At 63.2% G+C, this 57,671-nt stretch carries 42 protein-coding genes and 1 pseudogene (2 of these 43 only partly in view); 7 read left to right on the top strand and 36 right to left on the bottom strand.

The annotated features are described in order from the left end of the window. From amaB to I2I01_RS08765, 24 genes are all read right to left on the bottom strand, one after another. Window positions 1–804, bottom strand: partial view of an L-piperidine-6-carboxylate dehydrogenase gene (gene amaB, locus I2I01_RS08880; protein ID WP_196286086.1) — the 5' portion only. The gene continues 801 nt to the left of window position 1, outside the view; only the first 804 of its 1,605 coding nucleotides appear in the window; it begins with the start codon at window positions 802–804; the stop codon falls past the left edge of the window. A gap of 124 nt (window positions 805–928) precedes the next feature. After that, complete coding sequence (locus I2I01_RS08875) at window positions 929–1,372, bottom strand: hypothetical protein (RefSeq protein WP_196286085.1); 444 nt, start codon at window positions 1,370–1,372, stop codon at window positions 929–931. Between the two features lie 158 nt (window positions 1,373–1,530). Further along, complete coding sequence (locus tag I2I01_RS08870; protein WP_196286084.1) at window positions 1,531–2,721, bottom strand: AAA family ATPase; 1,191 nt, start codon at window positions 2,719–2,721, stop codon at window positions 1,531–1,533. A gap of 302 nt (window positions 2,722–3,023) precedes the next feature. After that, entirely contained in the window at window positions 3,024–4,520 is a 1,497-nt protein-coding gene (locus I2I01_RS08865) for a S1C family serine protease (RefSeq protein WP_211537883.1), read from the bottom strand. Between the two features lie 242 nt (window positions 4,521–4,762). After that, entirely contained in the window at window positions 4,763–5,299 is a 537-nt protein-coding gene (locus tag I2I01_RS08860) for an Hsp20/alpha crystallin family protein (protein WP_196286083.1), read from the bottom strand. A 241-nt stretch (window positions 5,300–5,540) separates the two neighbouring features. Further along, the gene (locus I2I01_RS08855; RefSeq protein ID WP_196286082.1) at window positions 5,541–6,371 is read right to left on the bottom strand and encodes a hypothetical protein; all 831 of its coding nucleotides are present in this window, start codon (window positions 6,369–6,371) and stop codon (window positions 5,541–5,543) included. 57 nt (window positions 6,372–6,428) lie between these two features. Beyond that, a complete protein-coding gene (locus I2I01_RS08850; RefSeq protein ID WP_196286081.1) occupies window positions 6,429–7,628 on the bottom strand; it encodes a M20 metallopeptidase family protein in 1,200 nt (399 codons plus the stop codon). Window positions 7,629–7,776: 148 nt separating this feature from the next. Then, window positions 7,777–8,346: a sporulation protein gene (locus tag I2I01_RS08845; protein WP_196286080.1), complete on the bottom strand. Its 570-nt coding sequence runs from the start codon at window positions 8,344–8,346 to the stop codon at window positions 7,777–7,779. After that, the gene (gene deoC, locus I2I01_RS08840; protein WP_196286079.1) at window positions 8,327–8,995 is read right to left on the bottom strand and encodes a deoxyribose-phosphate aldolase; all 669 of its coding nucleotides are present in this window, start codon (window positions 8,993–8,995) and stop codon (window positions 8,327–8,329) included. The genes I2I01_RS08845 and deoC overlap by 20 nt, the downstream gene beginning before the upstream one ends. A gap of 107 nt (window positions 8,996–9,102) precedes the next feature. Continuing rightward, window positions 9,103–10,032, bottom strand: a complete 930-nt coding sequence (locus I2I01_RS08835; protein WP_196286078.1) for a hypothetical protein — start codon at window positions 10,030–10,032, stop codon at window positions 9,103–9,105. Window positions 10,033–10,405: 373 nt separating this feature from the next. After that, a complete protein-coding gene (locus I2I01_RS08830; protein ID WP_196286077.1) occupies window positions 10,406–12,133 on the bottom strand; it encodes a T9SS type A sorting domain-containing protein in 1,728 nt (575 codons plus the stop codon). A 144-nt stretch (window positions 12,134–12,277) separates the two neighbouring features. Continuing rightward, window positions 12,278–13,978, bottom strand: coding sequence for a T9SS type A sorting domain-containing protein (locus I2I01_RS08825; protein WP_196286076.1), 1,701 nt, complete (start codon window positions 13,976–13,978; stop codon window positions 12,278–12,280). A gap of 120 nt (window positions 13,979–14,098) precedes the next feature. Further along, window positions 14,099–15,781: a T9SS type A sorting domain-containing protein gene (locus I2I01_RS08820; RefSeq protein WP_196286075.1), complete on the bottom strand. Its 1,683-nt coding sequence runs from the start codon at window positions 15,779–15,781 to the stop codon at window positions 14,099–14,101. 130 nt (window positions 15,782–15,911) lie between these two features. After that, window positions 15,912–17,594 carry a T9SS type A sorting domain-containing protein gene (locus I2I01_RS23545; protein ID WP_196286074.1) on the bottom strand — a complete coding sequence of 561 codons (1,683 nt, stop codon included), beginning with the start codon at window positions 17,592–17,594 and terminating at the stop codon, window positions 15,912–15,914. Between the two features lie 237 nt (window positions 17,595–17,831). Further along, window positions 17,832–19,577, bottom strand: coding sequence for a T9SS type A sorting domain-containing protein (locus tag I2I01_RS08810; protein ID WP_196286073.1), 1,746 nt, complete (start codon window positions 19,575–19,577; stop codon window positions 17,832–17,834). A gap of 188 nt (window positions 19,578–19,765) precedes the next feature. Then, window positions 19,766–23,167: a preprotein translocase subunit SecA gene (secA, locus tag I2I01_RS08805; RefSeq protein WP_196286072.1), complete on the bottom strand. Its 3,402-nt coding sequence runs from the start codon at window positions 23,165–23,167 to the stop codon at window positions 19,766–19,768. Window positions 23,168–23,471: 304 nt separating this feature from the next. Further along, complete coding sequence (locus tag I2I01_RS08800) at window positions 23,472–24,365, bottom strand: SDR family oxidoreductase (protein WP_196286071.1); 894 nt, start codon at window positions 24,363–24,365, stop codon at window positions 23,472–23,474. Beyond that, complete coding sequence (locus tag I2I01_RS08795; protein WP_196286070.1) at window positions 24,355–25,737, bottom strand: family 1 glycosylhydrolase; 1,383 nt, start codon at window positions 25,735–25,737, stop codon at window positions 24,355–24,357. Before I2I01_RS08795 ends, I2I01_RS08800 begins: the two co-directional genes overlap by 11 nt. A 129-nt stretch (window positions 25,738–25,866) precedes the next feature. Next, window positions 25,867–27,045 (bottom strand): UDP-galactopyranose mutase, encoded by a 1,179-nt coding sequence (glf, locus tag I2I01_RS08790; protein WP_196286069.1) that lies wholly within the window; start codon window positions 27,043–27,045, stop codon window positions 25,867–25,869. Between the two features lie 75 nt (window positions 27,046–27,120). Further along, window positions 27,121–28,422 carry a glycosyltransferase family 1 protein gene (locus I2I01_RS08785; RefSeq protein WP_196286068.1) on the bottom strand — a complete coding sequence of 434 codons (1,302 nt, stop codon included), beginning with the start codon at window positions 28,420–28,422 and terminating at the stop codon, window positions 27,121–27,123. Between the two features lie 193 nt (window positions 28,423–28,615). Continuing rightward, window positions 28,616–29,116, bottom strand: coding sequence for a GNAT family N-acetyltransferase (locus tag I2I01_RS08780; RefSeq protein WP_196286067.1), 501 nt, complete (start codon window positions 29,114–29,116; stop codon window positions 28,616–28,618). Window positions 29,117–29,262: 146 nt separating this feature from the next. Further along, window positions 29,263–30,066, bottom strand: a complete 804-nt coding sequence (gene dapF, locus I2I01_RS08775) for a diaminopimelate epimerase (RefSeq protein ID WP_196286066.1) — start codon at window positions 30,064–30,066, stop codon at window positions 29,263–29,265. Between the two features lie 184 nt (window positions 30,067–30,250). Beyond that, on the bottom strand, window positions 30,251–32,089 hold the full coding sequence (locus tag I2I01_RS08770) for a peptidoglycan D,D-transpeptidase FtsI family protein (protein WP_196286065.1): 1,839 nt from the start codon (window positions 32,087–32,089) through the stop codon (window positions 30,251–30,253). A gap of 128 nt (window positions 32,090–32,217) precedes the next feature. After that, on the bottom strand, window positions 32,218–32,706 hold the full coding sequence (locus tag I2I01_RS08765) for a DinB family protein (RefSeq protein WP_196286064.1): 489 nt from the start codon (window positions 32,704–32,706) through the stop codon (window positions 32,218–32,220). 119 nt (window positions 32,707–32,825) lie between these two features. On the opposite strand from I2I01_RS08765, the gene I2I01_RS08760 reads away from it, so the two are divergent. Next, window positions 32,826–33,710: a class I SAM-dependent methyltransferase gene (locus I2I01_RS08760; protein WP_196286063.1), complete on the top strand. Its 885-nt coding sequence runs from the start codon at window positions 32,826–32,828 to the stop codon at window positions 33,708–33,710. Between the two features lie 13 nt (window positions 33,711–33,723). On the opposite strand, the gene I2I01_RS08755 is transcribed toward I2I01_RS08760, so the two are convergent. Next, window positions 33,724–34,086, bottom strand: coding sequence for a hypothetical protein (locus I2I01_RS08755; protein ID WP_196286062.1), 363 nt, complete (start codon window positions 34,084–34,086; stop codon window positions 33,724–33,726). Between the two features lies 1 nt (window position 34,087). Further along, a complete protein-coding gene (locus I2I01_RS08750; protein WP_196286061.1) occupies window positions 34,088–34,390 on the bottom strand; it encodes a hypothetical protein in 303 nt (100 codons plus the stop codon). A 103-nt stretch (window positions 34,391–34,493) separates the two neighbouring features. Between I2I01_RS08750 and I2I01_RS08745 the strand changes: the two genes are divergently transcribed. Then, window positions 34,494–35,450, top strand: a complete 957-nt coding sequence (locus I2I01_RS08745; RefSeq protein WP_196286060.1) for a Ppx/GppA phosphatase family protein — start codon at window positions 34,494–34,496, stop codon at window positions 35,448–35,450. Between the two features lie 119 nt (window positions 35,451–35,569). Here I2I01_RS08745 and I2I01_RS08740 read toward each other — a convergent pair whose 3' ends face one another. Further along, window positions 35,570–39,805, bottom strand: a complete 4,236-nt coding sequence (locus tag I2I01_RS08740; protein WP_196286059.1) for a beta strand repeat-containing protein — start codon at window positions 39,803–39,805, stop codon at window positions 35,570–35,572. A 298-nt stretch (window positions 39,806–40,103) separates the two neighbouring features. Here I2I01_RS08740 and I2I01_RS08735 point away from each other — a divergent pair, with 298 nt between their 5' ends. The 3 genes from I2I01_RS08735 to I2I01_RS08725 all read left to right on the top strand — a co-directional run bounded on the left by I2I01_RS08735 (window position 40,104) and on the right by I2I01_RS08725 (window position 44,070). Next, window positions 40,104–42,068, top strand: a complete 1,965-nt coding sequence (locus I2I01_RS08735) for an ATP-binding protein (RefSeq protein ID WP_196286058.1) — start codon at window positions 40,104–40,106, stop codon at window positions 42,066–42,068. A gap of 66 nt (window positions 42,069–42,134) precedes the next feature. Further along, a complete protein-coding gene (locus I2I01_RS08730) occupies window positions 42,135–42,899 on the top strand; it encodes a LytR/AlgR family response regulator transcription factor (RefSeq protein WP_196286057.1) in 765 nt (254 codons plus the stop codon). A 109-nt stretch (window positions 42,900–43,008) separates the two neighbouring features. Beyond that, on the top strand, window positions 43,009–44,070 hold the full coding sequence (locus I2I01_RS08725) for an Ldh family oxidoreductase (RefSeq protein WP_196286056.1): 1,062 nt from the start codon (window positions 43,009–43,011) through the stop codon (window positions 44,068–44,070). Between the two features lie 88 nt (window positions 44,071–44,158). Here I2I01_RS08725 and I2I01_RS08720 read toward each other — a convergent pair whose 3' ends face one another. The 3 genes from I2I01_RS08720 to I2I01_RS08710 form a co-directional block, all read right to left on the bottom strand. Further along, on the bottom strand, window positions 44,159–46,003 hold the full coding sequence (locus I2I01_RS08720; RefSeq protein ID WP_196286055.1) for a family 10 glycosylhydrolase: 1,845 nt from the start codon (window positions 46,001–46,003) through the stop codon (window positions 44,159–44,161). Between the two features lie 162 nt (window positions 46,004–46,165). After that, complete coding sequence (locus I2I01_RS08715; RefSeq protein ID WP_196286054.1) at window positions 46,166–47,011, bottom strand: murein L,D-transpeptidase catalytic domain family protein; 846 nt, start codon at window positions 47,009–47,011, stop codon at window positions 46,166–46,168. Between the two features lie 153 nt (window positions 47,012–47,164). Then, window positions 47,165–47,935 carry a murein L,D-transpeptidase catalytic domain family protein gene (locus I2I01_RS08710; RefSeq protein ID WP_196286053.1) on the bottom strand — a complete coding sequence of 257 codons (771 nt, stop codon included), beginning with the start codon at window positions 47,933–47,935 and terminating at the stop codon, window positions 47,165–47,167. A 478-nt stretch (window positions 47,936–48,413) separates the two neighbouring features. Here I2I01_RS08710 and I2I01_RS23655 point away from each other — a divergent pair. Further along, window positions 48,414–49,586, top strand: a pseudogene (locus I2I01_RS23655) (alpha-amylase family glycosyl hydrolase); the annotation flags it as partial. A gap of 75 nt (window positions 49,587–49,661) precedes the next feature. Next, complete coding sequence (locus I2I01_RS23650) at window positions 49,662–50,798, top strand: alpha-amylase domain-containing protein (protein WP_449555670.1); 1,137 nt, start codon at window positions 49,662–49,664, stop codon at window positions 50,796–50,798. An 86-nt stretch (window positions 50,799–50,884) separates the two neighbouring features. On the opposite strand, the gene I2I01_RS08700 is transcribed toward I2I01_RS23650, so the two are convergent. The 6 genes from I2I01_RS08700 to I2I01_RS08675 all read right to left on the bottom strand — a co-directional run. Beyond that, window positions 50,885–53,512: a T9SS type A sorting domain-containing protein gene (locus I2I01_RS08700; RefSeq protein WP_196286051.1), complete on the bottom strand. Its 2,628-nt coding sequence runs from the start codon at window positions 53,510–53,512 to the stop codon at window positions 50,885–50,887. Between the two features lie 77 nt (window positions 53,513–53,589). Then, window positions 53,590–55,896, bottom strand: coding sequence for a TonB-dependent receptor (locus tag I2I01_RS08695; RefSeq protein WP_196286050.1), 2,307 nt, complete (start codon window positions 55,894–55,896; stop codon window positions 53,590–53,592). A gap of 53 nt (window positions 55,897–55,949) precedes the next feature. Then, window positions 55,950–56,180, bottom strand: a complete 231-nt coding sequence (locus I2I01_RS08690) for a hypothetical protein (RefSeq protein ID WP_196286049.1) — start codon at window positions 56,178–56,180, stop codon at window positions 55,950–55,952. 149 nt (window positions 56,181–56,329) lie between these two features. Then, window positions 56,330–56,716, bottom strand: a complete 387-nt coding sequence (locus I2I01_RS08685) for a hypothetical protein (RefSeq protein ID WP_196286048.1) — start codon at window positions 56,714–56,716, stop codon at window positions 56,330–56,332. A gap of 106 nt (window positions 56,717–56,822) precedes the next feature. After that, window positions 56,823–57,509 (bottom strand): HupE/UreJ family protein, encoded by a 687-nt coding sequence (locus I2I01_RS08680; protein WP_196286047.1) that lies wholly within the window; start codon window positions 57,507–57,509, stop codon window positions 56,823–56,825. 130 nt (window positions 57,510–57,639) lie between these two features. Further along, window positions 57,640–57,671, bottom strand: partial view of a tetratricopeptide repeat protein gene (locus I2I01_RS08675; protein WP_196286046.1) — the 3' end only. It continues 1,297 nt past the right edge of the window; the window shows 32 of its 1,329 coding nt (coding positions 1,298–1,329); the start codon falls outside the window, past its right edge — the gene reads right to left on this strand; the stop codon is at window positions 57,640–57,642.

The following is a 57,671-nucleotide window of genomic DNA, read 5'->3' as shown; positions in this document are numbered from 1 at the left end:
CATGCGGGTGCTACCCGTGGCCGATACCAGCGGCACGCGCCGGTCGGCGGCCATGGCGGCACCGATGCTGGCGTCACCCACAATCAGGCTGAATACGCCTTCGGGAATCTCATTCTCGGCCAGCACGTCCCGGATGATGTGCTGCACGGCCACGGCCGTGAGGGGCGTTTTCTCGGAGGGTTTCCAGATGCTCACGTCGCCGCACACGGCGGCCAGCATGGCGTTCCAGCTCCACACGGCCACCGGGAAGTTGAAGGCCGAAATGATGCCCACCAGGCCCAGCGGGTGGTATTGCTCGTACATGCGGTGCGCCGGGCGCTCCGAGTGCATGGTGAAGCCGTGCAGCTGGCGCGAGAGGCCCACCGCGAAGTCGCAGATATCAATCATTTCCTGCACTTCGCCCAGGCCCTCCTGCAGAATTTTGCCCATCTCGGCGCTCACCAGCTTGCCCAGCGGCTCCTTGTACTCGCGCAGCTTGTTGCCAATCTGCCGCACGATTTCGCCACGCTTGGGGGCGGGCACGTTGCGCCAGGTTTTGAAAGCTTCTTCGGCAGCCTTCACCACGGTTTCGTAGTCGTCGGCAGTAGCGAAGGCCACGCTGGCAATGCGGCGGCCGTCGGCGGGCGCGTTGATAACGCGGCGCTCGGCGTTGGCGTGGCCGCCCCAGGTGCGGCCGGTGCTGTAGGCGGCGTTTTCGGCTTCTACGCCCAACTGGCGCAATACGTCCTGAATGCCGTGGGGGTCTTCGTGCGGGTGCGCCACGGTCACGTCGGGCGCGGTGGCTTCTTCGAGGGCCTGCTTCATGTCGATAAGGGGGGTGGGATGATGCAGGCGCAAAGCTACATCTTGCCGTCGAACGGGGCAGGCAATTCGCGTTCGGGGCTCCCGCTTACTTCCCGCTGGCCGGTTGGGGAGTGGGCCGCTTTTTCTACTCGTTGGAGGGCAGCATGCCGGCCCGCTCCTGCTGGTCGTGCAGCCAGGCCATGGCTTCGGCCTCGTCGTTGTAAAAAAGCGGATACGAATCGATGGTGGCGGCGTGGCGCAGATGCTGCTCCATCTCGGCGCTCTCGGCCGCCTGCCGCTGGTGCGGCCCCGACAAATACGCCGTGAACAGCGGCCCGCCCAATTCGGCCGCTACCTTGGGCGAAAACTGGTCCCGGAACCACTCGTTCAAATCGGGCCCATCGAGGGGCCGGCGGCGCAAGTCCAGCAGCCAAAAGCGGCAGTTGCCGTGTTCCTTGGCCGCGGACAGCATCACCTGGTAGGTTTCCTGCACCTGGGGCGGCGGCAGGGCCTGCAACCATCGGCCAATAAGAACCCCTAAATCGGGGCGGTATTCAAGCGAAAAGGCATTAGTTGGAAAGGCAGGCACGGGCAGAATAGAAATGGCGAACAATGACTTATACGCCGCTGCAAAGACGAGGTTAGTTCTCAGGCTTTCTCGCCACCCACGTATCAGGTACCCAACCAGACACAAAAAAGCCCCTTTCTGTGCTTGGAAAGAGGCTTCTGCTCATGCAAGTGGTGCCTTTACCCCACTTTGCGCAGGGCCACCCGTTCCTGCTCCAAGTCAACCAGATTGTTGAAGACCTCCAGGCTGTCGCGGCGCAGGTTGCGCACCTCCTCGTCGGAAAGCTGCCGGACTTTGGTTTGGAAATCCTTGTAATACGCCACAAACACAGCCAGCTCGGGCACCCGGTTTTCGTAGGGCACCATGTTTTCCAGTACTTCGCTAAAGAAGTGCGGGCTGTGCGTGGTCACGAAAAACTGGTTGTCCTGCTGCGTGGCGATGCGCTCGGCCAACTGCGACACATACAACGGGTAGGAATGCGCCTCCGGCTCTTCCAGCAGAATCACGGTTTTGCGGTTCGATTCCATGGCCGCCAGGTAGAAGCCGTAGCGCTGCAGCGTGTCGCCGCTGCCCGAATACGGGTAGGCAAAGCTGAGGCCGTCTACCTCCTTCATCACCTCAAACCGGCCGGTGTCGGGGCGCACCCGCATGCGCAGGCCCCGCTCGGCAAAGAGGCTGGCAAACTCCTGGCGCAAATCGGCGTGCTCCTCCAGCACCTGCACCAGATTGTTGCCGTGCGGCGGGCGCAGCGAGGCGTCGGGATAATGGCGGTCGATGTGGCCGCCGGGCTTGTAGCGGTACGATTTCACCGCGCGCGGCTGCCAGGCCGGGCTCGACGCCAGGAAGTGACCGTCTTCGCCGGGCTGGTCGAGGCGGCCGTGCCGGTCAAACTCGGTGTAGAGAAAACCCGGCTCGGGCAGGGGCGAGCCTGCGGACAGGTGCGGATACAGCCGCTCAAGCAGCAAAGCGTCGTCGGCTGAGCGGGTTTTGCTGCGGCCTTCCAGCAAGGGCAGGCCCAGCTTGGCCCGCAGCAGCCGGTACACAGCCTGGCTAAACACCCCGTACCGGAATCGTTTGCTTTTGCTTTCGTGCCCTAGCAGGCAGATATCGCGGTCAGTTTCAATGCGCACCGGCTGCGTCAGCACCCCGTCGTGAAAGAGGTGGGCCGGCTTTTCGTAGCGCACGAAGCTGCTCAGAAATTTCTTCTTCTTCTCAAACGGAAAACTACCCAGCAGGCTCATGGCCTCCAGCACCGTCGATTTTCCCACATTGGGCTGGCCAATGATGAGATTGACGCGTCGCGGATGCAACACGGCGCTCCGAATCGACTTAAAATTCTGGATGTAGAGGGTGTTAATGACGTTTTCCATGCACTTGTGTTGGCAAACAAGCCAATCCGTTAACCGTTCGGCACAGGCCGTAAAATTTCCCAAGTTGGGAATACTACTTACGAAAAAAGCCGACTGTTAGACTTTCTTTCCGAAGCCAACGGCCAGTCCCTCAACGGTTATTTTGTCGAAGTTATGCCCTTAATTCAATCTTTTCTATAGCTCCTACCAAATTATTTTTTTCTAATAATCTTAGTCGAAAAGCTCATCTTAAAGGCATCCTGTCTCAGTACAAAAAAAAGCCCCTGCCAGTTCGGCAGGGGCTTTTCTAACGCAGAAAGATGTTATTCGGCGCCGATGGGGTAATAAGCCTTGCGCCCGTCCGGGTACACGCCCTCCACCAGCACGCCCGAACCGTTGCGGCCCTGCTCCAGGTACGCTTTCACGTCGGAAGGCTTGGTCACCGGGTTGCGTTCGATACGGGTAATGATGAAGCCGTCGGCCATGCCCGTTTCACGCAGGTTGCTGCCCTTGATGCCGCTCACCTTGGCGCCGCCCTCTAGGCCGAGTTTGGCCAGCTCGCGGGCCGGAACGGCCGAGATGGTGGCACCCTCGTACTTGATGGACGCTACGGCGTCTTCGCGCACCACGCCGGTGGTGCCGGTCGAGTTGCGGAGGATGGCCTCAGCAGTGCCGGCGCTGCCGCCGCGTAGGTAGCCCACCTTAATCTTGTCGCCGGGGCGGAAGCGGGCCACTTGCTCCTGCAGCTGCGAGGAGGTGTTCACGTTCACGCCGTTGATTTGGGTGATGATGTCGCCCATTTTCAGGCCAGCGGCGGCGGCGGCGCTGTTCTCGCTCAGGCCTTGCACGTACACGCCGTTCAGGGTGTTGAGCTTCTTCTCGGAGGCCAGCTTGGCGTCCACTTCCTGAATCTGCACGCCGAGCAGGGCACGCTGCACCACTTTGTATTTCAGCAGGTCATCGACCACTTTGCTGGCCAGGGAGCTGGGAATGGCAAAGGAGTAGCCCTCGTAGCTGCCGGTGTGCGAGGCAATGGCCGAGTTGATGCCGATGAGGTCGCCGTTGAGGTTAACCAAGGCGCCGCCCGAGTTGCCGGGGTTCACCACAGCATCGGTCTGGATGAACGACTCGATGCCCATGTTGTCCTTGCGGCGCAGGATGTCGATGTTGCGGCCCTTGGCCGAGATGATGCCGGCCGTCACGGTCGAGTTCAGGTTGAAGGGGTTGCCCACGGCGAGCACCCACTGGCCCACTTTCACGTCGTCGGAGTTGCCGTACTTCACGAAGGGCAGGTTGTCGGCCTTCACTTTCAGCACGGCCAGGTCGGTGTTGGGGTCAGCGCCCACCAGCTCGGCGTCGAACTTACGCTTGTCGTCGAGCACCACCTCAATCTTCGAGGCCTTGTCGATGACGTGATTGTTGGTCACGATGTAGCCGTTGGCGGCAATGATGACGCCCGAGCCGGAGCCCTGGCCCCCGCCCTGCGGCTGCTGTTGAAACTGGTCGAACTGGTCGCCGAAGAACTGGCGCAGGAAAGGGTCCATTTGCTGCCGGCGCTGGTCGACGGGCGCGGCGGCGTATTCGGTCATTACGTGTACCACGGCCGGCGTCACGGCGGCAGCGGCGGCTACGAAGTTCAAGCCTTCGGGCACGGTGTAGGGCGTGCTCCGCATTTCAGAAGTGTAACGCACCTGGGGGTTGGCGGCTACAGCCTGGGGCGCCACTTGGGCGGGCTCCAGCAGCTTGTACCCCCCCACGGCCACGCCGCCGCCCAAAATGGCGGAACCGAGCAGGCCGAGCATCATTTGTTTTGCTTGCATGGGGTAAGGGAAAATGGAAAAAGGTGAAACCAGGTATTGTGAGGACTAATTTAACGTGCCGCGCATGAAAAGCGGATGAGTCAAGTCAGCCATATTGCTATCAACGCAGAAAGGATTCGCTTTCGCGTCTCAGGGTTGCTTTTAGCAGAAAATAGGCCAAAGCGTATTGTTTACGCACCTAACACCAGCGGTGGCAAAAAAGGCACCCCGCGGGGTGCCTTTTTTACTTAAGCGGCCGGCAATTAGCGGATTTCAATGTGCTGCTTGGTCACTTTGTCGGTGTCGAAGGGCAGCGTGACGCGCAGGATGCCGTCGGTCAGCTCGGCGCCGATGGCCTTCACGTTCACCGTATCGGGCAGGCGGAAGCTGCGGCTGAAGGTGCCGTAGTTGGTTTCGAGGCGGCGGAACTTGGGCGCGGCGGGGGCTTCGGGAGTTACCACAGCAGGCTTGTTCTCGTCGGCCTTGGCTTCATCGCCAGCGTTGGCCTCGGTGGCGGTAGCGGCGGCTTCCTTGGCAGCAGCGGCGGGGTTGGCGCGCTCGCCGGAAATCACCAGCTGGCCGTCGTGGAATTCGATGTTGATGGCGTCCTTCTTCAGGCCGGGCAGGGCCAAATGCAACTCAAAGCCTTCGGCGGTTTCGAGGATGTCGGCAGCCGGCGTGAAGGCGGGGGCAGGCTGCGCCGCGTTGGTTTGCGGGGCTTGCAGCATGTCGGCCAGCATGGCGCTCAGGGCGCGGCTAGGACGGAGGGAAGGGCGGGTGTTATACAGCAAAGTTGCCATGGTTGTTATAGAATTTGAAGTGAAAGAATGACTGCCTACTAACGGCTTACACTCGCTTCCATTCAATTCTATACCAAACCAGTTTTATAGCCCATTTTCAAGACAAAATGTCTTAATTCGTCATTTTGCGAAATCTGACCTTTTTCCCAAACTAACGCAAAACGTCAATTCGACAACCTGAAGCCACTATTAATGTATCAGCCGAACAAGACATTGTGACAGCAACACGCAGATAGCATTGCTAGTGCTGAGTAGACAGCTGGCGACGGTCGAATACTTCTTTGCCCGCAAATAGGGTGAACCGTGCATCCAGCCCGATAACCGGCGTCACGAGGTTCAGGCGGCCCGGGTCGGCAGTAGGCGTGCCGCTGATGGGGTTATACTGCGGGATGGAGAAGTAATACGAAGTGGTGTAGGCAAACCAGGGCGTGAAATCGAAATGGTTGCTCACCCGCACGCCCAGCTCGCCGCGCAAGCTGGTGTATTGGATGGTGCGCTCGTCGGCGTCGGTCTGCGTTTTTTGCAAGCGCACGTGCATGATGCCTTCGTAGCTGAGGCGCGGGCGCAGGGCCAGGCCGCCCTGGCCCACCGGAAACACCTTTTCCAGGTCGGCGCGCAGGCTGAGGTAGTTTTGCGGGGTGGCTTGGAAGTATTGCTGCGAATTACCCACCGAAAACACGCGGTAAGCACTCAGGCGCTGCCCGAAGGTAAGGGGGCCCACTTTGCCGCGGTGGCGGAGCAGCAGCTCGGGGGTGAGGTACTTCGCGTAGGCGCTCGGCTGGTATTGCAGGCCGCCGCCGCCGCTCCAATGGTTGTTCCAGAAATGCTCGTAGGAGAAGGCCACCGCGCGCTGGTCGAAGCCCAGAAACCGGTCGTTGCCGCCGAAGCCGTTGTAGGCGGGCACGTTTTCGCCGTGCAGCTCCAGCAGCAGGTAGTCGCCATTGAGCAGGGCCAGCTCGCCTTGCAGGTTTGCCCACAATTGGTGGTCGAGTACCACCCGGCGGGTTTGGGCAGCAGCGGGCCGGCACCACAACGCGGCCAGCAGCAGGCATAAGGTAGAAATGCGTTTCATACCGCAAAATAGCACCGCCGGCCCCCACCAACTGCCAGAGGCGGCGGCCGCGCTTCCCTACGCTTGGCGGGCCAGCTCCTGCACCGCCAGCCAGGCCATCAGGCCCGGGCCGGTGGCAAGGGCCTGCTCGTCGATGTCGAAGGTGGGTGTGTGCACCGAGGCAGCAAAGCGGCCGTCTTCGTGGCGGGTGCCCAGCCGGTAGAAGCAGGCCGGCGCGGCCTGCGAGAAGTAGGCAAAGTCTTCGGCGGCCATCCACTGGTCGAGCTCCACCACGTTTTCGGGGCCGAGGTACTGCTCAGCGGCGGCGCGCACGCGGGCCGTGAGGGCGGGCTCGTTTTCGAGGTAGGGGTAGCCGTGGCGGATTTCGAGCTCGCACATGGCGCCCATGCTCGCGGCCAGGCCTTCGCAGAGCTGGCGCAGGTGCTGGTGGGCCTCGGCGCGCCACTCCTCGTTGAGCGTGCGGAAGGTGCCTTCGATGTATACTTCGTTGGGGATGACGTTGGTGGCGCCGTTGGCGATGACCTTACCGAAGCTCAGCACCGAAGGAATTTTGGGGCTGGCGCGGCGGCTCACCACTTGCTGCGCGGCCACAATGATGTGGGCGGCCACCAGCACGGGGTCGAGGTTCATCTCGGGCATGGCGCCGTGGCCGCCCTTGCCTTTAATGGTCAGATATAGTTCGTCAGTGCTGGCCATGTAGCGGCCGGAGCGCAGACCGATTTTGCCGGCCGGCAGGTGCGGAAACACGTGTTGGCCGAGCACGTGGCCCACGGCTGGGTCCTCCAGCACGCCTTCCTTTATCATCAGCGAAGCACCGCCCGGCAGCCGCTCCTCGCCCGGCTGAAACATCAGCTTGATATTGCCCTTGAACTCGCCCTTCAGCTCGTTTAAGATGCGGGCGGCGCCTAACAGCGAGGCCGTGTGCACGTCGTGGCCGCAGGCGTGCATCACGCCGGGGTTGGTCGATTTGTACGGTACGTCGCTGGTTTCCTGAATGGGCAGCGCATCCATATCGGCCCGCAGGGCGATGGTGGGCCCGCCGGGCCGGCCTTCGATGAGGGCCACCACGCCGGTGCCCGCAATGGGCCGGGGCGTGAGGCCCAGCTTCCGCAGCTCCTGCGTGACGAAGGCAGCGGTATTGGTTTCTTCAAACGACAGCTCCGGGTGGGCGTGCAGGTGGCGCCGGATGGCCACGGTGTCGGCCGCGTATTGGGCGGCAAGGGCTTGAATGCGGGGGATGAGCTGGCTTTCGGGCATGGGAGGAGTGGCAAAGGGCACATCAGCCCGTCATGCAGAGCGCAGCGAAGCATCTTGCCGGCTCAAGTATTCAATTTAGAAATTAGTTAAGCGGGCGAGATGCTTCGCTGCGCTCTGCATGACGTTCTTTCGCTTGTAAGCCCCTCCCCTATGGGTTTTTGTTCAGCAGCACCTGCGTGGGTTCCAGCTCCAGCTTGGGGGTGAGGCCGCGCAGGCGGGCCAGGCCGCGGGCGGCGTCGAGTTTGGTGAGGTAGTCGCCGATGTAGAGGCGGTACACTGGCGACTTGAACACGATGTAGTCCGTCTCGTCGGGGTAGCGGCCAATGATGGTGCGCCGAATGGCCATCACCTTGTCGCGCTCCAGGCCCAGGTACACCAGGATGCGGTAGCCCTGGGCATATTTCACGTTCTGGTTGGTGTAGGCCTGGTCGCGCAGGCGCTGCTCCACCTGCGGGTTTACGTGGCTGGTGGGGGCAACGGGCGTTTTGGGGGCAGCCGGCGCGGCAGTGGCGGGCAGCGGCTTGGGGGCGGCAAACACCGGGCGGTACTTGCTCACGTCTTCGGCCGGCATCGGCGCGGGCGCGGCAGCGGTGGCCACAGGTTTGCGGGTGGTGTCGGGCGGGGCGCTGGCCTGGGGGGCCTGCTGGGCCGTGCTGGCGCAGGCCACCAGCGACAGCAGCGCGGGAAACAGCAAGCCTTTAAGCAACGGACGGGTCATTGGTTTCAGAAATCAGGGCCACACTATTAGACGAGCCGATGCGGTCGGCGCCGGCGGCAATCAGGGCCTCGGCCGCCGCGCGGGTGCGGATGCCGCCGGCGGCTTTGATGCGCATGGTTTCGGGCAATACGCGGCGCAGCAGCTCCACGTCGGCCACCGAGGCGCCGCGGCTGGCGAAGCCGGTGGACGTTTTCACAAAATCGGCCTCGCCGGCCACGCAGAGCTGGGCAGCCAGCTCCATCTCTGCTTCGGTGAGCAGGGCGGTTTCGATGATGACCTTGAGCAAGGCCTGGTGCACGTGGCAGAGGTCGGCCAGGTCCAGGATTTCGTCCTGAATGGCGGCCGTTTGGCCCGATTTCAGCGCCGAAATGTTCAGCACCATGTCCAGCTCGGTGGCCCCATCATACAGCGCCACTTCGGCCTCCTTGAACTTTACACTGGATGCCGAGTAGCCCAGCGGAAACCCAATTACCGTGCAAATGCCCACTGGCGTGCCGGCCAGCTTGCCGGCAGCCAGGGCCACGTAGCACGGCGGCACGCACACGGTGGCAAAGCCATGTGCCACGGCCTCGTCGCAGAGCTGGAGTATCTGGGCCTCCGTCGCGTCGGGGCGCAGCAGGGTGTGGTCGATTTGGGCGGCAAGGTTCATGAGGCAAAGGTAGCGGGTAAGGCCGCCCCTCCCCTACTCCGGCGCGGGGCGGCGGGTTGCGGGAGCCGGGCCGGCACCACCCCCGCGACTGAAGGGCAAGCCGAAAACTATTGCGGCAGCTTAAACTGCACCAGGTAATCGGCGAAGCCCACCGTGGGCTTTGCCAGCAGCGGCCGGCCGCCCACGGTGGCCGCTGGCCCTAGGGTGACGCCCAGGTACAGGCGGCCGGTGGAGGCCAGGGCCAGCAGCGCCAGCGCATTGCTGGCTACGCTCACTTTGCCCTCGCTGTGCAAGTGCTGCACCCAGCTGAAGGCCGCGCCGGCAAGGGTTTCGTGCGCCTGGGCCACAAAGTAGTTGGTGGGGCCTGTGGCGTGCAGCTGCACCGAGCCAAAGTCGCCGTTGCCGTAGAGCAGGCCGGCCAGGTACAAGTTTGCACCGCGCTTTGCCAGGCTCATTACATAGACATAGTCTGTTGGCCGAGTTCCGTCGAACCGGGTGTTCCACACCAGGCGCGCTGCGGCACCGGTGTCCTTCAGCTTGGCGATGAAAAAGCTCTGCAAGGCGGTAGGAAAGCCATCGGCGGGGCGCAGCTGAACGTAGTAGTCGCTTTCGCCCGCGGCGTATAGGCTGTCGCCGGCCGCAATCAAACAATTCGCCTGCCCTTCCCTCATGCCAAGGTCCTGTACCCAGCTCACCGTGGCCGAGGGGCCGGCATCGAGCAGCCGGGCCACCAGCGTGCGGCCTTGCTGAGGCGGGCAAATCACGGCTGTGGTTCCCAGCGTTACCGTGTCGGTGACGTGGGCCGTCACGTACACCCGCGCCCCCGCCACCGCCAGGGCGGGGTTGGTGGCCACGCCCGGGCCAGCCGACTGCACCGCCCACTCGAAACGCCCCTGGCTACCGGCGTCGGTCAGCTTGGCCACGAACAAATTCCGGTTGCCGGTAGCGCGCAGGGTGGTGGGGCCCAGCCGGACGGTGCCGCCGAAATCGCCCGCCACGTACAGGGCCGTGCCCCGCGCTACCAGTTGCTTAGGCACGGCAGCCCCAGCCACAGCATTGCCACTACGCACTTGATGGTCAAGGACACGAAGAGATGCTTCATGGCTGGCGGCAGCTGGCGAGGGAGAGCGACTGATAGTAGCGACCGAAACTTACAACAGCACGCGCCGCCGCGGTCTATGGCCGCTTTTCAGCAGCTAGGCGCGCCCAAGCAAGTTACTCGGAGTGGGGCTGCTCTTAGCCCCCGGTCGCGCGGCCGGGGCGCTATCCAAGGAACACGGCCAAACGTTCTGCTTTCCGTCAGTGCTATCTTCCATACCATTCCCGCCAAGGAAATAGTACTGGTTAGAAAAACAGGGTTTGGCGCTAGAAGAAACTTGCTGGCCGCCAAAGCCTAAAGAATGGCATCGGTTATTCCACCGCTAAACGTTGAGTAGCGGAGGCGCTGCCCACTTGTACTCGCACAGCATAGAAACCGGGCGCTAGGCCAGTTAGGTCCAGCTCGGTTTGGGCGTTGGTTGCCGCCGGCTGGGTGCGCACAGCACGGCCCAGGGCATCGAGTAAGGTGAGGGTGGCCTTAGCAGCGCCGGGCACCGCCGGCAGCTGCACGGTGGCGCGGCCCCGGGCCGGTCTGGGCCACAGGCTCAGCCCGGCCAGCTCCGTAGAAGTGGCGGTAGCCAGCACGCTCGTCCGCAGCGCGGCTAGGAAGCCCACGCCCACGGTGGCCGCCGTGGTAATGGTCTGGCTGCCGAATGCGGCCGGCGGGGTGACGCTGCCGCCCACGTGCACGGTGTTGCCCAGCACTACCAGGCTAGTGGCCTGGTCAGCGCCGGTACCGCCGGCTTTCTGGGCCCAATCGAAGGTGCTGGCCGGCCCGGTGTCGTTCAGCCGCGTCACAAACACGTCGGCCGTGCGGGCGGTGGCGCCCGAGGTATTGGCGAGGTTGCTGCTGCCAAATGTAGCCGTGGGGCTGGTGAAGGCCCCGGCCATGTACACTTCGCTGCCGCTCACGGCCAGGGCAGTGGCCTGGTCGGAGGCGGTGCCGCCGGCCTGCTGGGCCCACACCCAGGTGCTACTAGTGCCCGCGTCTGCCAGCTTGGCCACGAAGGCATTGGCCGGGCCATTGCTCACCACGCCGTTGATGTCGAAAATGGCCAGTCCGCCAAAGCTGCCGGCCACGTAGAGGCTGGTGCCGTTCAGGGCCAGGGCGGTGGCTGCGTCGGCATTGATGCCGCCGGCACTTTTGGCCCAGGCCAGGGCCGGGTTGGCGCCGCCATCCACAAACTTGAGCACGTACACATCGCGGCCACCGTTGCTGTTAAGCGTGGTGCTGCTGCCCAGGTTCAGGTTGCCGGTGTAGTCACCGGCCAGGTACACGGTGCTGCCACTCGAAACCAGCGCGGCGGCGGCATCGTCGGCTGCCGCGCCGCCGAACGCCCGCGCCCATACAAAGCTGCTGCTGGCGCCAGCATCGGCCAGCTTGGTGAGGAAGACGTGAGCCAGGCCGGCGGTGGTGCCGGTGGCCGTGTTGTTGGTAAGGGTGAGGGTGCCCAGCGTCGCTGTCTGGCTGCGGAACGTACCGGCGAGGTACACGTTGGGGCCACTCACATCAAGGGCCGTGGCGCGGTCCTCGTTCAGGCCGCCCACCGGCTGCGCCCACACCCAGGCGGCGGTGCTGCCGGCATCGGTCAGCTTGGCCACAAAGCCGTCGGTGGCCCCAGCCGAAGTGAGGCCAACGGAGCCAAAGCTAGCTGCCACCCCAAACGTGCCGGCCACGAACACGCTCACGCCCCGCACCGCGAGGGCCAGGGTCTGGTCGTTGTTGGCACCGCCGGCGCGCTGCACCCAGGTAAAGGCCCGGCTGGCCACGTTCCACTTGCCCACGAACACATCGTTCAGCCCGGCGCTGGTAATCAGGGCGCCGCCCATGGCCACGGTGCCCGTGAAGGAGCCCGTCACGTAAAGGTTGGCGCCGGTGGCATCGGGCGCGGTGGCCGTCACGGTGTAGGCCCCGTTGCTGGCCGAGGCCACGGCCGTGGCTGTTTGCCAGGCAGGAGCCTGGGCGTGGACCGCCGCAGCTTTAGCCCAGAATAGCGCAATGAGCAGCAGGCTTCGCAGGTGGGTAAAGGTGTGTTTCATAAAAGGCACAGGGGTCTTGGTTGCAGGTATTGCCATTGACCGTGCCGAGGGGAGCTGGTTTAACCCCGCCACACAAAAGCGCGCCCGTTCCGGCCGGCGGGTCGGAACGGGCGCGCTTTTGCCGCGTCAGGAGTGCTGTGCAAGCTATTCTACCAGCAAGCGCTGCGTAGATGCGGCGCCGCCGGCCTGCACCCGCACCGCGTAGAGGCCGGGAGCGAGGCCAGTCAAATTGAGCTGGATATTGGAGCCCATGGCTACCGGCTGGGTGCGCACGATGCGGCCCAGCGCATCGTGCACGGTGAGGGTGGCCACGCCGGGCCCGGGGGGCAGCAGCACGGTGGCGCGGCCGTGGGCCGGATTGGGGAAAATACCGAAGGAAGCCGCCATCCAGGGCGCTTCAGTGGCGGTGAGCGTGGGGTCGGTGAGGGTGGCCAGAAAGGCCACGATGGTGGGCGACAGGATTCCCGGCGACGACGTGGGGGTGAGTACCGTTTGGCTGTCGAAGTTGGACACCGGCACCACGAACCCGGCCACGTATACCGTGTTGCCGGCCACGGCTACGGCCGATGCCCCGTCATTATTGGCCCCGCCGCCGGTTTTTGCCCATGCCCAGTTGGCCGCATTGCCCGCGTCCTCTACTTTGGCCACAAACACGTCACCGCCACCCGCACCCGTCAGGGTAGTGCTGCCAAAATCAGCCGAGGTACTATATACCCCCGCTATGTAGAGGCTTGAGCCGCTTACGGCCAGGCCATTGGGCACATCGGGGCTGGAGCCACCCGCGCGCAAGGCCCAGGTAAAGCTCCCGCTGCTGCCCGCATCGGTCAGCTTGGCCACAAACACATCGGTATTGGCACTGGCCGGCGTGAGGCTGGTCGTACCAAAAGTAGCCACCGGCCCCTGAAATGCACCAGTTACGTAGACGCTGGTGCCGCGCACGGCCAGGGCCGTGGGCTCGTCGTAGTTGGCGCTCCCGGCCGGCTGCGCCCACTCAATAGCACCGGCGGCTCCCGCGTCCGTTAGCTTCGCCACAAAGATATCGGCACTAGTCCTGGCGGGCAGGCTGGCGGCTCCCAGCGCGAAGGCCGGCCCTGCATAGTTTCCCGCCAGGTATACCGTCGGGCCATTTACGGCCAGCGCCCGCACTTCCTCGGTGCCCAGGCCGCCCACCCGCTGGGCCCAGACAAAGTCGGCGCTAGTGCCCGCATCAACGAGTTTGGTTACAAAACCATCCAGGTTATTGGTGCCGGAGCTGGTCAGGGACAGGGCGCCAAAGCTGGCTGGGCTGCTGTAATAACTGCCGCCCACGTAGATGTTGTTGCCTTGCACCGTCAGCGCCCGGCCGTAGTCGTCGCTGGCGCCGCCGACTTGGCGGGCCCACGTCCAGCTGGCGCTGGTGCCCGCATCCGTGAGCTTGGCGACAAACGCATCCCGCGCCCCGGCATTGGTCAAGGAGTTGGAGCCGAAGATGCAGCTACTACCCATGAAGGTGCCCGCCACGTATAAGCTGTTTCCGCTCATCACCAGCGTTTTGCCAAACTGAAAGCCTCCCATGGCCTGCTGCACCCAAACGAAGCTGCGGCTGGCGCTGCTCCATTTAGCCACGTACATATCGCCATCGGTGCTGCTTATGGAAATATTGCCAAAGCTCACGGTGCCGCTGAGAGAGCCCAACGTGTACACATCGCCATTGGGAGCAGTAACCATGGCGTCGGTCCCGGAACTGTTGCGGAAGACCTGGCTGGTAGTGGTCACCGTCTGCCAGGCACTGGGTTGCGCCATAGCAACAGATGCGCTGCAGCACAGCAGCGCCCCAAAGCACAACAAAGAGAAGATGTTTTTCATAGAAGCCGGAAAGTATGATAACGCACTAAAGGTATTACTCTATGAAACAAATTTTTGCTGACACTATAAGCAAAAACGCCCCGACCAAGCGGCCGGGCACTGTTTCATTTTCAGCCTTGCCTACTCCACCATCAAGCGCCGGGTGGCCGTGGCCCCGCCGGCCTGCACGCGCAAGGCGTAGAAGCCCGGCTCGAGGCCGGCCAAGTTCAGCTCGGCTTTAGCGTCAGTGGTCGTTTGGCTGTGCACGGAGCGGCCTAACGCGTCGAGCACGGTGATGGTAACCAAGCCGGCACCAGCCGGCAGTTGCAACGTAGCACGGCCGTGGGCGGGGTTGGGGAAGAGGCCGATATTTTCCGGGCGCAGAGCGGCCGTGGTGGCCGTGAGGGTGGGGTCGGTGAGGGAAGCCAGCGTAGCCACTGTGGTGCCCACGAGGCCAGCAATGGGCAATGAACCGAAGCTGGCGGGTGGCTGGACGCCCGCGCCCACGTACACCGTGCCGTTGGGGGCCACGGCCACGGCCGAGCATGAAACAGATGCCGTTCCGCCCGCGCGCTGGGCCCAAGCGAACCCGGCCGTGCGGCCCGCGTCCGTCAGTCGGGCCACAAACAGGTCGGTGCCATAATTAGACGCGGCGGTGAGGACAGTCGTCCCGAACGCTAACGTGCGGCTATTAAACTCGCCTACGATGCATATTCCGGTTCCCGCACCGGCCAGTGCATAGGCGCGGTCTGCCCCGGCCCCGCCCACGCGCTCCACCCATCCGAAACTGCTCGTAGTGCCGGCGTCGGTCAGCTTGGTTACGAACACGTCGGCCAAGCCAGCGCTCGACAGCGTGGCGGGGCCAAAAGTGGCCGCACTGCCTTCGAAGCTCCCGGTCACATACACGCTGCTGCCGTTGAGCGCAATGCCGCGGGCGCGGTCTTCGCCGGGGCCGCCGCCGCGTTGGGCCCACGCAAAATCGGCGGTGGCGCCGGCGTCCTCCAGTTTGGCCACCACCGCGTCGTAGCTACCAGCGCTGGTCAGCGTGGTGGCCCCAAAGGTGGCGGTCCTACTAAAAAAGCCCGCCAAGTATACCGAGGTGCCGCTTACTGCCAAGGCGTGCACATCATTGAAACCGGAACCACCCGCCGCTTTGGCCCAGACAAAAGCTCCGCTGGGGCCTGCATCTACCAGCTTGGCCACAAACAAATTGGCGGCGCTGCCGGTGGGCAGAACTGTGGTTCCGAAAGTGGCGTCGCCGTAGTACCCGGCCACGTACACGTTGGCGCCGCTTACAGCCAATGCCTCGCCAAGCTCAAATTGTGAGCCGCCCGCCTGCTGCACCCACGTGAAGCTGGCCGTGGTCCCCGCATCGGTGAGTTTGGCCAAATAGAAGTCCGAGGTGCCGGCACTGGTGAGGGAAAGGCTGCCAAACGCCGCTGGCTGGCTCCGAAAGGCGCCGGTTACATACACATTGGCTCCGTTCACGGCCACGGCGGCGGCGCCATCGCCGTAGCTCCCCCCTATTTTTTGCGCCCACACGAAATCGCCGCTCACGGGGTTCCATTTTGCCACAAACCCATCTTCCTGGCCCGAGCTCACCAGCGTGGAGTTGCCAAAACTAGCGGTGCCACTGAAGGCGCCCACGACGTACACGTTACCGTTGGCAGCCGTAGTTCCCAGTACATAGGCGTCGTTGTTGGCACTCACGCTGCTGCTCACAGCAGTTTGCCACGCTGGGGCCTGCGCCCATGCGCCGGCACCTGCTACGAAGACCAATACCACTGCCAATGCGCTGGTTACGAATGAGTAGATTTTTTTCATCAAAATGAAAATGGCTTGTGGAAGATGGCGGTATCTGGTAATGTGCCTAAATATAGCCGAAGTATGTATTTTCTTATACATACAAAAACGCCCCGACCAACCGGCCGGGGCGTGCTGATTTTCAGGCTTGCTACTCTACCACCAAGTGCCGGGTGGTCGTGGCCCCGCCGGCCTGCATGCGCACGGCGTAGAGGCCGGGCGCCAGGCCGGTCAGGTCGAGCTCAGCTAGAGGACCGGTAGCTCTTTGGGTGCGCACGGGGCGGCCCAGGGCATCGAGCACCGTGAGCGTGGCCGGGCCGGTGCCGGCCGGCAGTTGCACAGTGGCGCGGCCGTGGGCGGGGTTGGGCGAGAGGCCAATACTGGCGGAAGGTAGAGCGACCGTAGTGGCGGTAAGGGTGGGGTCGGCGAGGGATGCTAAAAAGCTTGTCCCAGCATTTCCAGCGCTTGCAATGGTCACGGAGCCAAATGTGGCGGGAGGCATTATTCCACCGGCGGCATACAATAGTCCGCTTGGGGCCGCCGCTAATGCTGTTGCTCCATCACTACCGGCCCCACCAGCCGGCTGCACCCAGGCCCACGCGCTGCTGGCACCGGCATCGGTGAGCTTGGCCACGAAGATGTCATTGGTAGAGTACATGGTGCCGGGGGGAACGCCGGGGCTAGGAGATACAACGGGCCCCAGTGTGCTTGTGAGCACATTGGGGCCGAAGCTGGTTACCCCGCTGAAGCTTCCCGCTACGTATACATTGGTGCCATTCACAGCCAGGGAAGTGGCCCTAGTGGCGCCCGCCTGCGCGGTGGTCGTTGCCCATATAAAACTGCCCGTCGAACCGGCATCACTTAGCTTGGCCACCACTAAATGGTTAATGTTAGGAGTGGTGTTCATTAGCGTGATGGCTCCGAATGAAATGTAGGTACCGGAGGTATAACCGGATATGTACAAGCTATTGCCACTTAAGGCCACCGACCGAATGATGTCGAGTCCATCGCCGGATACTTGCTGCACCCACGCAAAGCCTGCGCTGGTGCCGGCATCCGTAAGCTTAGCCACGAAGCCATCTTGCCAGCTGCTGGTGTTGGTGAGCGCAAGACCGCCGAAATTGACGGATGGGCTTGTAAAATAGCCCGCGACATACACAGTAGCTCCCGAAGCAACCAGCCCCACGGCCACATCGGAGCTTGTTCCCCCCGCTCCACGTGCCCAGGCCCAAGTAGCAGTGGAACCCATATCGGTCAGCTTCGCCACATACGCATCGTAGCTTCCGCTATTGGCTGGGGCAATGCTGCCAAAGGCGACTGGTCCCTCAAACCCGCCTGCTACATACACATTGGTTCCGCTCACCGCCAACGCATCTGTTGTGCCGTTGCTCAATCCACTCCCACTGGTCCGTTGCACCCACGTAAAACTACCGGTGCTGCCAGCGTCGGTCAGCTTCGCCACGTAGGCTTCATTAGAGCCCGCACTCGTCAGGCTTATGCTACCGAACGTAACGGTATTGCTCATCGTCCCCCCCACATAAATGCTGCTGCCACTCACCGCCAGCGCTCTAACGTCTATCCCCCCGGTTGTACCGTTGGTTTGCTGCGCCCAAACAAAAGAACTGCTCGCCGTGCTCCATTTGGCTACAAATAGCTGTTGCCAAGCCCCGCCGACCAACGTGATGCTGCCGAAGCTGATGGTGCCCCTGAACTGCCCCGCCACATACACGTTGCCTGCCGCGTCAGCCGCCGTTGCCACTATCTGCGATTCACTGCCCGCTGTTTGGCCCACGGCTACCGCCGCTTGCCAAGTGGAGGCTTGCCCGTGAGCCACTCCCCCGACAGCCACATACACAACACCCCAACTAATAACCAATGGTTGAGCAATGCGAAAACGTGTTTCATAGAAAGCCAGAGAATGGTGAGCAGAAATTGCCGCTAGCGGCTCAATGATTACGCCAAGCTTCCGTGGCCTTCGCGTAAGTCGCTGATTTATGACCGGCTAACAGAATTGCAATAAACGCAAAAACGCCCCGACCATCTGGCCGGGGCGTGCTGATTTTCAGGTTTGCTACTCCACCACCAGGCGCTGGGTGGCCGTGGCACCGCCGGCCTGCACCCGCACGGCGTAGAGGCCGGGCGCGAGGCCGGTCAGGTCCAGCTCCGTGGCGGCATTGGCGGTGGTCGCTTGGGTACGCACGGCGCGACCCAGGGCGTCGAGCACGGTGAGCGTAGCCGGGCCGGTGCCGGCCGGCAGCTGCACGGTGGCGCGGTTGTGGGCGGGGTTGGGGAAGAGGGTGATGCTTTCGGCCAGTCCCCTTGTGACATTAGAAGTCAGCAACGCATTAGCCAATGAAGCAAAAAAGCCAACATAGAAAAGGCTGTTTGCGCTTGGCGGGTTTGTGTAACTAAGCATCAGATTGCCAAAGCTGGCAGAACTGCTGTGCCTTGCTAATGCATTATGCCCATAAAATCCTCCGACATATAACGATGTTCCGCTTATTGTCAACGCATTAGCCTGGTCTTCATCAGGGCCGCCAGCCTGCTGGGCCCAAGCAAAATTGCCAGTGTTTCCCCCATCGGTCAATTTTGCTACAAAAGCATCGCCGAGCACTGCGTTTGCTAAAGTGGCGCTACCAAAATCAGCCGCTTGGGAATTGAACTCTCCGGCAATGAATACTTCCGTCCCGCGCGTCATCAATGCGGTAAGAAATTCGGGCCCCGGTCCCCCAGCCCGCTGAGCCCAGATGAACCTAGGCGATGTTCCTGCATCCAAAAGCTTTTCCACAAGAACATCGTCGCCGCCTGCGCTGGTCAATGTTGAGCCGCCTTGGCTTAAAGTACCCGCAAAGGTTCCCGCAATGTAAACGACGGTATCGCTCCCTTGGATGGATGCTTTAGGTGGTACGCTGAGTTGAACAGGAACTTCCTGCGCCCAAACGTATCGACTGCTCAGCCCCGCATCGACCAGCTTAGCAACAAATCCTTTACTGCTGCTGCTGGAGAGGACTGTAGCGCCAAAATTTTCCGTTCCTGTGTAGGTGCCCGTCGCGTAAACGTTTCTTCCAACCACGGCCACCCCGGTACCGTAACTGCCTGCCCGCTGCACCCACGAAATAGCACAAGATGGCCCTGAGTCCATGAGTTTGACTAAGTAAGACCCATAAGGACTAGCGGCATTGGGTGGCAATTGAATTGGAATTGCCGCGTTGCTGTAAGTAGCGGTAGGTGACAAACTGCACGACAGATAAAGACTAGCTCCACTCACCGCCAGCGCATAAGCTTTGTCGGAATACGTAGAGCCCCGACCAGCTCTTTCTGCCCAGACAAAATCGGCATTGGTGCCTGCATCGGTCAGTTTGGCTACAAACAGGTCGCTGGATACCTGAAATCCCCCTTGAGCATTTTGCAACACAATACCGTTGCCTACTTGTACGAAAGGACTATTAAAACTTCCGCTTATGTAAACGCTCGTGCCACTCACGGCAATGGCCGCCGCTGTTTCTACATAAGAGCCCCCCAGTTTTTGGGCCCATAGAAACCCGTTGCTAACCGGGCTCCACTTGGCCACGAATACGTCTGTAGCACCCGCGACCAGCGTGGTGTTGCCAAACGTCACGCTTGCGTCAAATTCGCCAAGCAGGTACAGGTTACCGGCTGCATCGGTAGCCATATCCTTCACAACAGTGTGTGCATAGTTGCCGGAAAATCCCATGGCCGCTTGCCAGGCAGGCACCTGAGCACGTGCGGCAGAACCTAATAGCAAAATGCCTGTCGCTACCATCCAAGCCCAGGTCAACGAGAAAAAATGCTTCATTAAATGAATACTTTGGTCAAAACAGCGTCCATGATTCTTATAGGTCTTGCCGAAAGAAATGACACTTGCCGTCGGCAATCCTACACTTTACAATATAGACCATAGAGTTATACATCAAAGCCTTTGTTGAAAATGAAACGCCCCGACCAACCGGCCGGGGCGTTCCCATTTCAATCCAAAGCCGAAGCTTAATCCACCAGCACGGCGCGGCCACTTTCCACGTCCTGCTCCACGGCTTTGTACTTCACGTCGCGCACCACGCGGCCGTCCATGTACTGCACGTTCACCTTGTCGTTGCGGTTGGCCACTTTCTGGCTGCGCACGGGGGTTTGCTTCACAGCGGGCTGGTCCTGCGGACCCATGTCTTCGGGGCCGGCACCGAGCGAGTCGAGGCTGGATTCGTGCTCCACGGTGAAGTTGGTTTGCTGCTCTTCGTCGTCGAGGTAGTAGTCCTGCTCCTCGTTGGTGCCCACGGCGCCTTGCTGCACCGGCACATCGGCGTGGAAGAGGAAGGTGGTGGTTTCCTCGTTCACCTTGGCAATCATGCGCTTGAACAGCTCGAAGCTCTCGAACTTGTATACCAGCAGCGGGTCCTTCTGCTCGTACACGGCGTTTTGCACCACTTGCTTCAGGTCGTCCATCTGACGCAGGTGCTGTGTCCAAGCTGTGTCAATCACGCTCAGCACCACCACTTTCTCCATTTGGCGGAGAATGTCGTGGCCGCCGGTGGCCTGGGCGCGGCGCAGGTTAGCAATGGCCTGCACTTGCTTCTTGCCATCGGTGAAGGGCACGGCGATGTTCTCGTAGGGCGAGCCGTTGCTGAGCAGGTCGTTCACCAGCGGCAGGTTGGTAGCCGCAATGTGCTCGTTCTTGCTCTGGAAGTAGCCCAGGGCCTCTTCGTACAGCTTCTGCGTGAGGGCCGGCAGCTGCAGGCTGGTGAGGTCCTGCTGCGTGAGGAAGGTGTCGTAGCCGAACACCTTGATGATGTTGAGCTTGAAGTCCTCGAAGTCGCCCGTGATTTTGTGGCCGCTGGCGATGTCCTCGCTCACGTCATAAATCATGTTGAGGATGTCGACTTCCATGCGGTCGCCGTGCAGGGCGTTGCGGCGGCGCTTGTACACCACCTCGCGCTGGGCGTTCATCACGTCGTCGTACTCCAGCAGGCGCTTGCGCGTGCCGAAGTTGTTTTCCTCCACCTTCTTCTGGGCGCGCTCAATGGAGTTGGTAATCATCGAGTGCTGAATTACTTCGCCCTCTTCCATGCCCATGCGGTCCATCAGCTTCGCAATCCGGTCAGAACCGAACAGACGCATCAGGTTGTCTTCCAGGCTCACGAAGAACTGCGAGGTGCCGGGGTCGCCCTGGCGGCCGGCGCGGCCCCGCAGCTGGCGGTCCACACGGCGCGATTCGTGGCGCTCGGTGCCGATGATGGCCAGGCCACCCGCCTCGCGCGAGGTTTCGCGCAGCTTGATGTCGGTACCACGGCCGGCCATGTTGGTGGCAATGGTTACGGTGCCGGGGAAACCGGCGGCGGCCACAATCTCGGCCTCGCGCTGGTTCTGCTTGGCGTTGAGCACCTGGTGCTGGATGCCGCGCAACTTCAGCATACGCGAAACCAGCTCCGAAATTTCTACCGAAGTGGTACCCACCAGCACCGGGCGGCCGGCTTCCACCAGCTTCTGGATTTCCTGGGCCACGGCGTTGTATTTCTCGCGCACCGTCTTGTACACCTGGTCGTCGGCGTCCTTACGGGCAATGCCGCGGTTGGTGGGAATCACCACCACGTCAAGCTTGTAGATTTCCCAGAACTCACCGGCCTCGGTTTCGGCCGTACCGGTCATGCCGCCCAGCTTGTGGTACATGCGGAAGTAGTTCTGCAGCGTCACCGTGGCGTAGGTTTGGGTGGCGTCTTCCACGCGCACGTTTTCCTTGGCCTCGATGGCCTGGTGCAGGCCATCGGAGTAGCGGCGGCCTTCCATCACGCGGCCGGTTTGCTCGTCCACGATTTTCACCTTGCCGTCCTCGGTCAGGATGTACTGGTCATCCTTCTCAAACAGCGTGTAGGCTTTCAGAAGCTGGTTCACGGTGTGCACCCGCTCCGACTTCTCGTTGTAGTCGCTCATCAGCTTGTCTTTCTGCTGGAGCTTCTCCTCGGCCGAGAGGGCGTTGTTTTTCTCGATGTCGGCAATGGCCATGCCGATGTCGGGCATGATGAACAGCTTGGGGTCTTCGCCCTGGGCCGTAATCAGGTCAATGCCTTTTTCGGTCAGCTCAATCTGGTTGTTCTTCTCATCTATGGTGAAGAACAGCGGCTCGTCGGCCTTGGGCATCTGGCGCGAGTTGTCGGCCAGGTAGTGGTTTTCGGTAGCTTGCAGCACCTGACGGATGCCGGTTTCGGAGAGGTACTTGATGAGCGGCTTGCTCTTGGGCAGGCCGCGGTAAGCACGGAATAACAGCAGGCCGCCGGTGCCGTTTTTGTCGCCTTCCTCCACGCCGGTTTTGCCGGCGGCAATCTGCTTGCGGGCTTCCACCAAGTAGGATTGCACGAGCTTCTTCTGCTCGTCGACCAGGCGCTGAATGCGCGGCTTGAGTTGGTAGAACTCGTGCACGTCGCCGCGCGGCACCGGGCCCGAGATGATGAGCGGCGTCCGCGCATCGTCAATCAGCACGGAGTCCACTTCGTCGACCATGGCGTAGTGGTGCTTGCGCTGCACAAGCTCCTCGGGGTCGCGCGCCATGTTGTCGCGCAGGTAGTCGAAACCGAATTCGTTGTTGGTGCCGTAGGTGATGTCGGCCTGGTAGGCAGCGCGGCGCTCCGGCGTGTTGGGCTGGTGCTTGTCGATGCAGTCCACGGTGATGCCGTGGAACTCGAACAGCGGCGCATTCCACTCTGAGTCGCGCTTGGCCAGGTAGTCGTTCACCGTCACCAGGTGCACGCCGCGCTTCGACAGCGCGTTGAGGAACGACGGCAAAGTCGAAACCAGCGTTTTGCCCTCACCCGTGGCCATTTCGGCAATTTTGCCCTGGTGCAGCACTACGCCGCCAATCAGCTGCACGTCGTAGTGCACCATGTCCCAGGTGATTTCGGCGCCGGCAGCCGTCCACTTGTTGGCCCAGATGGCCTGGTCGCCTACAATCTGGCAGTTGGGGTGCGTGGCGGCGTATTCACGGTCGTGGGCGTTGGCCGTCACCACCAGCTGGCCATTTTCCTTGTAGCGGCGGGCCGTGTCCTTCACAATGGCGAAGGCCTGCGGCAGCACCTCCAGCAGCACGGCTTCGAGGTCTTTGTTGCGCTGCTTTTCCAGCGCGTCAATCTGCTCGAAGATGGCTTCTTTCGAGGCCACGTCGAGTTGGGGCTGGCTGTCGATTTGCTGGTGCAGGCCGCCAATTTGCCCGTCGAGGCCGGCGAGGCGCTCGGCGATGCGGGCGCGCACGGCGTCGGTCTGCTCGCGGAGCTGGTCGTCGGTGAGGCCGGCCAGTTTGGCATATTCGGCATTAATCAGCGCCACGTAAGGCGTGATTTCTTTCAAGTCACGCTCTGCTTTGGAGCCGAATATTTTGGCGACGGTCTTGCCTAGGAATTCAAACATCAGGTAGTATTTTAGCGAATAGCGCCGGAGCGCACCCCAAATTTACGGAGGCTTCCGCTAAAACCGTCCCAAAAAGGAATTTGTGCCATGCTGGCAGCTTATAGCGCGGACGCTGCGGGTCCTCGGTAGTATGTTGCTACGCATCGCCAGGCGCTAGCGCGCGTCTCTGACGCGTGCCGACTGGGCCCGAGTCTCTGACTCGCTACTGAACAACCCACGCTGCACGTCGCGCCTCATATCCCGAGCCTGAGGCTCGAACCAAGCCGGCACGCGTCAGAGACGCGCGCCAGCACGTTATGTCATGTCACACCGCCCAGTGATGCCTCATCTCACCCACGCAGCGATTCAGTGTATCGTCCAGCGAAGGAAGCACCATCCCATTCTCACTCCGCAGCACGCTTTGGGCCGGCCGGGCTGCGGGCAGGTTGAACTCCGCCATAGGACGCGGCACCAGAAAGTCAGACGAAAGGCCCGCCCGTTCGGCCGCCATTCGCGCCAGCTCGGCCCAGGTGCAGGCGCCGTCGTTGACGACATGCCAGATGCCGTGGGCCTCATCCATAAGCAAATCAAGCGAGGCATTCACCAAATCGGGCACGTAGGTGGGCGAGATGCGCACGTCATCGGCCACTTCGAAACGCCGCCGGGCACGGGCCGCTTCCAGGGCGAAGTACACGAAGTTGAACTCGTCCCAAGCGCTGAAAAAGGCGCTGGTGCGCACCACCAGCGCCTGCGGGTGCACGGCCAGCACGCGCTGCTCGGCAGCCAGCTTGCTGCGGCCGTACACGTTCAGCGGGTTGGGCTTGGCCGACTCAGTGTAAGGCTCGGCCTGCTGCCCATCAAATACCAAATCGGACGAGAACGTGAGGAAGGACAAGCCCCGCGCGGCGCAGGCTGTGGCCAGTACCGAGGGGCCGGTGGCATTCTCGCTGAAGCATTGCCCCGCGTCATTCTCGGCCTCATCGACGCGCACGTAGCCAGCGGCATTCACCACGGCCCAGGGCCGGATGGTATCCAGCGCCTTCTCAACCGAAACCGGACTAATGATATCCAGTTCGTCGCGCCCCAGCGCCACCGTCACGAGGCCGCGGGTGTGGCAGATGCGCCCGAAGGCCCGGCCCAGGGTGCCGTTGGCCCCGGCAATGAGCAGGGGGCGAATATCCTGCTCAGCAATATGCTCAGGAACGAAATCAGGCCGCATAGCGCAGTTTTTCTTTGGTGAAGGGCCGAACAGCTTTCGGCGTTTTAACCCGACTGCCAGGCTGCGGCTCGATGGATTTGGCGGGCGCGCTGCTGGGCTGGAAGTGCACGCGGCCGGGGCGCTGCCACCAGCCCAGGCTTTGCAGCACCGGGTGCCCGAATGGCTGGCCGTGCGCCAGGCTGCGCACCAACTTGGCCAGCAGCGTGGGCCGCAGCTGCCCGCTGCGCACGTCGAAAACACCGGTTTCGTAGTGCCCGACGTTGCGGGTGAGCAGGCTGTTCCAGTCGTAGGCCCCAAACAGCGACCAAACCGTGACGGCGCGCACGTCGGCGCCCTGCTCGCGGGCCGCTTGGGCCGATTCCCATACGTAGTGCAGCCAGCGCACCTGCTCCTCACGCGTGCAGTTGAGGTGGGCCTCGGTAATGGCCACCGGAATGCGGTAGCGCTGCCAAGCTTGTAGCAGCAGGCTGGTCACGCCGGCCAGGGGCACCTGCCCCACCCGCACGGCTTCGATGTCGGAATAACGCTGCCGGCCATTATCAGCTACGTGGCAGGGCCAGTAGTTTTCGGTGGCCTCGTCCAGAAACCGCTCGCTGGTGAGGTAGTGGTTCAGGCCCAGCACGTCGGGCGGGCAGGGGTTGTCGAGCCAGCTTTGCAGCTCGGCTTCGGAAGCACCGTTCTTGCGCAGGTAGTGCCAGAAAAAGTGCGAGGGATTGACGCGGCCACACAAAATGTCGAAACTCAGCCAGCGGCGGTGGTTTTCGAAATTGGCCTGGTAACGCATGGCTGGCGTGCTGTGCACCTGGGCCAAATCCTCGGTTTGCACTAGCTGGGCGTTTGGAATGACTTCGCGGATGGCCTGCATGGCCTGCCGGGTCGCATCGAGCTGGTTGAGCAGGGCGCGCACGAAGGTGCGGTCGTCGGCGGTGTGGGGGTACCAGTGGCCGTAGAGGGCGCTGAAGCGGGCGGTGGTCAGCGGTTCATTCACGGGCGTGAAGTGCGTGAGCCAGGGGTAACGCCGGGCCACGTTGGCCGCGTGCTGGGCCAGGCCGGTGGCGAAGCTGGCCTCGTGCAAGGCGGTGTAGCGCGGGCCGCTGCCGTGGTGCACCAAGCCGATGATGGGGTTGATGCCCAGCTCGCGCAGGCGCGGCAGGCGGGCATCGGCCCAGGTCCAGTCGCAGGTGTCGGGGCTGTCGGGGCAGGTGTGCTCCCAGAGCACGGGGTAGCGCAGGGTTTTCAGGCCAAGGTCGGCCAGGGCGTCGAGGTCCGACACCCGGTCCCAGTGGCCGCTGCGGGCGAGTTGGTCCGAGTAAGCGTCGCCCACGCGGCAATGGCTGCACTCCACGCCGCCCCAGAGTTCAAGTTGATTCATAGTGAAGGGAATAGGTAGGACAATGGCCCGAAATAGCGTTCAGCTTGGTTTGGGCTTAAATCAAACTGCCACCCCAACGCAGATGCGCGGGGTGGCAGCTTGGGCTTGGAAAGGCGGAATTCCTGGTTTCTACTCTTGCTTCGGCGAGCGGCTCACCAGCTTCTCTACCAGGGCAGTGCTGCCCGAGATGGCCGGACGCACGGGCTTAGCGGCGTCTTCCTTCTCCGTCAGCTTCTTGTAGAGCGTCAGGGCCTGGGCCACTACCTGGTCCATGTTGTAGTACTTGTAAGTGGCGAGGCGGCCCACGAAGTGAACGTTGGGCGTCTCATCGGCCAGCTTCTTGTACTTGTTGTACAGCTCGGCGTTTTCCGGCATCGGGATGGGGTAGTACGGGTCGCCCTCGGCTTGCGGGTACTCGTACACGATAGCCGTTTTGGGGTGGTCCTGACCGGTGAGGGCCTTGAACTCGGTGATGCGGGTGTAGGGGTGCTCGTTCGGGTAGTTCACCACGGGCGCGGCTAGGTGCTTCTCCTTGTTCAGCGTTTCGTGCTTGAACTCGAGCGAGCGGTAGGGCAGCTTGCCGAACTTGTAGTCGAAATACTCGTCCACCGGGCCGGTGAAAATCATCTCCTTGAAGGGAATGAAGTCGATTACCTCGTGGTAGTCCGTGTTCAGCATCACCTTGATGTTCGGGTGGTTGAGCATGTTCTCAAACATCCGGGTGTAGCCGTGCAGGGGCATGGCCTGGTAGGTGTCGGTGAAATAACGGTCGTCGCGGTTGGTGCGGGTAGGCACGCGCGAAGTCACCGACTTGTCCAGTTGCGAGGGGTCGAGGCCCCACTGCTTGTTGGTGTAGTTCTTGAAGAACTTGTTGTACAGCTCGCGGCCCACTTTGCTCACCACCACGTCTTCCGACGTTTTAATAACGTCCACGTGCTCAGCCACCGAAGCAAAGAACTCTTCTACTTCGAAGCTGGTCAGGTTCAAGCCGTAAAGCTTGTTGATGGTGTCGAGGTTGATGGGCATCGGCACGTGCTGGCCATCGACCGAGGCAAGCACACGGTGCTCGTAGGGGCGCCATTCGGTGAATTTGCCGAGGTAGTCGAACACATCTTTCGAGTTGGTGTGGAAGATGTGCGGGCCGTACTTGTGCACCAGAATACCGTCCTCGTTGTAATGGTCGTAGGCATTGCCCCCAATGTGGCAGCGCTTGTCAATGACAAGGACTTTTTTGTTGCTGCGGGTGGCCAGCCGTTCGGCAAGCACGCTGCCGGCAAAACCGGCCCCAACGATGAGGTAGTCGAACATAGTGCAGGGTATGGAAATGTGGAAAGGGGACGTTGTTTTGAATTAAATCTCTTATTCGGCAAGTCGCGCGGCAGCTTAATGCGCCGCAATCGGCGGCAGGGTCACTTCCGACACTTTGGTGTCCATCAGCGGCTGGTGGGCCTGCGTGGTGGTGGTGGCGTCGGTTTTCTTGGCTCGGAGGCGGTCCTGCATCAGGTCCACCATCTGCTGCCAGGTCTGGTCCCAGGAAATGGTGGCCAGGTAATCGTCGGTACGCTTACGCCAATCGGCGTCTTCGCGTTGGGTGAGGGCCTTCTCGATGGCCTTGCCAAAATCGGCGGCGTTGTCGGCAATCTGCACCAGGTTGAGGTCGCCGTAGGGCCGCACCACGTCGCGGATGGGCGTGCTCACCACGGGGTTGCCGGCGGCGAGGTACTCGGGGGTTTTGGTGGGCGAGATGAACTTGGTGCTTTCGTTATCAGCAAACAAGAGCGTCGCCACATCCCAACCTTTTAAGTAGGAAGGCAGTTCCTTATAGTCCTTACCGCCGAGGTAATGCACGTTGGCAGTGCGCGGTAGCGTGGCGGGGTCAATTTTCACCACCGGGCCGATGATGACAAACTGCCACTCCGGGTGTGCTTGCGACAGCTCGCGCAGCAGCTCAATGTCGAGCCGCTCATCGACCACGCCGAAGAAGCCGATGCGCGGGTGCGCAATGCTGGCCTGGTCGGCGGGCTCGGCCAGCGGGCCGCGGGCCTGGCCGAAGTGGGCCTTGTCGATGCTGCTGGGGAAGGGGTGCGCGTCGGGGTGCTGCTCGCGCTTCGACTCGTAGAGGGTGTGGCCGCCGGTGAATACCAGGTCGGCTTTGGTGAAGAGCTCCAACTCCCGTTTTTTCAACTCGGGCGGGGCAAACTTGAAGGCCGCCAACTCGTCCATGCAGTCGTACACGGTGAGCTTGGGCGTGAACTGGCGCGACTTGCCGAGGGCCATCGGCGTGTAGTACCAGAAAATGTAGTTGGTAACGCCTTGTTCGTTAAAGTAGTGGCTGAGGACTTCGAATTGGGCTTGGTCGGCGGCGTTTTCGTCGGCGCGGAGGCGCTGGGGCAGGTGCACTACCACCACTTTCACGCCATTGTCGCGGTTTTTGATTTCAACGTGCGGCTCAATCAGGTCGTCGTTGTGGTAGAAAGCATCTTCGACGTAAAAAACCCGGCCGTGCTGGGCAAAGCGCGACAGCAGGTGCTGGGGGCGTTGCCAAACAAAATCCCAATGCAGGTGTGCAAAGCATACCAAATCGGGCAGGGTGTAAGCAGTAGGGGTTTCGGCGGCTGAGTCGCTGGGCCGGGCAGCGTTGGCGGAAGCGCGCAGAGGCGTTTCCACCGTCGAAGAAGGTGGCATGAAGGTGTGCAGGAAGAAAAGGAGTTTCGCGCCGCGCCGGAATAGTATCGAGATAACTCGGCCGGAGCGCTTGACCAGTTATACGGAACTACCCGGCAAAGGATATGGCCGGCCTGAACTCGCTCAAGCCGCCTCCATTGCTCACCAAATCTTCATTTTGCATACGCACAGCTATATTTCGCTGTGCAGCCCGCTACAACAAACACTGCCACTCCACCGCATCGGCCCACCCGCCGGGGGTGCGCAACCAATCGCGCCGGATACCTACCCGCCGAAAATCAGCTGCCCGGAACAGCCTCATACTTGCGCCATTAGTATGCTCTACAGTAGCATAAATCTGGTGCAAGCGCAGTACCTCACGGGCGTACTTTTTCAATAATTCGAGCGCTTGCTGGGCGTAGCCGCGCCGCCGCTCAGTGGCCAGAATGGTGATGCCCACACCCGCCCTTTGGTGTAGCGGGTCGTAGTCGAAAAGGTCGACCACACCCACCGGCAACCCGTTAATTTCAGTATAAACCACCTGCCGGAGCTGCCGCACTAAGTAGAAATCCGCAGACGCATGCTCCAAATATTCACGCAAGGCATGCTGCGACACCGGCGCCAGGGTATCCGACACGCCCCAAATGTCCCGGTCATTCTCTAAATCATAGAGAAAGTCAAGGTCATCGGGCTCAAGCGCGCGGAGTGCAATCATTATTTATAAATAATACTTAACAAAAACGTCATACTAAATGCCATCTGTCATCCTGAGCGCAGCGAAGGCCATTCTCACGTTTGGATAGATTTCCTTGCGTGAGGAGGGCCTTCGCTGCGCTCAGGATGACAGATGGCACGTTAATCTTAATCTACATCGCCGCTAAACACGCGCGTAGCCGGGCCACTCAGCCACACGTTGGTGAAGCCGCCATCGGCGCGTTGGTCGAAGGATACCTGCAGCTCGCCGCCCATGGTTTGCAGACGCACGGGCGATGCTGCGCCGCGCTGCGAGGCGGCCAGCGCTACGGCCGTGACGCCGGTGCCGCAGCTTAGGGTTTCGTTTTCTACGCCGCGCTCGTAGGTGCGCACGGGCCAGGCGTGGGCAGGGTCGGCGGGCATCTCCACAAAGTTGACGTTGGTGCCGGCGGGGTCGTAGGCCTGGTCGTAGCGGATGTCGTGGCCGGCGCCGTACACGTCGAACTCGGCCAACTTGTGGCCTTCTTCGGGGTCGAGGAAGTGGATGTGGTGGGGCGACCCGGTGTGCAGGAACACATCACCCTCCTCCCCTACCTCGGCTTCGATGGCGGGGTTCACGTCAATCATCTTGAGGCGCACGGTACCGTCGGCTTCGATGCGGGCGTCGTGGGGGCCGTCCACGGCCAGGAAATGGGTTTCGTCGCCGATGAGGCCAAGGTATTTGGCAAAGGCCACGGTGCAGCGGCCGCCGTTGCCGCACATGGAGCTGGGGCGGCCGTCGGCGTTGAAGTACACCATCTCGAAGTCGAAATCCGGCTTGTTGCGCAGCAGGATGAGGCCGTCGGCGCCGATGCCAAAGCGACGGTCGCAGAGGCGGGCAATGCGCGGCTGGTCGGTTTCGTCGAACTGGCGGGCGCGGTCGTCAATCATGACGAAGTCGTTGCCGGTGCCCTGGTATTTATGAAAGTGCATGAGTTGAGAATTGACCCACAAAAATAACGCTGCACCAAACAGAACGTCATGCCGAGCGCAGCCGAGGCATCTTGCTTGCCGCAGAAATTCAACCGTGGCAACGATTCGAGCGAGATGCCTCGGCTGCGCTCGGCATGACGTTCTTCTATTAGGCCTGATGTTTTAATTCTCTGCTTCCCCATGCCTACCGGTGCTCCCGTTCGTAAGCCAAACCGCGGTATTTCATGCGCCGTTCCCAGTGCTTGCGCTTGGGCGCGATGCTGCCGCGCAGGTGTTTTTCGATGACCAGGGCTGCAACGGGGGCAGCAGCCGTGGCCCCGAAGCCGGCATTTTCGAGGTACACGGCGATGGCGATTTTAGGGTTGTCGGCGGGGGCGAAGCCGACGAAGGTGGCGTGGTCGTCGCCCTCGTCGTTTTGCACGGTGCCGGTTTTGCCGGCAATGGTGATGCCTACATCGGCCAGGTTGGAGGTGGCGGCGGTGCCGCCGCGTTGCATCACGGCTTTCATGCCGGGTACCAAGGCTTCGAAGTTGGCGCTGTCGATGAGCGTATGGTGCTTTTCGAGGAAGCGCGGCAGCGGGCCGCCATCACCCACGCTACGCACAAAATGCGGCGTGTAGTACCACCCGCGGTTGGCGATGATGGCCATCATATTGGCCATTTGCAGGCCGGTGAGGTTGATTTCGCCCTGCCCTACGCTGAGCGAGTAGATGGAGCGAAATTTCCAGTAGCGGGTGCGGCGGGCCTTGTCGTAGAAGGCGGGTGTGGGCAGAAAGCCTGCCTGCTCGCGGGGCAAATCGACGCCCAATAACGTGTCAAGACCGAAGGACTTGGCGTAGCGCTGCCAGGCGGCCAGGTTGCGGTGGCGGGCGGTAGTGGTGTCGGCCACCAGGCTATCAGGTACGTGTTCGATGAGCTTGCGCATCACCTGGTAGAAATAAGGGTTGCAGCTGTACTGCAGGGCAATGGTGAGGTTGCGAGGCACCGGATGATGGTGCACGCAGTTGATGAGCGACTGGTCGCAGCGGAACCCGGTGGTGGGCTGGATGGCGCCCAGCTGCAGGGCCACGGCCGCGTTCACCAGCTTGAACACCGAGCCGGGCGGGTTGGCCAGTGTGGCCGAGCGGTTGAGCAGCGGCATGTCTTCGTTTTCGACCAGCTTGCGGCGGGTGCCGGCGCGGTCGGGCGCGGTGAGGACGCCGGGCGCAAACGTGGGCGCCGACACCGCCGCCAGCACCTCGCCGGTGCGCGGGTCGAGGGCCACGAGGTAGCCTTTGCGGCCGGCCAGCAGCTTCTCGGCGTAGGCCTGCAGGTTGGCATCAATGGTCAAATGAATATCCTGGCCTTGCTGGAAGGCCGTGTCGGCAGCCCAGGTGCCGTGGGGCTGGCCCAGCGTATCGACGAGTGGGTGGGCGTAGCCGCGGTGGCCGTTGAGCAGGCCATTGTAGTAGGTTTCGACGCCGCCGTTACGCACCCGGTAGAACCGACCGCGCCGGTAGCGTTGAATCAGGTTTAGGAAGGACTGCGCGTTGCTGTAGGCGTAGCCCAGCACGGGCGCGCCGGTGCTTGTGGTGTAGCTGCGCAGGGTGCGCTGCTCCAGCTTCAGCATGGGCCAGTCCTTTTGGTTATCCTGAATTTTTTGGGCCTCGGCGTTGGTCAGCAGCAGCTTTACGCCGCCTTTGGGCCGGGCGCCTTCGTAGGGCAGGGCGGCCTCAATACGGTGCCAGAGCAGGCTGTCGCGCCAGCCAAGCAGGCTGCTGAGCTTTAGCGAATCGAGCGGCGGGCGCTGCGGAAGGGTGAGGATGTATACGGGACGCGTGGCCACAAGCACCGAGTCGTTGCGGTCGAGCACGCGGCCGCGGCGCAGCGGCTCGGTGGAGACAATGCGACGCGGCGTGAGCGGCCCGAACGTAGAATCCTGCACGGGTGGCGGTGCCCCTACCTCCTGCCCCGGCGAGGAGCAGGCATTGAGCAGCAGCATGAAAGCCAGGAGAAAGGTTTTCCAGGGAAGAGCTGTAAGCATCCGGTAAAGCTAGTATTGGGGTTGCAGGCGGGTACGGGTGGTTCGATGAACCGGGCTGTTAGCCTCACCAAGTAGGCCGCCCTGCTGGATTATTGCCTAGGAAGCCGCCTACTGCGGACACCACCAAGCTACTTCAGCAGCTTGCGAAGCAGCGCAATTTGGCCCCCGTGGTAGAGGTAGTGCTGGGCCACGCCGTGCAGCATTTGGTGGGTGGTGTAGCTCCCACCCTGCGGCGGCTCAAACGTGGCCCCGATGGTGCGGCCCAGCTCTGCGTCGGGCAAGGTTTCTACGAACGCCAGCAACTGTTGCTGCGCCGTGCGCAATGCGGTTAGGGTGTGCTGCCAACTGGCTGCGCTTAGTTCGGCGGGCAGGGCGGGCCAGTCTTGGGCGTCGCCGGGTTGCAGGGGCTTGTTGTCGGCAATGCGGCGGCGCACGATGGCCGTCCAGTTGGCCACGTGCACCACGATTTCCCAGATGCTGTGGGCGCTTGGGATGGGATGTTGAGCCGCCTGAGCGGCGGTGATGCCTTCCAGATTGGTCAGCAAAGAAGGGCCGCACCACGGGTCGCCGTCAAAAGCGCGGCGGAGCTGGTCGAGCAGGCGGGGAATTTCGGCCATGGCGAAAAAAGGAAATGGGTGGAGAGGCTTCGGCTGCAATACGGAAGCCAGGTTTGAAAGGACAGGGTGCCCCGCGGACACGCCCTGCCCGCCCCTGCCCCTACCTTTGCAGCCTGCTTATGTACGAATTCCTCACCACCTCGCCCTGGCCCGACTACGAGCTGATTGATTCCGGCAACTTCCAGAAGCTGGAGCGCTTCGGCAAGTACGTGCTGGCCCGCCCCGAGCCCCAGGCCATCTGGGACCCACACCTGCCGCTCAAAGAATGGGAACGTGCCGATGCCGCCTTTGTGCGCGCGGCCGGCAGCACCGAAAAAGGCCAGTGGCGCCTCAAGCCCAGCATGCCCGAGCAGTGGGTGATTGCCTACGAGCGGCCCGATGGGCTGCGGCTGAAATTCCGCCTCGGCCTGTCGTCGTTTAAGCACGTGGGACTGTTTCCGGAGCAAGACCCCAACTGGCAGTTCATTTATAACCAGACCCGGAAGCGCCGCGCCAAGCTGCCGCGCGTGCTCAACCTGTTTGCCTACACCGGCGCGGCCACGCTGGCCGCCCGCGCCGCCGGGGCCGACGTGACGCACCTCGACTCGGTGAAGCAGGTGAACTTCTGGGCCCGCGACAACATGGACGCCAGCCAGCTCGACGGCGTGCGCTGGCTGGTGGAAGACGCCATGAAGTACGTGCGGCGCGAAGTGAAGCGCGGCAGCAAGTACCAGGGCCTCATCCTCGACCCGCCCGCCTACGGCCGCGGCCCCAATGGCGAGAAGTGGCAGCTCGAAGACGAATTGAACGAAATGCTCAAGCTCAGCCAGCAGTTGCTCGACCCCGAGGACCATTTCTTCGTGGTGAACCTGTACTCGCTGGGCTTCTCGGCCCTGATTCTCGACAACCTGACCACCGCCATTTTCCCGGGCGAAAAAGCCGTGCGCGAACTGGGCGAGATTTACCTGCACGACGCCGGCCAGCGCCGGCTGCCGCTGGGCACGTTCTGCCGGTTTGCCACCTAGCGCGGGCCGGCGGTTAGCTAGGTTTGTTCAGCCAGCGGTGGAAGACGATGGCGCCCGCGGCGTAGGCCAGCACGTCCCACGGGTCGGCAACGGCGCGGGCAGACCACCGCGGCAGCAGGGCTTCGAACCACAGCGCCACGCCGGCCCAGGCCGCCAGCACCCAGGTGCCGGGCAGCGTGGCACGGCGGCCATACACCAGTTGGTGCGCAGCCAGGGCCAGGCTCAGTACCAAGGGCAAACACAGTACGTCGCTTAGGTAGGAAGTGAACCAAGCTGGCAGCGGCCAATGCAGCCAGCGCTTGTTTAGCTGAATGCTGCTGTACAGCAGGGCACTGGCCCCAAACAGCGGGTGGCAGAGCACAGCCGGCACCCGCATCTCAGCCCGCAATAGCCGTCACCAGCCACACGATGAACCCCAGGATGGCAATGAACAGCAACTGCCCGCTGCGGATAATGGTCTTGAAAAACCACACGAGCCCCTTGTCTTCGGGCCCGATTTCAATTAGCTCGATGCCGCCTTTTTGCTGCTCCTGGGCCACTCGTTGCTGGGCATCGGCGTGAGCGCGCGGGTCCAGTAGCGCGCCGCAGTGCTCGCACCGGTCGGTGGCCAGCTGCTGCCAGTGCGACCACTGCTGGCAAGCCGGGCACTTCTTCGTCGAAACCATTTTTTTATCAGCCATGGCGCCTTACTTGCGCCGGAAGTTACGTAGAAAGCGGGCGAACCTTCGAGCTGTTTGCTACCAAGCATCCGACACCCGGCCGCTTTCGCCCCCCATTTTCTTCATGCACCAAACCACCAGCCACCGCCGCCGCGTCGCCCTTATCGACATGGGCACCAACACCTTCCACCTGCTCATCGTGGAAATGCCCGACCAGCCCGACGGCAAGCCCCACATCCTGCTGCGCACCAAAGCCGGCGTGCGCCTCGGCGAGGGCGGCATCAGCAAAGGCATCATTGCGTCCGAGCCGTATGCGCGGGCCTTGCACACATTGGCCGGTTTCAAAGAGGAAATCGAGCTGCACCAGGCGCAGGAAATTCGCGCCACGGCCACCAGCGCCATGCGCGTGACCAAAAACGGGCCCGACCTGGTGCGCGACATCTTCGAGCAAACCGGCATTCAGGTCAACGTTATTCCCGGCGAGCGGGAGGCCGAGCTGATTTGTGAAGGCGTGCGGCAGGCCGTGGATTTGGGCCAGGAGCCGCAGCTGATTATGGACATCGGCGGGGGCTCGGTGGAGTTTATCATCGCCAACCAAACCACCATTTTCTGGAAGCAAAGCTTCGAAATCGGCGCCCAGCGCCTGCTCGACAAGTTCTTCCCCGACCCCAGCGGCGTGTTTCCGGCCGCCGCCGTGGAAGCTGAGCAGCAGTATCTGGCCACGGTGCTGGCGCCGCTGGTGCAGGCCGTGCAGCGCTACCGCCCCACGGGCCTAGTGGGCGCTTCGGGCAGCTTCGACAGCCTGGCCGACATGCAGCTCGGCCGCCTGCGCACCGAAAGCGAGCTGCCGCCCAGCACCGAACTGGCCCTGAGCAGCTTCCAGGAGAGCTACCGCCACTTGCTGAGCGGCAACCACGAGCAGCGCTTGGCCCTGCCCGGCATCCTGCCCATGCGGGCCGACATGCTGGTGGTGGCGGCCGTGCTCATCGACTACGTGCTGGGCATCACCGAAATCACGCGCATTCGCACTTCGGCCTATGCCCTGAAGGAAGGTGTGCTGGCCGAGATGCTGGGTCGCTAAGCGTCGGCAGCTGCTGTAGGGCGGAGCAACTGCATTCTCATAAAAAAACCCGGAAGGACTTTCGCACAACACCGTGCGGAAGCCCTTCCGGGTTTTTTTATGAGAATGCCGGGGCCGACTTATTCCACCACCACTTTGCGGGTCAGCGTTTCGGTGCCGGCCTGCACCAGCAGGGTGTAGAGGCCCGGGGCCAGGCCGCGGGTGCTTACTTGTTGCTCAGATGCGGCGGTCAGCTCTTGGGTGCGCACGGCCTGGCCCAGCGCGTTGAGCAGCTGGAGGCGGCCGGTGCGGGCGCTGCCGTCGGTCAGGCGCAGGGTGAAGGCGCCAGTGGCCGTGGGGTTGGGAAACACCGCGAGGGCGGCGGCGTTGGTTTGCGGGCGGGTGCCGAGGGGCGTGAGGCCGATGGTGAAGGGGCCAGTGGGGTCGCTGCTGGCATAGCCGCTCACGGCCAGGTAGTACTGCGTGCCGGCGGTGAGGCCAGTGAAGGCCACGGCGCCCAGGCTGGTGTTGGGGCCAGTGCTGGCGCGGCAGGCCACCTGCACAAATCCGGTGGTGCAGGTAGCGGCCGTGAACACGCGCACCAGGCCGGCCGCATTGCCGCCGAAATACAGCGTGGGGTTGCTAACGGTGGGCGTCCAGGTGAACCAGGCATCCTTGGGCAGCTGCGCGCCCGAGCAGGTGGGGAGCGAATTGATGATGCCGCCGCTAACGCTGGTGGTGCAGTTAACAGTGGAACCGTTGAGCTGGCCGGTGAGGGCAATGGCGTTGCAGGGCTCGTCGTTCGGCGGCTGAATTTGGTCGAAGGTGATGGTTTGGCTGTTGTTGGCGGCGTAGCCATCGGGCTGGCCGTTGGGCAAGCTGCCGGTGACGGTGAGCGTGAAGGTGCCCACTTGCGCCAAGGTGATGGGCGTGCTGAAGCTCAGCTGCTGGGTGGCGCGGTAGCCCAGGTTCAGGCCGGTGAAGGTTTGGGAGTTGGCGGCCGGCGTGGCGCCGTTGGTCACCGTGTAGCTCAGCGTGACGGCGGTCAGCGTGGCCGTGCCATCGTTGCGAATGGTGACCGTGACCGGGTTGGTGCCGAGCACGCCCGTTGTAGTGGGGGCGTTGATGCTCACCACTGCCACGTCGTTGGGCACCACGGTCATTTCGTAGGCGCCGGGGTCGGGCACGGCCGGGCGCAGCACGCCCACAATGTCGCGCGGCACGCGGGCCAGCAGCGCCCCGGTGCCAGCGCCGTCGAGGGCCTGGTTCAGGGGCAGCAGGTTGCCGGTGGTAGGGTCGGTGAACTGGGGAGCCGCCTGCACGCTGTTTTGGTCGTAGCTGGCGCTGTTCACGGTGCGCCAGTTGGCCAGGGTGGTCTGGCTGCTGCCGTAGTAGCCGGTGAAGTTGGTGGTGCCGCTCACGTACAGGTCATTGTAGTCCGACGTGATGGTGGAGCCGACCGTGCCGAAGTACAGCGCGTACTTGTTGCCCGTGCCGCCGCGGGTCACGCTTATCAGGTTGTTGCGGAAGTCAATCAGGTTAGCTACTCCCGTCTGGTAGAAGCCGTAGCAGCCCGATGTGCCAATGTAGCTCGTCTGGTCCAGCGACACGGTGTTGTGGTAGTAGCGGGTATAGCCGGTGCTTGAGTTGTAGATGCCGTAATCGATGCCGAAGCCGGTGAAATTATACACCACGTTGTTAATCACGTCGTTTTCCAGGCCCAGCACCCCGCTGTTGGCCGTGTAGTAGATGCCGTAGGCGCTGGCGTTTGCACCATTCGTGGGCGCGCCGCTGAAGGAGTCGTGAATGCGGTTGCTTTCCACTACTGAGGCCAGGTTATTAAAGCCGTAGATGCCGTAGAAAGCAATGACCACCGAGCGGTTGGTGCGGTGCACGTTGTTGCCACTCACACGCGCGCCGGTGCTATTTTCCACGTCGATGCCGCGCTGGTAAAAGTCGCGCACCTCGTTGCCGATGGCGCGGAAACCAGCGGCCCGGCTGGAACTGGAAACACCTATCATCGCCAACCCGTTGTAGCCGCCGCTGATGACATTGCCCGTCACGCGCAGGTTGGTGGCGTTGCCGAGCGGCACCAGCGTGCCCGAGCTGCCGGGCGCCACCGAGATGCCTATGCAGCCGCCCGACGTAGTGGTCAGCGACGCCAGTATCACGCAGTTGGCAATGCGGTTGTTTTCGGCCGCACCCTGCACCTGCACGCCCGTGCCGTAGGTAACATTCGCGCCCACGGCGCCCGCCACGTCGATGGTCAGGTTTTGCAGGGTCACGAAGTCGGTATCGAGCAGCGAAATGGCGGCCGATTGCGCCACCGTGCCGTTGTACACAATGGACTGCTTGGCAGCGCCGCCGTCCACCACCACCGTGTCGGTGGCACTCACGCCAGGGATGATGCCCAGTACGAAAGGCCCGGTGTAGGGCCCGTTCAGCACGTTCAGGCGCACGGGGCCGGACACGCCGCCGCCGTTGAGGGCCGCCGCGGCCGTGCCGAAGTTCACGAAGTTGGTGGCGCTGGCGGGCTGCTGCTGGTTGATGGTGTAGGTGCCGCGCAGGGCGGTGTAGGCCACCGTGGTGCGGGCGTTGTTGGTGGCGTTGGCATCGGGCTGGCCGTTGGGCAGGCTAGCCGTCACCGTCAGCGTGTCGGCCCCGACCACCAATTGCGCCGGCGTAGTAAAGGTCAGGCTTTGGGAAGTGCCTGGGGCCAGGTTGCTCAGCGTGAACGTCTGGGCCACGGGGGTGCCGCCGTTCAGCACGTATTGCAGGCGCACCGATGTCAGGGCCGTGGTACCATTGTTGAGAATGGTGGTCACCACCGGCCGGGGGCCAGCCGTGAGCGGCGGGGCCAGGGCGTCGATGCTGAGCACTGCCACATCAAGGGCCGGGGGCGTGAATTCGTAAGCGCCCAGGTCGGGGGCGGTGCTGCTACGGGTGGTGCCAGTAAAGTCCTGGGGCACGCGGGCGAGCGGTGTGCCCTTGCCGTCGAGGGGGCTGGCGGTGGGGCGCAGGTTGCCGGTGGCCACGTTCTCGAAGCCCGGTTCGGCGTTGGTGCTGGCTTGGTCGAAGGCGCCATTGTTGGCGGTTTTCCAGGCGGCCAGGGTCGGGAAGCTGGTTTGGTTGTAGGCGCCGGTAATGAAGTTGGCACCCTGCCCGCTCAGGTCGTTGTAGTTGCTGATGGTGGAGCCGGCAGAAAGCGTGGAAACATACACCGCGAACTGCGGCATGCCCCCGCCCTTGCTGATGCGCACGATGTTGTTCAGAAATTCCACGTTCGGCCCCAGCAGCTGGTAGAAGCCGTAGGAGCTGTTCACCGACTGCGTGGTGGGGTCGTTGATGTCAATCGTGTTGTGGTAGTAGCGCGCGTAGGCCGAGCTGTTGTTGTAAATGCCAAACGTTGCGCCGGCGCTCGAAATGTCGTAAACCAGGTTGTTCACTACGTCGTTGGTGCTGGTAGCGGTAGCCGCCGCGCCCGTGCCCACAAAGATGCCGTACGACACGCCGCTGGTGCCCGGGGCGTAAGCGGTGTGCAGGCGGTTGCGCTCCACGGCCGCGCCGCTCACGCCGGTGGTCAGGTAGATGCCGTAGTAGGTCGTAACCGAGGTAGCCGTGGGCCGGGTAGCCTCGTTGCCCGTAATTCGGGGCGCCGTGAGGTAACCGGCGTAGATGCCGTACTGGTAAAAGTCGCGCACCGTGTTGTTGCTGATGACCACGCCCGGCGTGGGGGCCGCCACCGTGTTGCCCATCACGCTGATGCCGTAGTAGCCGCCCTGCACCGTGTTGCCGGTGATGGTCACGTTCTGGTTGGCCGTGGCGCCGGCAGCGGTGATGCTGGTGGCAGCAGCCCCCGACACGATGCCTCCGCAGTTGAAAGCCACCCCGCTGGTCACGGTGCAGTTGCTCACCACGTTGTTGTCGGCGTTGTTCACCAGCTGAATGCCCCAGCCAGCCGTAGCACCACTCATCACGTTGAGGTTGTTGACGGTCACGTAGTCGGCCCCGTTCAGCGACACGGTGGCCGGCTCAGCCGCCGTCGCAGACAAAAACTGCAGGGTGCGCCCGTTGCCGTTGAACGTAATGCGGTTGGTGGCGCTGCTGCCCGTAATAACCGGCAGGCGCAGCTGCTCGGTGTAGGGCCCACCGCTCACGCTAAACGTCACCGGCCCGCTCACCCCGCTGGTTGTGAGCGCAGCGGCGGCCGCCGAAAAGCTGGCGAAGTTGGTGCCGCCCGTGGGCTGGGCGTCGTTGATGGTGTAGGCGCCGCTGAGCTGGGCCAGGGCGGCCGGGCCGCTCAGCAGCAAGGCCAGCAGCGCGCCGCCCAGGCGATACCAGCGGGCAGGCCGGGGCAAAGTAGTCGTTTCAGCCATAAAAAGAAGAGTGAAGAATGGTGGGTGGCAGGGCCCCGGGTTTGGCAATTGCCGCGTCGAGGGGGTAACGCCCCGGGGCCCCTTGCAGCACAAGGTAGCTCGAGGCCGCCGCCGCCGGAACCCGGCGGGCGCGAGTCTAACGGTTTTGGGTGCGAGTGTAGGCGTTCGCAGTGCGAGTCTGATTTTCGCTCCCAAACGGCCCGGGCCGGGCCCGGCACAACGTAACCGCGGCGCAGGGCGTTGGCGGTTTGGCTTTGGCCGCAGTATCTTGGGTAATTCCGTCTGTCTCATCCCGCTTGTGCGCCTGCTTCGCCTCCTGCTTTTACTGCTGCTGCCCCTGAGCGCCGGGGCGCAGGCGTCGGCGCTCGATAGCCTGCGGCAGCGCCTGGCCACCACGCCGCCCGACACCAACCGCGTGCTGCTGCTCAACCACTTGTGTTGGCAAACCAGCACCCACGACGTGGCGCAGGCCCTGGCTTACGGGCAGCAGGGCCTGGCCCTGGCCCGGCAGCTGCGCTTTGGCCTGGGCGAGGTGTACCTGCTCAACGCCCTGGCGCGGGCGGCCTACCTGCAGCACGACGAGCTGGCCGCCATTCGCTACTACCAGCAGGCCGTGCGCCGGGCCGAAACCACCCCGCGCGCCGACCGCCAGCACATGCTGGCCCTGCTGGGCCTGAGCCGGGTGGCCATCCAGCAGCAGGACTTTGCCGAAGCCGAGAAATACGGCCGGCTGGCCCTAGCACATATGCAGCGCCGCCGTCCCGTATCCATTTCCGACCAGGGCCTGGGCCAGTACAGCTTGGCGTCGCTGTACTACGGCTGGCTGCGCTCGGGCCAGCCTGCCCCCGATTCCATCGACCGCCTCTGTACCCAATACACCCGCCAGGCCCTGGCCTCCTTCCGCCGCCTGCCCCCCGACGCCAACCAGGCCTCCTGCTTCGCCGACATGGGCCAGGTGCATGCCCTACACTGGCAATACGACTCGGCTGAGTACTGCTTCAATGAGTCTTTGCGGCTCTACCAGCGCTTCGGCGACCGGTTTGGCCAGACTGAAACGCGCCTGGGCCTGGCCGAAGTACTGCTGGCCCGCCACCGCCCCGCCGAGGCAGCCGCCCTGCTTCGCCCCGCCGTGGCCTGGGCCCGCCAGCTCAAAGCCACTGGACTGGAAGCGCAGGGCGACAAGCTGCTGGCTGCTGCCCTGGCCGAAACCGGGCAGGGCCTGGCCGCTTACCGGCTGGCCCGCACCGGCCAAGCGCTGCTCGACAGCCTGGAATCGGCAGAGCGGCGCCAGACCTTGGCCCGCCTGCGGGTGCAGTTCGACACCGAACGGCAGCAGAACCGCGTGCGCGAGCTCACCCAGCGCACCCAGCTCCAGCAACAGCAAGCCGCCAAGCAACGGCAGTATCTCTGGCTGCTTGGGGGACTGTTGCTGGCCGTGGCCGCCGGCCTGGGCGGGGCTGGCCTGCTGGCCTGGCGCCTGCGGCTGAGCCGGGCCCAGCTGGCCCGCCAAAACACCGAGTTGCAAGCCACCCGCACCGAGCAAGACCGCCTCTACGCCCTCATCGCCCACGATTTGCGCAGCCCCGTGGTGGCTTTCTCCGCCTTGGCCGACCTGCTGAAGCGCTACGTGGAGCGCCACGACACCGCCCGTTTGCTGGGCCTGGGCGAGCGCATGCGCCAGGCGGCCGAGGGCCTGCGCGGCCTTCTCGACAACCTGCTCAGCTGGGCCCTCACCCAGCGCGGCGAGCTCACGCCCCAGCCCGAAACCCTGGATGCCGCCACCCTGCTGGCCGAGGCGGCTGCGCTTTACCAGCCCGGCTGCGAAGCCGCCGGCGTGCAGCTCGCCGTGGCCCCCGGCACTGCTGGCCGGGTGCGGGCCGACCGCAACATGACGCACACCATCCTGCGCAACCTCATCAGCAACGCCTTGCGTGCCACCCCAGCCGGGGGCACCATCACCCTCGCTGCAGAGGCCGGGCTGCCCCGCTACATTAACCTTGTGGTGCGCGACACCGGTGCGGGCATGGATGCCGCGCAAGTGCAGCGGCTGGTGGCCGAAGCGGCCATTGGGTATCCGGCCGGTCGGCGCGGGCCGGCGGGCCTGGGCTGGCGGCTAAGCCAGTCGTTTGCCCGCGCCCAGGGCGGCCAGCTCAGCCTGACGAGCCGGCCCGGGCAAGGCACCACGGTGGTGGTGGCGCTACCGGCAGCGGTTGGGGCCGAAACGAATCAAGAGGTTTCGCAGCTGGCGGGCGAAACGGTGTAGGAGCACCCTGCCCCTACAATTTGCGTACTTTCGGCCAGGTCTTAGTGCCATAACCTGGAAAATCCTATGGGCGATTTAGCCATTCGCGTGCTGGTGGTGGAAGACGAGCCGATTTACGCCGACCAGCTCGAAGCCTACCTGCAAGACCTGGGCTGCGAGTTCATCGGCCCGGCCACCGATGCGCGCACGACCCTCTCGCTGTTTCGCACCGAAGCCGTGGACCTGGTGCTGCTCGATGTGCACCTGCGCGGCGCGGTGGATGGGATTGAACTGGCGGGCCAGCTGCGGGAACTGCGCCCCGTGCCCATCATTTTTCTCACCTCGCGGGCCGACGACGAAGCCTTTGCCCGCGCCCGCCCGCTGGGCCCGGCCGCCTACCTCATCAAGCCCGTGGCCTTCGACGCCCTGAAAAGAGCCATGGCGCTGGCCATCGACAGCTTTGCGGCTACCGGCGCAGCAGTTGCGGCCGAGGCCACGGCCCCCACCGCTGCTCAGCCGCCGGAAAAAACGCCGGACACGCTGTTCATCAAGGAAAACGGCCTGCTGGAGAAAATCCGCGTGAGCGAAATTCAAAGCGTGGAAGCCGACAACAAGGTGTGCCGCCTGGTGCTGGCCGGGCGCACGGTGGTGGTGCGCATGCCCCTGCGCGAGGTGATGCGCCACCTTCCGCCCGACCGGTTCGTGCAGATTCAGCGCAGCTACCACATCAACCTCGACTACCTGGAGCGCTTCGACCCGGTGCGCAACCTGGCGCAGGTGGGCGAACAAGTATTACCCGTGAGCCAAACCTACCACCACGAGCTGCTACGCCGGCTCTACAAGCTGGATTAGCGCGGGATAGGGCCGCGCGCCGCTTCGGCCAGGGCCCGCCCGTGGCAAGGACCCTGGGGAAGGTGGGCCCGCGCGGCGGCACGCCGCATCCGCCCCTAATTTTGCGGCCATGACCTTTTCCTACAGCCAACTCTTTGCCTTCACGGAGGCCGTTTTTCGCAGCATCGGCTGCCCCGATGAAGACGCCACCCTTGCCACCGAAACCCTGCTCTCGGCCGATTTGCGCGGCGTGGACTCGCACGGCGTGGCCCGCCTCGTGGGCTACGTGCGCTTATGGGAAGCCGGCCGCATCAACGCCACGCCCCGCGTGGGCGTGACCTACGAAACACCCAGCACCGCCGTGGTGGACGGCGACGGCGGCCTGGGCTTGGTGGTAGGCCCCAAGGCTATGCGCGTGGCCATCGAGAAAGCCCGACAAGTGGGCACGGGCTGGGTGTCGGTGAAGAACTCCAACCACTTCGGCATTGCGGGCTACCACGCCATGCTGCCCCTGGCCCACGACATGATAGGCGTGGCCATGACCAACGCCTCGCCTTTGGTAGCGCCCACTTATTCGCTCGACCGCCTGCTCGGCACCAACCCCATTGCTGTGGCCGTGCCCGCCGGCGAGCAGCCCGATTTTGTGGCTGACATGGCCACCACCACTGCGGCCAACGGCAAGCTCGAAATTGCCCAGCGCAAAGGCACACCCCTACCCGAAGGCTGGGCCCAAACCGCCGACGGCCAGCCCAGCACCGACGCCAACGCCGTGAAAAACGGCGGCGCCTTGCTGCCCCTCGGCGGGGCCACCGGCTCGCACAAAGGCTATGCCCTGGGCAGCATTGTCGACATTTTCTCGGCCGTACTCTCCGGCGCCAACTACGGTCCCTGGGTGCCGCCCTTCGTGGCCTTTCTGCAGCCTTCGGCCAACCCCGTGGGCCAGGGCCTGGGACACTTCTTCGGCGCCATGCGCGTCGATGCCTTCCGGCCGGCCGACGAGTTCAAAGCCCACATGGATAACTGGATTTCGACTTTCCGCAACGCGCAGGCCGTGGAAGGCAAAAAGGTCCTCATTCCCGGCGACCCGGAGCGCGAAATGGCCGCGCACCGCATTCTGGATGGTATTCCGCTGCTCGACGCGGTGGTGAAGGACCTGGAAGGCGTGGGCGCCAAATTTGGGGTGAAGCTGTAGCCACAGAGCTTCGCAGTGACAGCACAAGGGCGCCCGGCAAATTGCCGGGCGCCCTTGTGCTGTCGTGTTGTGGGGAGGGCTGGTAGCACTAGCGCAGCAGGAGCACCTTTTGCCGGGCTACGCCGCCCGCGGTTTGCAGCACCACCACGTAGAGGCCGGCAGGCCAATCGGCAGCACGCAATACTACTTCGTGGCGGCCAGCGGCTTGTGCGCCTTCGGTCAGCACGGCTACTTCCCGGCCGGCCAGGTCGATGACGCGCAGGCTGACGGCACCGGCGGCAGGGAGCGTGAAAGCCAGGCGAGTTTCCGAAGCGAAAGGATTGGGTGCGGCGGGCTCGAAAAGGGGCTGTGCAAGGGCGGCGTTGGGAGTGGCCAGCAGGAACAAGCCCACGTTGGCGGGGGTGCTTTCGTTGTGCAGTCGGTCGAGGGCCGTCACGGCGTACACGTAGCGACCGGGGTCGGGCGGGCCGGCAATGCGGTAGGCCGTAGTGTCGGTAATGCCCAGCAGGTTGGCGGGGTTGGCCAGGTCGGCGGCGGCGATGGGCGTGGTGCGGCCCGGGAAGCGGTACACGGCGTACCAGCGGGCCGTTTCGCCGTCGGGGGCGGGCAGCGGGGCCTGCCAACTCAGGCGCGTTTCGGGCACGGCGGCGTCATTGTATTGGCTTACCTGGCGCGGCGTGAGCGGCGGCACGGCGTCTTTCCAAGGCATGGTGGGCACCAGGGCCGGGAAACGGTAGAAGTCGGTACGCAGCGAATCGACAAAGCCCATGGGGTTGGCCAGCAGCGGCGTCGAATTGTAGAAGATGCTGCCTTGCACGTTGGGCTGCTGGCGCAGCAGCCGAATCTGGCTGGGCAGCTGCGTGGGCAGGCGGAAGCCCGGCTCGGTGGCCGTGGCACTCACCCGGTACACGCCCTGGCCCACATACACGTGCCGCACGGTGTCGGGGTTCACCTGCTGGCTCCACCACGGCACAATCAGACTATAGTTGGCCGCTGTCTGGCCGATGGCGAAGTACACCTGTGGCGCAAGGTAATCGACCCAGCCACGCTTGAGCCACTTCCGCGAGTCGGCGTAAATATCGGTGTAGCTCTGAAAGGCCGTGGTAGCCGTGCCGCCCACGCTGGTGCCGTTGCGCCACACGCCGGGCGGCGAAATGCCAAACTTCACCCACGGCTTGGCGGCCCGAATGCTGTCGGACACCATCTTCACAAACAAGTCCACGTTGTTGCGCCGCCAGTCGGCCAGCGAGGTGAAGCCGCGCGGGTAGGCCGCAAACGTGGCCGCGTCGTTGAAGGTGACGCCCGTTTGCGGAGCCGGGTAGAAGTAGTCGTCGAAGTGAATGGCGTCCACGTCGTAGCGCCGCACCACGTCCATCACCACGCGCACCAAGTACTGGCGCACGGCGGGCAGGCCGGGGTCGAGCACGCGCAGGGTGCCGTAGGGCACCACCCAGTCGGGGTGCTGCACCGTGACGTGGGTGGGCGCCACGCTGGCCGTGGCGCTGGTAAGGGCCCGGTAGGGGTTTATCCAAGCGTGGAATTCCATCTCGCGGCGGTGCGTCTCCCGCACCATGAAGGCCAGTGGGTCGTAGGCCGGGCTGGGGGCCTGGCCCTGGGTGCCGTTCAGCCACTCGCTCCAGGGCTCCAGGGTGCTGGGATAGATGGCGTCGGCCGCGGCGCGCACCTGCACCACCACCGCGTTGATGCCGTTTTGCCGATGCCGGTCAAGCAGGCTCACGAACTCCTGGCGCTGCTGCACGGGCGTGCGGGTGCGGGCGCTGGGCCAGTCGAGGTTGAAGACGTGCGCTATCCAGGCGGCGCGCATCTCACGCTTGGGCGGCGTGGAGAGGGTTTGGGCCGGGCTTGAAAAGGCTAGTACTGCCAGCACCAGGGCAAGACTAAATCTTCGGAAGCATTGTGTAGAAAGGGCCATAGAATGTGGAAAAGGTGGGAATAAGGAATGAGGTTTGGAAGGTACCGCATTTTGTCTGATGCTTCTGCTCAATCTTTCAAGTAGGCATTTTTAAGCAAAAAAAAGCGGCGCCTCCCGGAAAAAACCCGGTAAGGCGCCGCTGGCTAATGCAAGTGCGGTGCTTTAAACTTTCGAAACGTGCCCGTTGGCAGCCGGTACCAGCGCAGCAATGGCCACGTTCTGGTTCAGGTACTGCGACGAGTACCCGGCGTCCGACTTGTTCAGGAACAAGCAGGTGCCACCCGTCACCGCATCAATAATCTGCGAATACTGGTCCATGGGCAGAGCCGGGCAGCCGAGGCTGCGGCCCAGGCGGCCGTTCTGCTTGATGAAGTCTTCGCTCACGTAGTCGGCGCCGTGCATCACAATGGAGCGGGCGGCGGCGTTGCTGTTCACGCCTTCATCCAGGCCCTCGAGGCGCAGGGAGTGGCCGTGCTTGCCCTCGTATTCGCCGCCCGTGGCATAAAAGCCCAGGCTGCTCATGTTGCTCTGGTCGGTGTTGGAGAAGTTGGTGGCTTCGTTCTCGCCGGAGTTGTGGCCGTGGGCCACGAGCGTATGGAACAGGATTTCGTTCTTGGCCAAATCGAGCACCCACAGGCGCTTCTCGGTGCTGGGCAGGTCGAAGTCAACCACCGTCAGCACCTGCTTGCTTTCGTCGAGCTTGCCGGCTTGGCGCAGGTTGAGGTAGCCGGTCATGGCCTTGGCGAAGGTTTCGAAGCGCAGGCCTTCCTGCTCGGCGCCGAGGGCGTCGTAGGTGGTGCGCAACGTTTTGTCGAACTGGGCCTGGGGCGAGAAAGCAAACTTGATGTCGCGCAACTCGCTGGGCGAGCTGCCGGCCATCGACTTCGTGACCGGGCCGGCCATGGGCGTGGCCAGGAACAAAGAGGCCAGGAAAGGCAACACCCGCCGCGCCAAACGCTGGCGACGCAGGGACTTCCGTTTCCGCTGAATGATGCTGGTCTGGTGCATGGTTTCGAAGGATTTGCGGGCGAATGAGCTAAACCGCCAACTGCCGGACGGCAACTGGTTTATAGCCTTATACGGCATTCCATCCACAGTGGACAAAAGCTAAAACGCCAACCCACTCCTAATAATTCCAAACCGCTATGCTCGGCCCCGCCCCTATCGCCAGCCGCGCTGCACAAAGCGCCGCCCCGCCGCCGGCCCATCGAGCCAGCGCGACCGGACGCCGGGGCCGCTTAGCAGCATCATACTGCCCACCCGCATGGTGGCAATGATGTCCTTGAACTGCTCGGGCGGCAGCGCCGGGCAGCCGCGGCTGTAGCCCAGGTGGCCGTATTGGGCAATGTATTTCGGGCTGGCGTAGTCGGCCGCATGCAGCACCACATAGCGGTCGAAGGCATTGGCGTTTTGGCCCTTGTCGAGCCCCTCAATGCGGCGCGAGTAGCCGTGGATGCCGTCGTAGGTGCCGGCCGTGCGGTAGAAGCCCAGCGAAGTGCAGGCCGACTTTTCCTCGTTGGAAAACCGGCGGGCGCGCAAGTGGCCCGAGCCTTCGCCGTGGGCCACGTAGCTGCGGTGCAGCACCTTGGCTGCCTTTAGGTCGATGACCCAGAGGCGCTCGGTGGTGTTGGGCAGGTCCATGTCGGCCACGGCCAGCAAGCCGGCCCGCTCGATGCGGCCCGTGGGGTGAAGGGTGAGGTAGCCCACGCAGGCCTGCTCCAACACCTCAGGGCGCAGTTCGGCGGCCGTAGGGCCCAGGGCGGCGTGCAGCTGCCGGATGGCCTGGCGCAGGGTATCGGGCACGCCGGGCACTGCGGCCACGGGCGTGAGGCGCAGCGAATCGGGAACGGGCGCGGCGGCAGTAGCGACAGTATCAGCAACGGTGGCAAGGGCAGTGGCCCGCGGGTGCGGCGCGCCAGCGGTACTGCGCAACTCATCGGCCCGCAGCTGGCACCCGGCTGTTAGTAGCGCGGCTGCTGCCAGGCACCCAAGGCTTGGCAACCTCAGTCCTTTTGCCCGACTTGTATTCATTTCTGACTGCCCAAACATGGGTTAAAATTACAGCAGCCGGGCAGTCGGCTCCAACTGCTGAGGTTGAAATGCGCGGGCAGGCATTGACGAATCTATCGCACTTCCACCAAAAAATGGGCCTGGTAAGCACTCATAAATTTTTTGTAAAAATGCCTCTAGTGCAAACGAATGCGCATTTCAATGTGCAAACGAATGCGCAAAGTCTATAAATTATTGTTAAAGTCAAATAAATCAGGCGTATAACATTATGTCATTCTTTTACCAAAATCTGAAATAAATATACCTTGGCGACAGCAAGCAGGCGGTTTTAGGCTTCGGCTCTCAGACTGCCACTTGCCATTTCCTTCATTCTTTTTTCCACAAAACCAAATTCCCACACATGATGCACTTTTCACCCTATTTTCCATTCCGCAAACGATTCCGGTTTACGCTTGCGCTGGCCGCGGCCCTGCTGGGCGCCGGCAACCACTCGGCCCAAGCCCAAAAAGTAGTGATGCAGGGCTTCTGGTGGGACTTCTGGAACAACAACTACCCCAACGGCTGGGCCAACTACCTCGCCGACCTGGCCCCACGCCTCAAGACCATGGGCGTGGACGCGGTGTGGATTCCGCCCACCATCAAAAACCCCAACCAGGGCAACGGCTACTCCCCCTTCGACAACTACGACCTGGGCGACAAGTGGCAGAAGGGCTTCCTGGCCACCCGCATGGGCACCAAAGACGAGCTGCTGCGTGCCGTGGCCGTGCTGCACGCCAACGGCATTGAGGTGATTCAGGACGTGGTGCTGAACCACAACGACGGGGCTGGCTCCTCCAGCGGAGCGGGCGGGCAGGACCCCGGCGCCTGGGACGACGGCACCACCAGCAAATACAAGAACTTCCGCTACGTGAGCTACGGCCGGCCAGTGACCGACGAGAGCGCCGCCGACTACCTGGCCCGCACCGGCCGCTTCTCGAAAAACTGGCAGAATTTCAACCCCAACCCCGGCAACAACTCCACCTCCGGCGACTGGAATGCGCCTTACTTCGGGCCCGATATCAGCTACTATTCGGGCTCCTACGGCCAAAGCTCCAACGCCACTTACAACCCCACGCAGGCCAGCGACTACATGCGTACCGGCAACCGCAACTGGCTGGTGTGGTACAAGAAGCAGGTGGGCTTCGACGGGGTGCGGCTCGATGCGGTGAAGCATTTTCCCGATTTTGCCTCGGAAGATTTCCTGTACAACCTGCAAAGCAACGCCGGCTGGGCCAGCGGCGGGGCCACCATGTACGCCGTGGGCGAATGGGTGGGCTCCAGCAGCCAAATGGACCAGTGGGTGACCAACGTGAACAACCGCTCGGGCACGTTCGACTTCAACCTGCGCAATGGGCTTTACAACATCGTGAGCCAGGGCGGCAGCTTCGACATCGGCACGCTGCCCAGCTACCAGCAGGGCGCGCGGGTGTTCAACATCAACGGCACCTACGTGCACCGCACGGTGCCCTTCGTGAACAACCACGACACCATGCGCCCCCAAACCGACGCCAACGGCAACTACACCGGCTGGAACACCGGCTCGGAGCTGGCCCCGCACATCGACCCGTTCGACCCGCGCCTCTCGGCCGTGTATGCCGCTGCACTGGCCATGGACGGCTCGCCAATGCTCTATTTTGAAGACGTGTTCAACGTGGGCAACACCAGCAAGCGCTACATCCACAGCCCCAAAAGCACCACCGACCTGCCCACCCGCGACGACCTCGTGAACCTGGTGTGGTGCCACCAGAACCTGCACTTCAAGGACGGCGCCTACAAGGTGCGCTGGCAAGCCGCCGACCACCTCGTGATTGAGCGCAGCACCAAGGCCATCATCGGCATCAACGACAGCTACGCCAACTGGCAGAACAACACCGTGAGCTGCGATTTTGCCCCCGGCACCGTGCTCAAGGACTATTCCGGCGCCAACGGCACGGCCACCGTGACAGTGAGCAGCAGCCAGACTGTAGCCATCAACACGCCCCCCTGCAACGGCACGGCCGCCGGCGGCCGGCGCGGCTACTCGGTGTGGGCGCCCGTGAACGCCACCACCGGCTACACCCGCCCCGCCCTGGCCACCACCCAGGAATGGGAACTGGCCGACGACCTCGGCGACGCCGACAGCCGCAGCCTGATGCAAGGCGGCGCCCTGCCCGGCGGCTCTACCGCTTACCGCACGGCCGGCCGCATCTACGTGGCGGCCAACAAGACGGTGACCTACAACCTCTACCCTACCGACGCCACCCGCAGCCTCACCGTGGCCGTGCTCAACAGTGCCGGCACGGTGGTGAGCAGCCAGACCGGCACCGGCACCCTCACGGGCACCTACACCGTGCCCTCGGAAGGCTGGTACACGCTCAAAGCCAAAAACGCTAGTACTGCTAATCCCACGCAGGGTGCTTTCGTGAAGGTGACCTACACCGCCCCCACTGTGGTGACGGGCGCCATGACCGGCCGCCGCGACGCCAACGTGCTGGCCACCGCCCAGGAAGCTCCTGCCGCCGAAGTGTCGGTGTACCCCAACCCCACCGCGGCCGACCGCATCGACGTGGTGATAACGGCCAACCGCGAGCAAGCCGCCACCGTGCAGCTGCACGACCTGATGGGCCGCTTGGTGCACCAGGAAACTGTGCGCCTCTACAACGGCTCGAACGAGCTGCGCCTGGGCGTGAAAACGGCACTGGCAGCGGGCATCTACCAGCTGAGCGTGCCCGAGTTCCACGTGAGCCAGAAGGTGGCGGTGCGGTAGACCGCAGGATTTGGTTAATGAAAAAAGCCTGCCCGGGACAGCTCGGGCAGGCTTTTCTTTTTGACCGGAATTGAAAATGCTATCTGCTACGGCACCACCAGGCGGCGGGCCAGCTCGCCGCAACGCACCAGGTATACGCCAGCTGGCAGTCCACTCACGGGCAGGGCGATGGTGCCGGCCCCCGCCGGCAGCTGCACCTGCCGCAGAACCCGGCCGCTTGCGTCGACCAGCTGAACGGGACGGGCCTTATCTGTGGCCGATAGCGATAAAGTAACCTGCTGCGAAGCCGGGTTGGGATAAAGGCTGGCAGCGGCCGCACGAGCGGCAGCGGCCGTGGCAGTGGGAACGGCAGGGTCGTAAATACCCCAGCCGTTCATCATTTTGCTTTCATCGCCGGTGGCCACAAAATTGCCGCCCACATACACCCTCGTACCAACCGCCGTCAGGGCAAAAACTTGTTTATTGGTGCCCGTGCCCAGGCTGCTCCAGCTGTTGCCATTCCACTTCGCAATATTATTGGCGGCCGTTGTACCGGCCTGGGTGAAGTTGCCGCCCACGTACACGTCGGCACCGGACACGGCCAGGACGGAAACGGTGCCCGTGGCAATGCCGCCACCCAGGCTGCTCCAATTCGTGCCGTCCCATTTGGCAATGTTGCTGGCGGCCACGCCGCCGGCCTGCGCGAAGCGGCCGCCCACGTACAGGTCGGTGCCGGACACAGCCAGGGCGGAAACGATGCCTGCGGGGATGCCGCTGCCCAGGCTGTTCCACCGGGTGCCATCCCACCGGCTGATGTTATCAACGGTGGTTCCGCCGGCTTGCGTAAATACCCCACCCACGTACACGTTGGCGCCGGAAACGGCAATGGCGTTTACATAAGAGGGATTTCCGCTGATGCCGCCGGATACGCCAGTGCCCAGCGCGCTCCAGCTGCTGCCATTCCATTTGGCAATGTTGCTGGCGGCCACGCCACCGGCCTGCGTGAAGCGGCCGCCCACGTACACGTCGGAGCCAGACACGGCCAGGGCATAAGCGCCGCCCTGGACAGTGCCCGTGAAGATGCCGGTGCCCAGGCTGCTCCAGCTTGTGCCATCCCACCGCGCCACGCCAGAGGCCGCCACACCGCCAGCCTGGCTGAAGCTACCGCACACGTAGAGGCTGGTGCCCGCCACCGCCATGGCGCTGACGGAGCCGTTTAGCCCAGTGCCCAGCGTGCTCCAGCTGGCCCCGTCCCAGCGGACAATGCTGGCAACGGCTCCGCCTAAGTGGTCGAACGTACCGCTCACGTACACGCTCGAACCAATTACTGCAACCGCGTTGACCGCGGGCTCGGAATAAAGATATCCGTAGGCTCCGTTGACCGGAGCGCCCGCAGTTGCGAAAGAAAGCCAGGTGCTACCGTTCCACCGGGCCAGCCCGTCGGCGCGAATGTCGCGGGCCCGGCTAAAGGTCCCTCCCACGTAAAGCTCGTTGCCGATGGCGGCCAGGGCACCCACGGGAGAGTACCGCACCTGGTTTACGCCATTGGTGGCCCCGGTGCCCAGGCCGCTCCAACTCGTGCCGTTCCAACGGGCAACGTTGTTGACTGCTACGCCGCCGGCCTCGGTGAATTCGCCGCCCACATACAAGCTACCGCCCAGCACCGCCAGCGCCCGCGGGCTGCCGGTGCCCATGCCGGTGCTCAGGCTGCTCCAGTTGCTGCCGTCCCAGCGGGCAATGCGGTTGACGGTGGCGCTACCGGCCTGGACAAAGCCGCCGGCCACGTACACATCCGTTCCCGACACCGCAATGGCCACAACCGTGTTGGTACTTCCGCCGCTTAGCCCGGTGCCCAGGCTGTTCCAATTGCTTCCGTCCCAGCGGGCAATGTAGTTGGCCGGCCGGCTTCCGGCCTGGGTGAAAAAGCCGCCCACGTACAGCTGATTTCCCTGCACGCCCAACGCATACACGGCTCCGCTTTGCCCCGCGCCCAGCGAGAAAGCATCTACCCCACTGCCCAGGCTGCTCCAGCTGCTGCCATTCCACTTGGCTATTGCTTTGGCTGAAACCCCACCAACGCTGTTGAAAACGCCTCCCACGTACAGGTCCGGCCCCATTACCGCCAGCGCGCTCACCGTCCCGTTGACGTCGGAAGCCTGGGTGGGCCCCACCCAGCCCCAGGTGCTGCCGTTCCATTTCAGCAAAATCCCCGAAATGCCCGCGGTGAGCATAAGCCCTTCGGCCCCCACGTAAACGTCGGTCCCGATGACGGCCAGGGCTCTCACGGTCCCGCCCTTCACGCCGTTGCTGGCGCCGCTGCCCAGGCTATGCCAGCGTGTGCCGTCCCAGCGGGCCACGTTGTTGGCTACAATGTTTCCCACCGAGGAGAAAGTCCCGCCGATGTAAACGTTGCTTCCGGCCTGCACCACCGTATAGACAATGCCGTTGGTGCCAGCCAGGCCGAACCCGTTCTGCCAGAACTCGTCGCCGGCTCCGGTGGTAGAAACGGGCCGAAACGCCGGCCGGCCGTCGGGGCCCATTGTCATGCGAAAGCCCCGGGCGTCGAAGGAACCCTGCACTTCGGTTCGCAGCGTCCCATCCGGGTTCAAAGCTTCGGTTAAGGTGGGGGCCGCCGGAAGCCCGGCGCCCGCCACAGCCGGTACGCCATGCAACAACAGCAGCCACAGCTGCGCTACACCCATGGCCAGGGCCCTCAGCAAAGTAGAAGTTTTCATAGAACAAATGGAATGGGTCCGTTCAAATATACAGCGCGGCCCATCGGCGGCTTCGTGTAGCCCCGGCATCCACTTGCTTAAAAGAAAATGCTGGCGTTCAGTTTGGCATAAAATGGAGTGCCGGGCGTGAAGTGCAACTCATCAACCGGCGCAGGTTCGGTACGCAGGCGCGTTTCGGTGGCAAACTGAGCCTGGTTCCATTTCACGTTGAGCAGGTTTTCGGCGGTGGCGCCAATTTGAAAGCGCGGGGTGGTGTAGCTGAGCACGGCATCAAAGAGGAAATAGCCGCGGGCCGTGATGCTGCCGTCGTCGTTGGCCGGGCGCGAGTCGATGTGGCGGTAGCGGAGGCTGCCACTCAGGCCCTTGGGCGCCTTGTAGGTGAGGCCGCCGATGCTGGTGAAGGTGGGCGCCAGCGGGATGTAGTTGGCCTCGGCGGGTGCGTCGAGCTGGCGGCCGTGGTTGTAGTTGAAATCGCCGTCGAGGAACAGGCGGCGGCCGAGCTGGTAGCGCAGGGATACGTCCACGCCATAGCGCTGGGTGGGGCCGGTGCTCTCGGTCACGCCTTCGTCGCCCACGTACACCAGCTCGTCCTGCAGGTGCAGGCTCCAGAGGGCGGCATTCACCACCAGGCTGGGCAGGGGCTTGAAGGTGCTGCCGATTTCGGAGCCCACGGCGCGGGGCAGCACGTTGGCATTGGCGTCGCGAATCACCCCGCGCGCATCATTCGAGTGGAAGCCGAAGCCGGAACGGGCAAACAGCTGCACGGCGGGCGTGAGCTGGTAGTAAAGGTTGAGCTTGGGCGAGACGCGGGCGTGGCTGACGCGGCCCCGCAGCGGTTCCAATGCGCCGCCGTTGTCCTCGCTGGCCAACTGCCCGCGAAAGTCAAAGGTGAAGAAATCGGCCCGCACGGCCGCGTTCACCGTGAGGCGGTCGGTCAGGTTCAGGGTTTCGTCGAGGTAGGCGTTGATGTTGCGCTCGTAGAGCTTGCCCTGGGTGGTGGTGCCCAGAATGCGGCGCTGCGCGGCCGTGTAGAGGCCCAGGTTGGAGAAGTCGTTGCGGGTGCCCACGCCAAGGGTGCTGTGCAGCTGGCGGGCGCCAATTTGGTCGTCGCGGTCGTAAGTGGCGGTGTAGCCGACGAGGTGGCGGTCGTCGGTCTGTTCAATTTCGTCGCCATTCAGCGGGTCGCGCAGGAAGAAGGTGAAGTTGGAAAACAAGCTGAAGTCGTATTTCGAGTAGTAGGCCTGCTGGCGCAGCACGGCATCGTGCGGCAGCGCGGTGGTAAGCACCACGGAGGCATTGGTACGGCCGGTGTTGCCACCCTCGCTGGGGTCGATGCTGCCGTAGCGCGAGATGCTGCCGTCTTCCACGGCGCGCTCCGGAATCTGCCCGCTGGCGTCCCAGCGCGAGGCAAAGTGCGAGCCCAGCAGCGTGAGCGAGGTGCGCTCCGTGAGCTGCCCGGTGTACTTGGCCAGGCCGTTGAAGCGCTTGAGGTGCTGCTTGGCGTCGAAGTAGGAATTGGTAAAGTAGTACTCGGCGGCCACGTAGGCACTTTCGGGGCGCTTGCTGAGCAGGTGGCGGCCCGCGCCCAGCAGGTCGAGCATTACCAGGGCCCGGCGGGTGTCAAACTGGCCCAATTCCAGCTTCACCAGGCTGCGGTCGAGGCGGGTTTTGGTGCTGAATTCGCCCGCGCCGGCCGTGGCAAAATCGCCGAAGCGGGCCGTGTAGGGGCCTTTATACACCTTCAGCTGCTCCACCGTTTCGGGAATCACGAAGTGAAAATCGGCGTAGCCCTGGCCGTGGGCGTGGCTCACCATGTTCACCGGCAGCCCGTCGATGCTCACCGCGAAATCGGTGCCGTGGTCGCAGTCGAAGCCGCGCAGGAAAATCTGCTCGGCCTTGCCGCCGCCCGCGTGCTGGGCAATGAACAGGCCCGGCACCAGTTGCAGCAGGTCCTGGGCCGAGTTGAGGGGCCGCAGCACCTGGTCGATGTGCGAAATGGCGGCCAGGCTCTGGTTGGGGTCGCGCGGCTGGCTCACGGTCACTTCCGCAAGGCTGAGCGTGGTGGCGGCCGTGGTCAGGCTCAGGCTGCGGGTTTCACCGGCGGCGAGGGTCACGGGTACGGTGTGGGTGCGGTAGCCTAGCGCGCCAATGCGCAACTGGTACATGCCGGGCGCGAGGCCGCCGAGGCGGAACTGGCCCAGCGCATCGGTAGCGGTGCCGCCGGGTTGGCCCTGCAGGCCCACGCTCACGCCCGCCACCGGCAGGCCGGAAAGGGAGTCGGCCACGGTGCCGCGCAGGGTGGCGGTGCTTTGGGCATAAGCCATGGGCAGTTGCCCGCCAATTCCAACCAGCAAAATCAGTACAAGGGTAGCGAGTTGTTTCATGCTGATGCAGAAAAAGAAAGGCGGCTTCGCCGAAGCGAAGCCGCCCGCTTAGGTTAGAAATTGGCTTTGCTCATGCAGTTGGCCCGGCATTGGGCGCGGTGTTGGGCGCGCTGCTGGCCCAGGTGGCCGCGCAGCTGTTGGTGCGCCGCCTCACTCGGCAGCAGTTGGCGGCCGGTTAGGCCGAGCGGGTTGGCAGCCAGGCGGCCAGCGGCCGGCAGCTGCACATGGGATGCAACGCCCGTAGCGCCCGCTACGGGTTGAAGGGAATTAGCCCGGAAAATCATTGGGAAAGGAGTTGAACGCGCCCAAGCGCTAAGGCCCGGCAGGCTGCGTCGGATGAATGGGATAAGTGGAAGCTGCGCGCTTGCCTCGTGGCACGCGCACACTGGCCCTGTTTGGATTCGAACCGAATGCCAAAAACCAGAAGCCCAACTTATCCCCGACGGGGCGGCAACTCAATCTCGCCCCGGTGCCCAACGGGCACGGCCACCTCACGGGCAGCCACCTGAGGCTCAGCGAAAATAAAAACCGGCTTGGCAAACGCCACCCGTACTTCGGCCAGGCAGTGCGTATCCAAACCCTTGAAGGAATTGAGCAGCTGCTGCAAGGGCGGCCGCTCGCCGGTTTTCTTCACGGTGTACTGCACGCCGTTGCAGTCATCGAAGCAGGCCAGCCGCAGGGTGTGCTTGAGCTGGCAATCCTGGCTGTGCACGTAGGCAAAGGGCCGGGTGATGGGCCGCGCCGGGCGCTCCACAAGGCCTGCCCCCACTACCAGCAGGTAATTTAGCAGCAGCAGCAACGTGAGGAACTGACGAGGCATAAGCGAGGAGGAGTAGGCGAAGCTAGCGCGGGCAGTGGGCCGGTATTGTTTCGCCTCTACCAGTTACGAGAACCAGCCGACGAATAGACTGATTTAGCGAAAATTATCAGGCGAAAAAGACGCGCTCCACGGTCCAGTAGGCGGCCACGAGGCCAATGACCACCGAAACCGGCACTACCACGCGCTGTTTGTACCAGCTTTTGTCGGCCGCCCAGCGGCCCACCAACGCCCAGCACAGCAGGATTACGGCCACTTGCCCCAGCTCCACGCCCACATTGAAGGAAATGAGCGAGCCGAAATAATCCTTCTGCGGCAGCCCCAGCCCCGTCAGCGCCGAGGCGAAGCCCATACCATGCACCAGCCCGAAGCCAAACACGATGAGCAGCCGCCAGGGATTTAGCCGGTCGGTGATAATGTTTTCGATGGCCACAAACAGGATGGACAACGCAATGATGGGCTCAATGACGGCCGAGGGCGGCGAAATCAGCCCGTACATAGCCAAGCCCAGTGTGATGGAATGCGCAATGGTGAAAGCCGTGGCCTGCATCAGCACCGGCTTGAGGCGCGGCTCCAGAATGTAGAGGCTGATGATGAACAGAATATGGTCGAACCCCAGCGGAATGATGTGCGTGAAGCCCAGCTGCAGATAAGTCCAGAAAATCTCGGTGCGCGAGAGCTTGCTCAGGTCTGTGTTGAGCACGTGCGCAGCGGCAGGCTGGGCCAGCAACAGCAGCAACGGCAGCGCCACCAAGGCGCGGCGCGGGAGCTTTTGCAGCGGTACAGCCAGTTTCATTTCAGGGCTATCAAACAAAAGGTGAACGTCATGCCGAGCGCAGCATCTCGCCCGCTGTGTTGCAATCTGTATTTATTACTTCGACAGGCGAGATGCTGCGCTCGGCATAACGGCCATTTTTCAAAAAGCCCTACCGCGCCGCCAGCAGCATCTTGCCTTCCG

The sequence above is a fragment of the Hymenobacter properus genome (assembly GCF_015694735.1).
GTDB lineage: Bacteria > Bacteroidota > Bacteroidia > Cytophagales > Hymenobacteraceae > Hymenobacter > Hymenobacter properus.
This window is presented reverse-complemented; position numbering and strand designations above follow the sequence as displayed.

What these genes read in the sequence shown, in the direction of transcription:
- I2I01_RS08740 (WP_196286059.1), bottom strand. Translation starts at nt 39,805, where the DNA reads ATGGCTGAAACGACTACTTTGCCCCGGCCTGCCCGCTGGTATCGCCTG.
- I2I01_RS08810 (WP_196286073.1), bottom strand. Translation starts at nt 19,577, where the DNA reads ATGAAGCATTTTTTCTCGTTGACCTGGGCTTGGATGGTAGCGACAGGC.
- I2I01_RS08770 (WP_196286065.1), bottom strand. Translation starts at nt 32,089, where the DNA reads ATGCTTACAGCTCTTCCCTGGAAAACCTTTCTCCTGGCTTTCATGCTG.
- I2I01_RS08700 (WP_196286051.1), bottom strand. Translation starts at nt 53,512, where the DNA reads ATGAAAACTTCTACTTTGCTGAGGGCCCTGGCCATGGGTGTAGCGCAG.
- I2I01_RS08785 (WP_196286068.1), bottom strand. Translation starts at nt 28,422, where the DNA reads ATGCCACCTTCTTCGACGGTGGAAACGCCTCTGCGCGCTTCCGCCAAC.
- I2I01_RS08715 (WP_196286054.1), bottom strand. Translation starts at nt 47,011, where the DNA reads ATGCACCAGACCAGCATCATTCAGCGGAAACGGAAGTCCCTGCGTCGC.
- I2I01_RS08695 (WP_196286050.1), bottom strand. Translation starts at nt 55,896, where the DNA reads ATGAAACAACTCGCTACCCTTGTACTGATTTTGCTGGTTGGAATTGGC.
- I2I01_RS08795 (WP_196286070.1), bottom strand. Translation starts at nt 25,737, where the DNA reads ATGAATCAACTTGAACTCTGGGGCGGCGTGGAGTGCAGCCATTGCCGC.
- I2I01_RS08820 (WP_196286075.1), bottom strand. Translation starts at nt 15,781, where the DNA reads ATGAAAAAAATCTACTCATTCGTAACCAGCGCATTGGCAGTGGTATTG.
- I2I01_RS08720 (WP_196286055.1), bottom strand. Translation starts at nt 46,003, where the DNA reads ATGGCCCTTTCTACACAATGCTTCCGAAGATTTAGTCTTGCCCTGGTG.
- I2I01_RS08860 (WP_196286083.1), bottom strand. Translation starts at nt 5,299, where the DNA reads ATGGCAACTTTGCTGTATAACACCCGCCCTTCCCTCCGTCCTAGCCGC.
- I2I01_RS08755 (WP_196286062.1), bottom strand. Translation starts at nt 34,086, where the DNA reads ATGCGGGTGCCGGCTGTGCTCTGCCACCCGCTGTTTGGGGCCAGTGCC.
- I2I01_RS08680 (WP_196286047.1), bottom strand. Translation starts at nt 57,509, where the DNA reads ATGAAACTGGCTGTACCGCTGCAAAAGCTCCCGCGCCGCGCCTTGGTG.
- I2I01_RS08865 (WP_211537883.1), bottom strand. Translation starts at nt 4,520, where the DNA reads ATGCAAGCAAAACAAATGATGCTCGGCCTGCTCGGTTCCGCCATTTTG.
- I2I01_RS08800 (WP_196286071.1), bottom strand. Translation starts at nt 24,365, where the DNA reads ATGCGGCCTGATTTCGTTCCTGAGCATATTGCTGAGCAGGATATTCGC.
- I2I01_RS08750 (WP_196286061.1), bottom strand. Translation starts at nt 34,390, where the DNA reads ATGGCTGATAAAAAAATGGTTTCGACGAAGAAGTGCCCGGCTTGCCAG.
- I2I01_RS08745 (WP_196286060.1), top strand. Translation starts at nt 34,494, where the DNA reads ATGCACCAAACCACCAGCCACCGCCGCCGCGTCGCCCTTATCGACATG.
- I2I01_RS08725 (WP_196286056.1), top strand. Translation starts at nt 43,009, where the DNA reads ATGACCTTTTCCTACAGCCAACTCTTTGCCTTCACGGAGGCCGTTTTT.
- glf (WP_196286069.1), bottom strand. Translation starts at nt 27,045, where the DNA reads ATGTTCGACTACCTCATCGTTGGGGCCGGTTTTGCCGGCAGCGTGCTT.
- secA (WP_196286072.1), bottom strand. Translation starts at nt 23,167, where the DNA reads ATGTTTGAATTCCTAGGCAAGACCGTCGCCAAAATATTCGGCTCCAAA.
- deoC (WP_196286079.1), bottom strand. Translation starts at nt 8,995, where the DNA reads ATGAACCTTGCCGCCCAAATCGACCACACCCTGCTGCGCCCCGACGCG.
- I2I01_RS08730 (WP_196286057.1), top strand. Translation starts at nt 42,135, where the DNA reads ATGGGCGATTTAGCCATTCGCGTGCTGGTGGTGGAAGACGAGCCGATT.
- I2I01_RS08765 (WP_196286064.1), bottom strand. Translation starts at nt 32,706, where the DNA reads ATGGCCGAAATTCCCCGCCTGCTCGACCAGCTCCGCCGCGCTTTTGAC.
- I2I01_RS23650 (WP_449555670.1), top strand. Translation starts at nt 49,662, where the DNA reads ATGGACGGCTCGCCAATGCTCTATTTTGAAGACGTGTTCAACGTGGGC.
- I2I01_RS08870 (WP_196286084.1), bottom strand. Translation starts at nt 2,721, where the DNA reads ATGGAAAACGTCATTAACACCCTCTACATCCAGAATTTTAAGTCGATT.
- I2I01_RS08850 (WP_196286081.1), bottom strand. Translation starts at nt 7,628, where the DNA reads ATGCCCGAAAGCCAGCTCATCCCCCGCATTCAAGCCCTTGCCGCCCAA.
- I2I01_RS08760 (WP_196286063.1), top strand. Translation starts at nt 32,826, where the DNA reads ATGTACGAATTCCTCACCACCTCGCCCTGGCCCGACTACGAGCTGATT.
- I2I01_RS08830 (WP_196286077.1), bottom strand. Translation starts at nt 12,133, where the DNA reads ATGAAACACACCTTTACCCACCTGCGAAGCCTGCTGCTCATTGCGCTA.
- I2I01_RS08690 (WP_196286049.1), bottom strand. Translation starts at nt 56,180, where the DNA reads ATGATTTTCCGGGCTAATTCCCTTCAACCCGTAGCGGGCGCTACGGGC.
- I2I01_RS08855 (WP_196286082.1), bottom strand. Translation starts at nt 6,371, where the DNA reads ATGAAACGCATTTCTACCTTATGCCTGCTGCTGGCCGCGTTGTGGTGC.
- I2I01_RS08685 (WP_196286048.1), bottom strand. Translation starts at nt 56,716, where the DNA reads ATGCCTCGTCAGTTCCTCACGTTGCTGCTGCTGCTAAATTACCTGCTG.
- I2I01_RS08845 (WP_196286080.1), bottom strand. Translation starts at nt 8,346, where the DNA reads ATGACCCGTCCGTTGCTTAAAGGCTTGCTGTTTCCCGCGCTGCTGTCG.
- I2I01_RS08825 (WP_196286076.1), bottom strand. Translation starts at nt 13,978, where the DNA reads ATGAAAAACATCTTCTCTTTGTTGTGCTTTGGGGCGCTGCTGTGCTGC.
- dapF (WP_196286066.1), bottom strand. Translation starts at nt 30,066, where the DNA reads ATGCACTTTCATAAATACCAGGGCACCGGCAACGACTTCGTCATGATT.
- I2I01_RS08780 (WP_196286067.1), bottom strand. Translation starts at nt 29,116, where the DNA reads ATGATTGCACTCCGCGCGCTTGAGCCCGATGACCTTGACTTTCTCTAT.